Genomic DNA, 43,236 nt, shown 5'->3' on the forward strand with positions numbered 1-43,236 from the left:
TCGACGCGAAGATGGCCCGCACCCGCAAGCGCCCGTTGGCGCGCGACGCGGTGCCCCGCTCGCACGCCCTGGTCTTCGGCCTCGTGCTGGGCGCGCTGTCCGCGGTGTGGCTCGGCCTGACCGCGAACTGGGTGGCCGCGGGCCTCTCGGTGGCCGCGATCGCCTTCTACATCGTCGTCTACACCCTCGTGCTCAAGCGCCGCACGGCCCAGAACATCGTCTGGGGCGGGGCCGCCGGCTGCATGCCGGTGGTCATCGGCTGGGCCGCCGTCACCGGCGGCGTGGGCTGGCCCGCCCTCGTGCTGTTCGGGATCATCTTCTTCTGGACGCCGCCGCACTTCTGGGCCCTCGCGATGCGCTACCGCGACGAGTACGCCGCCGCGGGCGTGCCCATGCTCCCCGTGGTCGCGTCCCCGCAGCGGGTCTCGCGCCAGATCGTCCTCTACTCGTGGGCGATGGTCGTCTGGTCGGCGCTGCTGGTCCCGGCCACGTCCTGGATCTACCTGGTCACGGCCGCCGTCGGGGGCGCGTGGTTCCTCGTCGCCGCCCACCGGCTCGACCGCGCGGTGCACCGCGACGAGGTCGTCAACACGATGCGGCTGTTCCACCTGTCGAACACCTACCTGACCGCCCTGTTCGTGGCGGTGGCGGTCGACTCGGCGTTCGGCTGGCCCGTCTTCGGCTGGCCGTTCTAGGGCCTCTGGGTGATCATCAGTACGTGAGGCACCTCGCGGGGTCCTTCCGCCTGCCTCACGTGCGTCTCGTCCCGAGGCCCCGGTGCGCCAGGGTCGCGAGAAGTCGTTGGACGAACTCCCGGGGTGCCACGACGTCGTCGCCGGTCCACGGCACGGTGACCCAGTCGCAGGCCGCCAGCTCGGCGGTCCGGCGCTGGTCCCGGCGCCACTGCGCCCGGTCCGTCCGGTGATGCTCGCCGGCGACCCTGACCTCCTTCCACCCGAAGTCGACCCGGGCGACGAAGAGGCCACCGTCGTCGAACACCACGTACTGGGGGATCGGCGGCGGGACGTCGCGGCGGGCCATGATCAGCCGCATCCGGGTCTCGGGCGGCGACGCGGACCGTGGGTCGGAGCCGGCCACGACGTCCGCGAGGCCCAGGCACCCACGCCGACCGACGGGGCGCTCGAGCAGGACGGCGGGCGGGAACCGGCCGACGCGTGCCAGGGCGTCGACCGCCACCACCGCGTCGTCGAACCGCAGCCGGCGCGCGAGGTCCCACGCGGTGCGCTCCGCGGAGGTGACGAGCACGCCCTCGACGTCCACCACGTCGTCGGGATCGAGCACGTCCTGCCGGATCACCAGCCCGGAACGGGGGCGGACACGGCGCGGCCCGACGACCAGATCGACCGGCGCGTCCCGAGGGCCGCAACTCGCGCCGAGGAGCTCCGCCGCTGCGAAGCCGCCGACCACCGGGGGAGTACCGCGCACGTAGAGCACCGCGGCCCGGGCCCGCTCCGCGAGCGTCGTGGGCACCTGGTCGGCGGGGGCGTGGACGTTGGGGAGGAGGCGGGTCACGGTCGGTCCGGCCAGCCGACCTCGCGTGATCCCGCCGCGGGCGAGGGCCTCGTCGGCCCGGAAGGGGCCCCGGATGGATTCCATGTCGGCTCGGAGTCGAGACGGACCGGATGGGTTCCACCCCCGTCGCCGAGAGGCACACAAGGCAGGTTCCGGACCCGGGAATCCTGCCTCACGTGCTGATGATCACGGGACCAGGAGGAGCTTCCCCGTCGTCGCGCGGCCCTCGAGGTCGCGGTGCGCCTCGGCGGCGGAGGCGAGCGGGTAGCGCCCGCCGATCCGCACCGGCAGCGCTCCGTCGGCGACCGCCCCCAGCACCGCGGCCGCCCGGTCCCGCAGCTCCGCGGTGGTGCGGACGTGCCAGCCCAGCGACGGGCGGGTCAGGTACACCGAGCCCGCCGTGTTGAGGCGCTGCGGGTCGACCGGCGGGACCGGTCCCGAGGCCGCCCCGTAGAGCGCGAGCACCCCGCGCACCCGAAGCGACGCCAGCGAGCCGTCGAACGTCGTCGCCCCGACGCCGTCGTACACCGCGGCCACCCCCTCGCCTTCGGTGAGCGCCCTTACCTCGTCGGCGAATCCCTCGTAGCCGAGGACGTGGGCCGCGCCGGCGTCGCGCGCGAGGGCCGCCTTCTCCTCCGTCGAGGTCGTCGCGATCACCGTCGCCCCGAGCGCCGACGCCATCCGGCACAGCAGCAGGCCCATGCCGCCGGCCCCCGCGTGGACGAGCACCGTCTCGCCGCGGGCCACGGGGTGCGTGTCGTGGACCAGGACGTGCGCCGTCATGCCCTGCAGCAGGACCGCCGCCGCGAGCTCGGTGGCCAGGCCCTCGGGGACGGGGACGCACCGCGCCGCCGGGACCGCCGCGACCTCGGCGTAGGCCCCGGGCCCGTCGCAGAACGCCACGCGGTCGCCGACGACGAGGTCGGTCACCGCCCGGCCGACGGCCCGCACCACCCCCGCGCCCTCGAGCCCGGGCGTCGTCGGCAGCGGCGTCGGGTAGAGCCCGCTGCGCCGGTAGGTGTCGATGTAGTTGACGCCCGCGGACTCGATCCCGACGAGCACGTCGACCTCGCCGAGGGCCGGTTCCGGCACCTCGGTGGGCACGAGGACCTCGGGCCCGCCGTGGGCCTCCACGCGGACGGCACGCATGGCGCGGCAGCCTAGATCGGACGGGGCCTAGAGGGAGGTCGCCTCGAGCGTGCGGGCCTGCGGCGTTCCCGACGACGGCGCGGTGCCGGCCGGGTCGGTGGTCGCGGCCCAGAGCCACGCGATCGCCGCCGTCACGAGCATCGCGCCGAGCACGTGCAGCGCCACGAGCACCTCGGGGACGCCGAGCGCGTACTGGGCGCCGCCGAGCAGGCCCTGGGCGAGGGTGACGAGCACCAGCACCCGGAATCGCCGGACGACGGCCCGGGGCGCGGAGACCGCGTGCAGCAGGAAGCCCAGGCCGACGAGCAGCCCGAGGAAGGCGAACAGCAGGTGGGCGTGCGCCATGGCGAGGTCGGGCACGGAGAAGGCGGTCAGGCGGGGCGTCGTCGGGTCGCCGGCGTGCGGGCCGGCCGCAGTCACGAGCGTCCCGACGACGATCAGCACCGTCAGCACGGCCGCGCCCACCGCGGTGAGGCCGCGGACGGCCCGGGGCACGACGACCTCGCGGGCCTCGGTCCCCGACTCGAGCGCCCACGCGTCGCGGGCCAGCAGCACCGCGAGCCACACCAGGGGCACCGAGACGATGAAGTGGGGCGCCACGGTGTACCAGGCGAGCCCCGTGAGGACCGTGACGCCGCCGATGACGGCCTGGGCGACCACGCCGAGCGGCATCGTGCAGGCCAGCAGGAGCAGGCGACGGCGGCGCGGGCGCACGAACAGCGCCGCGATCACGCAGGCGCCGGTGACGAGCACGAGGGCGATGCCGAGCAGCCGGTTGCCGAACTCGATCCACTGGTGCAGCGCGGCCACCTCGGCGTGGGCCACGGGGACCATGCTGCCGGGGAAGCACTGCGGCCAGGTCGGGCAGCCGAGGCCCGAGCCGGTGACGCGCACGGCCGCGCCGGTCACGGCGATCCCGCCCTGCCCGACGACCGCGGCGACGGCGAGCCCACGCATCAGGGCCGGGGGAGTCCTCACCGGGCCAGCCTACGACACCCTGTAGTGAGTCTCAGTCCCACTTGAGCGTCCGGACGGCGACGGCCCCGGCCACCACGGCCCAGACCAGCAGCACGACGAGGTGGCCGACCCCGGGGCCGCCGCCGAGCAGCACCGAGCGCAGCCCCTCGGCGAGCGCCCCGCTGGGGAGCAGCTCGACGACGGCGCCGAGCGGGCCGGGCAGCTGGTCGGCCGGCACCACGATGCCGCCGACGAAGAGCAGCACGAACCAGACCACGTTGGCGATGACGAGCACGAGGTCGGCGCGCACGGAGCCGCCGAGCAGCAGCCCGCAGGCCCCGAACGCCGCCGCCCCGAGGACGATCAGCAGCAGCGCCCAGCCGAGCGACGCACCGTCGGGACGCCACCCCAGCGCGAGGCCCACCCCGCCGAGGACGACCACCTGGAGGACGACCACCGCCGCCATCCCGCCGAGGCGACCCGTGACGACGAGCCAGCGGGGGATCGCGGTGGCGGCGAGCCGGCGCATCAGCCCGTAGCGGCGGTCGAAGCCGAGCGCGATCGCCTGGCTGGTGAAGCCGGTCGACATCATGGCCAGGGCGAGGACGGTGCCCAGCGCGGCGTTCACCCGCGGCTCGGGCAGCTCGACGAGGCCCTGCAGCAGGGTGAGCCCGACGAGCAGCGCCAGCGGGATGACGAGCGTGAGCAGCAGCTGCTCGGAGTGGCGCAGCGCGAGGACCGTCTCGGTGCGGGTGTGCACGGCGAGCATCCGGGCCCGCGAGCCGATGCCCGGGTCGGGGGTGAAGGTGCCGGCCTCGAAGGGGGTCACGAGCGCAGTTCCCGTCCGGTGAGGTCGAGGAAGACGTCCTCGAGGCTGCGCCGTCCCATCCGGACGTCGTCGGCGAGCACGCCCTGGCGCGCGCACCAGGCCGTCACCGCGGCGAGGACCTGGGGGTCGATCGAGCCCACGACGGTGTAGTGCCCGGGCGGGCCCTCCTTACTGAGGTGGCCCTCGGGCAGCACGTCGTCGAGCAGGGCGAGGTCCATCCCCGGGACGGCGCGGAACCGCATCATGTCCTCGGAGCCCGCCGTGGTCAGCTCGTCGGGCGAGCCCGCGGCGACGACGCGGCCGTGGTCGACGATGACGACGTCGTCGGCGAGGGTCTCCGCCTCCTGCATGAGGTGCGTGGTCAGCAGCACCGCGACCCCGTCGGCGCGCAGGGCCCGCACGAGGTCCCACACGAGGTGGCGGCCCTGCGGGTCGAGGCTCGAGGTGGGCTCGTCGAGGAAGACGAGCTCCGGGCGCCCGACGACCGCGCAGGCGAGGCTCAGGCGCTGCTGCTGCCCGCCGGAGAGCCGCTTGTAGGGCAGCTTCGCGCACGACTCGAGGCCGAGGGTGTGCACGAGCCACTCGGTGTCGAGCGGGCGCGACGAGCAGGCCGCGACGAGGTCGAGCATCTCGCGGACCCGCACCATCGGGTAGGCGCCGCCGCCCTGGGGCATGACGCCCATCCGGGCCCGCAGCGCCTCGGGGGCGCCCGCGGGGTCGGCGCCGAGCACCCGCACGCTGCCCGAGGTGCGGGTGCGGAAGCCCTCGCACACCTCGACGGTGGTGGTCTTGCCGGCGCCGTTGGGCCCGAGGAGCGCCAGGACGCGGCCGTGGTGCAGGTCGAGGTCGAGACCGTCGACGGCGGCCGTGTCGCCGTAGCGCACGACGAGGTCGCGGACCTCGACGGCCGCCGGTTCTGCACCCACGTGGCCCAGCCTAGGTCGCCGGGGCGGTGGTCCCCGTACGGGCCTCGTCGTCGGGCCCCGCCGGCCGGGGCGGGATCCGCGGCGTGTTCCGGCGGGCGATGAGCAGCGGGAGGATCGCGACGACCAGCGCGGCGGTGATGGCCATCGGCAGCTGGTAGGCCCGGAAGGTGAAGTCGTTGCCCGTCGGCGGGACGAGCAGGGCCACCGTGGCGCACACCGCGACGGCGCAGCCCCGGACCCGCGGGGCGGTGACCGAGCACGCGAGCGGGACCATCAGCCAGAGCAGGTACCAGGGGTGCAGCACGGGGCCGGCGAGGAACACCGCGCCGAACCCGTAGGCCACGCCGGCCACGGGGTGCAGCCGCCCGCGCAGCACCATCAGCAGCAGCAGCACGCAGACCAGCGCCGCCACCCCGAGCCCGGCCGACCGGGTGAGGGAGAGGACGGCGTCGGTGTGGTCGCCCAGGCCGAGCCAGATGCCGATCTGCCCGCCGAGCACCCCGAGGTCGGTGGTGATCGAGAGCCAGGAGCGGAGCAGGTTCGGCACCGACAGCGCCGTGATCCACCCGAAGCCGAGCCCCGACCCGAGCGACACGGCCACCACCACGCCGAGCCCGGTCGCCGAGACCGCCGCACCCCACCGCAGCAGGGCGATCAGCCCGTCGCGGCCGCGGGGGTCCTTCCCGGCCGCGAGGCAGTGCTCCCGGGCCACGTGCGCGGCGAGGAAGCCCAGCGCGAGCACCGCCGGGATCTTCCCGGAGGCGCCGAGCCCGATGAGGGCGGCGCCGAGGAACCAGGAGGAACGGAAACCGATCTCGAGGCCGGCCAGGACGACGCCCATCATGATCGCGTCGTTGTGGATGCCGGAGACGAGGTGGAAGAGCACCAGCGGGCTCACGGCGAGCCACAGGGCGGCCACCGGCTCCACGCCCGCGCGCCGCGCGAGGTGGGGGGCCGCCCAGATGACCAGGCCGAGCCCGACCAGGGCGAGCACCCGGTGCAGGTAGACCCCGAGCACGATGTCGTCCCCGGCGATCGCGGTCACCAGACGCCCGAAGGTGAGGAACCCCGGGCCGTAGGGGGAGGGCGTGGTGCGCCAGATCGTGGGGATCGAGGCGACCAGCGGGTCGTCGAGGCCGAGGGCCTGGGCGGCGCCGAAGACGTAGGGGTCGAAGCCGCGCGAGACCACCTCGGCTTGCGAGAGGTAGCCGTAGACGTCGGTGGAGAACAGCGGCGGCGCCACGGCGAGGGGCGCGCACCAGGTGACGAGGATGCGGGAGAGCTGGCGGACGGTCAGCCGCACCCGCCCGGGCCAGGCGAGCCGGCCCAGCCACAGCCAGGCGAGGACGACCATGCCCATGCCGACGTAGGCGAGCGCGATCGACACGGTGGGCAGGCGCCCGGGGAGACCGAGCACCCGGACGCCCAGCAGCGGGTTGTAGGCCGATGCCGGGGTGGCGCCGCACCCGAGGGCACCGACCGCCATGAGGAGCGCGCCGGTGAACCCGAACCGGCGGCAGAAGCGCAGCCGCCGGCGCTCGTCGGGGGTCGCGGGCGCCTCGGGCGCCGACCGCTGGGGACCGCCCGACGAGCCCTCGTCGGGCTCCGGGGGAGCCGTCGGGGCCGTCGCCGTCACCCGGGGGACGATACCGAGGGCCCCCGACACCTCCCGGTGAGCCCCGACCCGGGGCCGCGGCGCGGGTGACCCGCACCACCCGGGGGCCACGACCCGTGCAGCCGGGACGCATATAGGCAAGAGTGGTGTTGTCTAAAGCGGGTAGCCCTGTGTCATGATCGTGAGACGGGTTCCCATCCAGCCCCGGAGGTGAGCGCATGATCCGGATCGACCACGCGGAGCACGCACGCTCCGTGGCCGACGGCCGGACCCGCGACGCGGTGGTCCGCCTGCTCCTCGAGCGTGGCCCCACCACGGCGGCCACGCTCGCCGACCGGCTGCACCTCTCGGGTCCCGGCGTCCGCCGGCACCTCGACGCGCTGGTCGCCGAGGGCAGCGTCCTCACGCGGGACGCCCCGGCCTCCGGCAAGCGCGGTCGTCCGGCCCGGCAGTTCCTCCTCACGGCGAGCGGCCGTGCCCGCGCGGGCCGCGGGGAGCACGGTTCGGCCGAGCTCGCCGTGGCCGCCCTGCGCCGTCTCGGCGAGGCGGCGGGCGAGGAGGCCGTGAAGGCGTTTGCGCGCGAACGGGTCCTGACGATGGTCGGGTCCCACCGCGAGCACGTCGAGGCCGGTGCCGACCGCGCGGAGCGGACGGGGCGCCTCGCCGAGGCCCTGACCGCCGAGGGCTACGCGGCGAGCAGCAGCGGCAGCGGCGACGCCCGGGTGGCCGGCGAGCAGCTGTGCCAGCACCACTGCCCGGTCGCCGACGTGGCCGCGGAGTTCCCCCAGCTGTGCGAGGCGGAGGCCGAGGTCTTCGCCGAGCTCCTGGGCACCCACGTCCAGCGGTTGGCCACCATCGCGCGCGGCGACGCCGCGTGCACCACACACGTCCCGGCACAGCAGTCGCCGGTCGATCGATCCTCGGGCACCACCACCGCCGTCACCACCGGCGGAGACCCCGACGTCAAGGGAAGGCAGGTCGTATGACCACCGCACCGGAGAAGGAGACGCTGACCCAGGAGGAGACCCTCGCCTCCCTGGGCAGCTACCAGTTCGGGTGGCACGACAGCGACAGCGCGGGCGCCAGCGCCCAGCGCGGCCTGTCCGAGGCCGTCGTCCGGGACATCTCGGCCAAGAAGGACGAGCCCGACTGGATGCTCCAGCTGCGCCTCAAGGCCCTGGGCATGTTCGACAAGAAGCCGATGCCGAACTGGGGCTCCGACCTGTCGGGCATCCACTTCGACAACATCAAGTACTTCGTGCGCTCGACGGAGAAGCAGGCGGCCACCTGGGACGACCTGCCCGACGACATCAAGAACACCTACGACAAGCTCGGCATCCCCGAGGCCGAGAAGGCCCGCCTGGTGTCCGGTGTCGCGGCGCAGTACGAGTCCGAGGTCGTCTACCACGCGATCCGCGAGGACCTCGAGGAGCAGGGTGTCATCTTCATGGACACCGACACCGGGCTGCGCGAGCACCCGGAGCTGTTCGAGGAGTACTTCGGCTCGGTGATCCCGGCCGGCGACAACAAGTTCTCCGCGCTGAACTCCGCGGTGTGGTCGGGCGGCTCGTTCATCTACGTGCCGAAGGGTGTCCACGTCGACATCCCGCTGCAGGCCTACTTCCGGATCAACACCGAGAACATGGGCCAGTTCGAGCGGACGCTGATCATCGTCGACGAGGACGCCTACGTCCACTACGTCGAGGGCTGCACGGCACCGATCTACTCGTCCGACTCGCTGCACTCCGCGGTCGTCGAGATCGTCGTCAAGAAGGGCGGCCGCTGCCGCTACACGACCATCCAGAACTGGTCGAACAACGTCTACAACCTGGTCACCAAGCGCGCCAAGGCCGAAGAGGGCGCGACGATGGAGTGGGTCGACGGCAACATCGGCTCCAAGGTGACGATGAAGTACCCGGCCGTCTGGCTGATGGGCCCCCACGCCAAGGGCGAGGTGCTCTCGGTCGCCTTCTCCGGCGAGGGCCAGCACCAGGACGCCGGCGCCAAGATGGTGCACCTGGCTCCGCACACGTCGTCGACGATCATCTCGAAGTCGGTGGCGCGCGGTGGCGGCCGGACCTCCTACCGCGGCCTGGTCCGCGTGAACAAGGGCGCGCACCACTCGCGGTCCACGGTGAAGTGCGACGCGCTGCTGGTCGACACGATCAGCCGCTCGGACACCTATCCCTACGTCGACGTCCGCGAGGACGACGTGACGATGGGCCACGAGGCGACCGTCTCGAAGGTCAGCGAGGACCAGCTCTTCTACCTGATGTCCCGCGGCCTCACCGAGGACGAGGCCATGGCGATGATCGTGCGCGGGTTCGTCGAGCCCATCGCGCGTGAGCTGCCCATGGAGTACGCGCTCGAGCTCAACCGCCTGATCGAGCTGCAGATGGAAGGAGCGGTGGGCTAGTGAGTGCCGCCGAGACCCCCGACGGCCCCGCCGCGCAGATCGGCGGGGGCGTCATCAGCGCCCCCGCCGACTCGCCGGAGTCCTACGACCCGGGTATCGCGGCGGCCTCCCCGCCGGCCGCGACCCCGGGCTCGCCCGCCCTCGCTCCGTGGGAGGAGCGCCACCTCTCCTACGACGTGGAGTCCTTCGAGGTGCCCCGCGGCCGCGAGGAGCAGTGGCGGTTCACGCCGCTGCGCCGCCTCCGCGGCCTGCACGACGGCACGGCGACCGCCACCGCGACCGCCTCGGTGGAGATCACCGAGGGCTTCGGCAGCGGCGCCGACCAGGACGCCATGACCGAGGACCTCGGGGACGACGCCCGCGTCGAGACCGTGGGTCTCGACGACCCGCGGCTCGGCGACGGTGGCATCCCCGCCGACCGCGTGGCCGCCCAGGCCTGGGCCTCGGCGACCGAGGCCACCGTCCTGACGGTGACCGGGGCTCGCCCGGCCGACCGCCCCCTCACCGTGACCACCACCGGTCCCGGCGCGGGGAACGTCGCCTGGTTGCACCTGCAGGTCCGCCTGGAGCCGCAGACCGAGGCCGTCGTGGTCCTCGACCACCGCGGCTCGGGCACCATCGGCGCCAACGTCGAGGTCGTGGTGGGCGACGCCGCCCGCCTGACCCTCGTCGAGGTGCACGACTGGGCCGACGACGCCGTGTTCGTGGGCGCCTCGCACCTCGGGATCGGCCGCGACGCCACCCTGCGGCACACCTCGGTGACCCTGGGCGGCGACCTGGTCCGGCTCTCGCCGACGGTGAACTACCGCGCGCCCGGAGGCGACGTCGAGCTCGACGGGCTCTACTTCGCCGACGGCGGCCAGCACTTCGAGCAGCGCCTGTTCGTCGACCACGCGATCCCGAATTGTCGGTCGCGGGTCATCTACAAGGGCGCGTTGCAGGGCGTCGAGGGCAGCTCGCCCGCGCACACCGTGTGGATCGGCGACGTGCTGATCCGCAAGGCCGCGGAGGGCACCGACACCTACGAGCTCAACCGCAACCTGCTGCTCACCGACAACGCTCGCGCCGACTCGGTGCCCAACCTCGAGATCGAGACGGGCGAGATCGTCGGCGCCGGCCACGCCAGCGCGACCGGCCGGTTCGACGACGAGCAGCTGTTCTACCTGATGGCGCGCGGGATCCCCGAGGACCAGGCCCGACGGCTCGTCGTGCGCGGGTTCTTCGGCGAGGTCATCCACAAGATCGGCGTGCCCGCGCTGCGCGACCGGCTCGAGGCGGCCATCGAGGCCGAGCTCGAGGCCATCGGCAGCTAGAAGAACTCCCACCACGTTTCCGTAAGTGAAAGAGGATTGATGTCCACCCTCGAGATCCGCGACCTGCACGTCGAGGTCGAGACCGAGTCGGGCCCGAAGGAGATCCTGCGCGGCGTCGACCTGACGGTGAACTCGAACGAGACCCACGCGATCATGGGTCCGAACGGTTCCGGCAAGTCGACGCTCGCCTACTCCATCGCGGGCCACCCGAAGTACACCGTGACGCAGGGCGAGGTCCTGCTCGACGGCGAGAACGTGCTGGAGATGGCCGTCGACGAGCGCGCCCGCGCCGGCCTGTTCCTCGCGATGCAGTACCCCGTCGAGGTGCCCGGCGTCTCGATGTCGAACTTCCTGCGCAGCGCCGCGACCGCCACCCGGGGCGAGGCCCCGAAGGTCCGGCACTGGGTCAAGGAGGTCAAGACCGCCATGACCGACCTCGAGATCGACCCGGCGTTCGCCGAGCGCAGCGTCAACGAGGGCTTCTCCGGCGGTGAGAAGAAGCGCCACGAGGTGCTGCAGCTCTCGCTGCTCAAGCCGAAGTTCGCGGTGCTCGACGAGACCGACTCCGGCCTCGACGTCGACGCCCTGCGCGTCGTCTCGAAGGGCGTGAACGACTACAAGGCGCAGTCCGACGTCGGCGTCCTGCTCATCACGCACTACACCCGGATCCTGCGCTACATCGCGCCGGACAAGGTGCACGTGTTCGTCAACGGCCGGGTCGCCCAGTCGGGCGGGCCCGAGCTCGCCGACGAGCTCGAGGCGAACGGCTACGAGCGGTTCGTCGGGGCCTTCGGCGCCGACAAGGAGGAGCAGCCGGCATGACCGCACTCGCATCCGCTCCCACGACGGCGGGTGCGACCCTGGATGTCGCGAAGATCCGAGCGGACTTCCCCATCCTGAGCCGCACCGTCCGGGACGGGAAGCCGCTGATCTACCTCGACTCGGGCGCCACCAGCCAGCGCCCGCGTCAGGTGCTCGACGCCGAGCGGACGTTCCTCGAGACGTCCAACGCCGCGGTCCACCGCGGAGCCCACGCGCTCTCCGAGGAGGCGACCGACGCCTACGAGTCGGCGCGCTCCAAGGTCGCGGCGTTCATCGGCGCCGCCCCCGGCATCGAGACCTCCGAGATCGTGTTCACCAAGAACGCGACCGAGGCGCTGAACCTCGTCGCGTACGGGATGTCGAACGCGCTCACGAGCGACGACCCGGCGGCGCAGCGCTTCCGGGTGGGCCCCGGCGACGAGGTCGTCGTCACCGAGATGGAGCACCACGCGAACCTCGTGCCGTGGCAGGAGTTCTGCCGCCGCACCGGGGCCACGCTGCGGTGGTTCGCGGTGACCCGCGACGGCCGGCTCGACCTCGACTCGCCCGAGGCGCAGGACGTGATCAACGAGCGCACGAAGGTCGTCGCGTTCACCCACCAGTCCAACGTGCTGGGCACGGTGCCGCCAGTGGCGGAGCTCGTGGCGCGGGCGAGGGCGGTCGGCGCCTACACGGTGCTCGACGCCTGCCAGTCGGTCCCGCACACGCCGGTCGACATGCACGCCCTCGGCGTCGACTTCGCCGCGTTCTCCGGCCACAAGATGCTCGGCCCCTCGGGGATCGGCGTGCTCTACGGGCGGCGCGAGCTGCTCGAGGCGCTGCCGCCGTTCCTCACCGGCGGGTCGATGATCGAGCTGGTCCGCATGCAGGGCTCGACGTACGCGGCCCCGCCCGCGCGCTTCGAGGCCGGCGTGCCGATGACCTCGCAGGCCGTCGGGCTCGGCGCGGCCGTCGACTACCTGAACGACATCGGCATGGAGAACGTGCACGCGCACGAGAACCTCCTGACCGGGGCCGCGCTCGAGGGACTGCAGGCCATCGACGGCGTGACCGTCATGGGACCGCGGAACACCGAGTCCCGCGGGGGAGCGGTGTCCTTCGAGATCGAGGGCGTCCACCCCCACGACGCGTCGCAGGTGCTCGACGACTCCGGCATCGCGGTCCGCGTCGGCCACCACTGCGCGTGGCCGCTGCACCGCGCCTTCGGCGTGCAGAGCTCGATCCGCGCGAGTTTCCACGTCTACAACACGCTCGACGAGGTGCAGGCCCTGCTCGACGGCGTCCGCCGCGTGCAGGACTTTTTCGCCTCCGACGGCGTTGCCCTGTAGAGGAGGTCGACACCGTGAAGCTCGAGACGATGTACCAGGAGATCATCCTGGACCACTACCGCAAGCCGCACGGCCGCGGTCTGCGCGACCCGTTCGACGCCGAGGTCCACCACGTGAACCCGACGTGCGGCGACGAGGTCACCCTCCGGGTGCACCTCGAGGGCTCCGGGCCCGAGGCGAAGGTCCTGGACGTCTCCTACGACGCCCTCGGCTGCTCCATCAGCCAGGCCGCCACCTCGGTGCTCAACGACCTCGTGGTCGGCCACACCGTCGGCGAGTCGTTCGAGGTGATCGCGGCCTACCAGGAGATGGTGCAGGGCCGCGGCAAGGTGGAGCCCGACGAGGACGTGCTCGACGACGCCGTCGCGTTCGCCGGGGTCGCCTCGTACCCCGCGCGCGTGAAGTGCGCACTGCTGGGCTGGATGGCGTTCAAGGACGCGGTGGCCCAGGCTGACGCGAACGCTCCCGAGCTGGAGGGACAGGCATGACCGACACCGAGACGCCCGAGGGTGCCCTCGAGAGGGGCGCCGAGGGGATGCCCCAGGCGCCCGCGCCGAAGGCCGACACGCCCTCGATGGACGACCTCGAGGAGGCCATGCGCGACGTCGTCGACCCCGAACTGGGGATCAACGTCGTCGACCTGGGCCTGCTCTACGGCATCGACGTCCACCAGGACGAGACCGCCGGCACCGTCGCCACGCTCGACCTGACGCTGACGTCCGCGGCCTGCCCGCTGACCGACGTCATCGAGGACCAGTCCCGCGCCGCCCTGACCCAGGGTCCCGGCGGCGGCCTGGTCGACGACGTGCGGATCAACTGGGTGTGGATCCCGCCGTGGGGCCCCGACAAGATCACCGACGACGGCCGCGAGCAGCTGCGGGCGCTGGGCTTCACCGTGTAGGTGGGCTGCGCCCTCGTGAGCACTATTCCGTGTCCCGGCACGGAGTAGTGCTCACACGCGTGTCTGCACCTCGAGGGCCGGCCACAGGGTCGCGACGACGTCCTCGGCGAGCTGCTTGGGATCGTGCTCGTCGCGCAGCAGCGCCGCGTAGAAAGCGCCGAAGCAGAGGGTGGCGACCGTGTGCCGGTCGACGTCGGCGTGGATCGCGCCGCGCTCCTGCAGGGCGGCCAGGGTGTTCTCGACCAGGCGCACCCGGGGCTCGACCGCGTGGGCCTTGACGTGGGCGAGCAGCTCCGGCGTGCGGATGGTCTCGCCCATGAAGTTCCCCATGAGGACCATCGCGTCGGGGTTGTAGTAGCAGGGGTCGACCCGGCGGACGGCCTCGGTCAACGCGTCCCGCGGGGGCATCGTCTCCAGCGGCTCGGCCGGGTAGCTGTCCTGCTGGCGGCGGAAGCCCCAGTCGAGGGCGTCGATGGTGAGTTCGAGCTTGTTTGCCCACCGCCGGTAGATCGTGGGCCGGGACACCCCGGCGTCGGCGGCCACCTCGGCCAGCGACATCGCGGAGTACCCGTCGAGCACCAGGCGCCGGCGGGTGGCCTCGATGATCGACTCGTCGAGCGCGGGGTCCCGGGGGCGCCCGCCCCGCGAGCCGCCCGACGGGGCGTCCCCCTGGTCGTGGCCCGGGTCCTCGGTCATCCCGACATCATCCCCCAGCGCCGGCTGCCTACGTGTGCGCGAGTTGCGTTACAGGTCTTGCACGTAACCTAACGTCGCCCTATCGTCGTCTACATCCCACGGCACGACCTGCAGGAGGCAGCGATGGGCCACACGGCCGAGGACCTGATCGTGCGCAGCATCCCGTTCGTCACGGAGGTGAAGAACCGCACGGCCGGGACCGACCTCGAGACCTGGCTCAACGAGACCCACGGCCCGGGGACGCCGGTCTACGACGACCTCGCGGCGATGATCACCGAGGGCGTCCGGGAGGGCTGGGCGGCCACCGTCGAGGTCGACGGGCGGCACTACCGGCGCAGCCGCATCGCCGAGCCCCAGGAGCGCCTCGAGTGGTTCAGCATCACCGCGGTCTACATGGAGAGCCAGGAGGCCTTCCGCGGGCAGTACCACCAGCACCCCTACGGCGAGCTGAACCTCGTCGTCCCGCTCGACCCCGGAGCCGAGCTGCGCGGTCCCAACGGGTGGTGCCACGCCGGGTGGACCGCGCCCGCGCCGGCCAGCCACCACTACCCGGAGGCCCGGGGTGGCGCGCTGATCGCCCTGTTCTTCCTCCCGGCCGGGCGCATCTCCTACGACATCACCGCTCCCGACCAGGAGCCGGCGGTCGCCGCGTCGTGAGCACCGTCGCGCCGGACGTGGTCGGGTCCCTCTCGGTCGACGAGGCCGTCGCCACCCGGCGCAGCGTCCGGGCCTACCTGCCCCGACCCGTCCCGCCGCGGGACGTCGAGGAGATCCTCACCCTGGCGGCGCGCACCGCGAGCAACTCCAACACCCAGCCGTGGCACGTCCACGTCGTCACGGGCCGGACGAAGCGCGACCTCGCGGAGTCGCTGTGGGAGGCGCTCGAGAACGACGACCGGACAACTCCGGAGTACCGCTACCAGCCCGACCCCGACGACTGGAGCGAACCGTTGCTGTCCCGGCGTCGGCAGTTCGGCGACGAGCTCTACCGCTGCACCCTCGGCGTCGAGCACGACGACACCGAGGGACGGCTGGCCCACCACCGCCGGAACTACGAGTTCTTCGGCGCCCCGGTCGGGCTGATCCTCACCGTCGACCGGCAGTCCCTCGGCGGAGGCCTCATCGACGCAGGCGCCTTCCTGCAGGCCATCATCCTGCTGGCCCGGGCCCGGGGGCTCGACACCTGCCCCCAGGCCTCGTTCCTCGACTTCCACCCCGTCGTCCGGCGCCACCTGCGGATACCGGCGGAACAGATGCTCGTGTGCGGGGTGGCCCTGGGTTACGCCGACGACGGTCACTGCCTCGGCGGCCTCACGACCGAGCGCGAACCCGTCGGGAGCTACACGACGTTCCACGACTGACTTCGCGCTTCGCGCTCGTGCGTGCGTTTCCGTGCTGGGGGGCGGACACGCACGCACGGGGGCGTCAGCCCGACCGGCGCACCACGTGCGGCTTCAGGTGCCGGTAGCCGCGGACGTGCAGCGGCGGGACGGTGCGGACCTCGACGTTCAGGTCCGCGGCCCGGACCGCCTCGGTCATGCCGTCGTCGAGCAGGGTGGTGCCCGGGCGGGCGTGCGAGGTGAGCCGGCTCGCGATGTTCACGGTGGGGCCGTAGACGTCGCCGTAGCGGGGGAGGACCTCCCCGTGGGCGAGGCCGATGCGCAGGGACAGGCGCTCGGAGTCGTCGGGGACCTCGTCGTGCAGGGCGAACGCGATCTCCAGGGCCTGCGCCACGTCGGGGCAGACGAAGAGGACCTCGTCGCCGAGGGTCTTGACGATGCGCCCGCCGTGGCGGGCGACGACGTCGGTCGAGACGCCCTCGAAGCGCTCGAGCAGGGCGCGCAGCTCGTCGGGGTCGACCTGGCGGGACAGGGCGGTGAAGCCGACGACGTCGGCGAACCCCACGACGGTGGTCGTGGCCGACGGGTCCACATCGCCCTGCTCGCCCGCGAGGGAGGACAGCATCCGCCCGGAGGTGACGAGCAGGTGGCGGCGCCAGGTGTAGGCCTGCAGCTTCTCGATCAGCGGGACGAGGGTGCGGACCGAGTCGGTGACCGTCTCGGGGTCGTCGGCCGCGCCGCGCTCGGCGACGACACGGCGCAGGAGGTTGGCCTGCCACTCCGCGAGGCGCGCCATGCTCTGGCCGAGGGTGCGGGCGATCGCCAGCGCCTCGGCCTCGTCGAACGCGTCCTGGGCGAGGAGCTCGTCGACCAGGCCGAGGGCCTCGACGTCGGACTCGGAGAACGCCTCGACGTCGTCGGGGACCCGGGGGAAGCCCAGGGCGCTCCAGAGCCGGGCCGACTGCTCGAGGGACACGCCGGCGCGCTCGGCGACGTCCCCGCGGCGCAGCGTCCGCTCCCCGCCCAGCAGGAGCTCCTCGACCTCCTGCCGGGCCTCCGACCAGCGCCCCGACCCGTCGGGGGTCGGGCTCACGTGGTGTGGACGATGAGGACGTCCGTCGGCGCCTTGCGCGAGATGCCCTGCGGGACCGAGCCGAGCAGGCGACCCGAGAGGCTGTTGAGCCCGCGGTTGCCGATGACGAGCAGGTCGGCCTTGCGCTCGTTGACGATCTTCGTGACGACCTCGATGGGGTCGCCCTCCTGCGCCACGGTCTCGATCTCGCCCACGCCCTTGGCGGCCGCGCGCTCCTTCGCGTCGCGCAGGGCCTCCTCGGCGGGGGTGGAGCCGACGACGTGGTAGGCGGCGTCCTCGCCGAGCTGCTGCTCGGCCTGGCCGGTGTTCCGGGCCGGGTGGTACGCGCTGACGATCAGCAGCGCGGCGCCGGCGTCGGCGGCGACGACGGCGGCCCGGTCGACGGCCCGGTAGGAGGAGTCGGATCCGTCGGTGCCGACGGCGACGAGCTGGTAGGCGCCCATGGTTGGCTGCTCCGGTTTCTGGCGGTACACCCCGCCTGTCGGGGGAACGAGCAGGGGTCGCGGATGGTAACGCAATGCTCCGTTCGGTCGGCTTGTACCCCTGTTCAGCGGCCTTGATCGCGTCCGGCACCCAGAAGTGCTCCGGCCAACAGGTGGGCGCGCAGGCGCGGGGAGAGGTGCTCGAACACCGCGAGCATCGCGCCGAGCGACGCCTGGACGTCGTCGTGGGCGCCCAGGTAGGCCCGCTGGCGCTCCGGCGGGGAGGAGAAGAAGCGCTCGAAGAACTCCGGGACGTCGGCCGGCGGCATCCGCAGGAGCACGTCGAGGCCGCGGCGGCGCATCGCGTGGACCGCCCGCGCGCTCGGCCCGCGGACGACTCGATCAGCCGCGTCGACCATGGAATCATGGTCCGGTCGAGTGACGAGTTGATCGGCGAGTCGAGTGGCCGCGTACAAGGAGCGCGCCACGGAGTAACCGGTGGCCGGGTGGACGAAGCGGCCCGCGACCCCGAAGGGGACGACGCCCGCGGGGGAGCGGTGCGCCGGGGTGTCGACGGCGAAGCGCACGTACTCGACGCGTCCGGGGTCGTCGAGCGGGATGTCGGCCTCCGCGAGGCCGGCCGCCACCAGCCGGCGGCGGAGCCGGTCGGCGAGCTCGGGCAGCGGCAGCCCCGGCCGCCGCGCGAGCGAGGTCTCCTCGAGCAGGACGCGACCGCCGCCGAGCGGGATCGCGTAGAGGAACGTCGGCCAGCCCGGCATGCCGTGCAGCGGGCGCCAGTCCATGAACAGCAGCCGGCCGTCGGTGACGGTCGCGGCCACGTCGGCCGGCACGACGACGCCCACGGCCGTCTGCTCGGCGGACCGGGGCGCGCGGCGTCCCGTCGGGATCGAGAGCACCCGGGCCGCGCCGGAGGCGTCGACCACCAGACCGGCCCGCAGCTCGCGGCCGTCGTCGAGGACGACCCCGGGACCCTCGTCGGGAACGCCCCGGACCTTGCCCCGCACCACGCGCACCCGGTCGTCGCGCAGCGCGTCCTGCAGCGCGGGGGTGTCGAGGACGGCGTACTCGCCGTCGAGCACACGGGCGGTGCGGGCCACGGCCCAGCCGACGTCGGACGCGGCGACGACCGCCCGCGGCAGCGCGTCCGGCCCCGCGAGCGGCAGGTCGGCGCACCAGGTGCCGTAGGTGTTCGTCCAGACCCGGTCGGGGCGGGGCTCGACGAGCGTCACCGCCATCCCGCGCCGGGCGCAGGCCCGGGCCAGCGCCCACCCGGCGGGACCACCGCCCGCGACGACGAGGTCGGCGCCGGGCGCGGCCGTCAGCGGTCCCCGATCTCCCGTTCCCATGCGGCGAGTCTTTCGCGGTCGGCCTTGGCCCGCGCGTTCCAGTCCCGCATCGCCTGGGGGTAGCCGGTCACCTGCACGTCGAAGACCGGCACCTTGCAGCGGCGTGCCAGCCGCTCGGCGTTGCGGGGCGTGCCGACGCGCCGCCGCGTCCACTCGCCGTCGGCGGCCACGGCGACGACCGTGGTGTCGGTCGCCGTGGTCTCCGGCTCGACGTAGAACTCCACGCCGGTGCGTGACCGGGCGAACATCCGCAGGTGCTCGAGGTCGGCGGGGCCGCCCTCGCGGTCGAGGACCTGGCGGCGCCCGTCGCCCCCGACACCGGACGCACCCCCGCCGCGGCGGAACCAGCTGAACAGGCCCATGGCCCCAGTATCCCCGGCCCGGCGTGAAGGACGGGTGTCCGCCGTGTCCGTGCACACGGTCGGCGGCCCACCGGCCTCACCTACACTGGAGGTCTCGCCGCCCGGTGCCCGCCGTCCTGCGCACCGCTGCCCCGACCCGGGATGAGGCCCTGAAGTGATCACCGCGTCCGATCTCGAGCTGCGCGCCGGCTCCCGCGTCCTGCTGTCGGGGGTCACCCTCCGCGTGCAGCCGGGGGACCGCATCGGGCTGGTGGGCCGCAACGGGGCCGGGAAGACCACCTCGCTGCGCGCGATCGCGGGGGAGTCCGAGCCCTACGGCGGCACCATCCGCTCCACCGGGCCCATCGGCTACCTGCCGCAGGACCCGCGCGAGGGCGACCTGTCGGTGCTCGCGCGCGACCGGGTGCTCTCCGCCCGCGGTCTCGACCAGATCCTGCGCGACATGGAGAAGGCCCAGACCGCCATGGCCGAGCTCGCCGACGACCGGGAGCGCGACAAGGCGATCGCCCGCTTCGGCCGGCTCGAGGAGCGGTTCGCCGACCTCGGGGGCTACGCCGCGGAGAGCGAGGCCGGGCGCATCTGCTCGAACCTCGGCCTGGCCGACCGCGTGCTCACCCAGCCGCTCGAGACGCTCTCCGGCGGCCAGCGCCGCCGGGTGGAGCTCGCCCGCATCCTGTTCGCCGCCTCCGGCGAGGGCGGGAACTCGGGCACCACGCTCCTGCTCGACGAGCCCACCAACCACCTCGACGCCGACTCGATCACCTGGCTGCGCTCGTTCCTGCGCGGCCACGAGGGCGGGGTCGTGGTCATCAGCCACGACACCGACCTGCTCGCCGACGTCGTCAACAAGGTGTGGTTCCTCGACGCGATGCGCGGCGAGCTCGACATCTACAACATGAACTGGAAGAACTACCTGCAGGCCCGGGCCGACGACGAGGCCCGCCGCCGCCGGGAGCGCGCCAACGCCGAGAAGAAGGCGTCGGCCCTGCAGACCCAGGCCGCGAAGATGGGTGCGAAGGCGACGAAGGCGGTCGCCGCGAAGCAGATGCAGCGCCGGGCGACCGCGCTGCTCGAGGGCCTCGACGAGCAGCGGGTGTCCGACCGGGTGGCCGCGATCCGGTTCCCCACCCCGCAGCCCTGCGGGCGCACGCCCCTGACCGCCTCCGGCCTCTCGAAGAGCTACGGCTCGCTCGAGGTGTTCACCGGGGTCGACCTCGCGGTCGACCGCGGGTCCCGGGTGGTCATCCTGGGGCTCAACGGCGCCGGCAAGACGACCCTGCTGCGGATCATGGCCGGGGTGGAGAACCCCGACACCGGCGGGGTCACCCCCGGCCACGGCCTGCGCCGGGGCTACTTCGCGCAGGAGCACGACACCCTCGACATGGGCCGCACGGTCTGGCAGAACGCCCGCTCGGCAGCGCCCGACACCCCGGAGCAGCAACTGCGCACCCTGCTGGGCGCGTTCCAGTTCACCGGCGAGCAGCTCGAGCAGCCCGCGGGGACGCTCTCGGGCGGCGAGCGGACGCGGCTGGCGCTCGCCGGGCTGGTGTCGAGCGCGGCGAACGTCCTCCTGCTCGACGAGCCGACGAACAACCTCGACCCGGCCTCGCGGGAGAAGGTGCTCGACGCGCTGCGCCACTACGAGGGCGCGGTCGTGCTCGTGACGCACGACCCGGGCGCGGTCGAGGCCCTCGAGCCCGAGCGCGTCATCCTGCTGCCCGACGGCACCGAGGACCACTTCTCGGCCGACCACCTGGAGCTCGTCGAACTCGCGTGATCGGGGGGCAGGCGGCGTAGGGCCTTCGTGAGCTGGGACGACACGACGCTGGGCCGCACGGACGATCTCGCGCCGATCGGCGCAACCGCTCACCGATCATGTGAAGTGTGCCGTGGCGCACACCGCCTCCGGCGATCATCATGGGTCGACCGGGCACCGTCCGGGAGAGGGGTGGATGAACCATGGCCGATCTGAAGAAGGGCGCCCGCATCACGGGCGACCAGCGCGACAAGCTCGCGACGGACCTCAAGAAGAAGTACGAGAAGGGTGCCAGCATCCGGTCGCTGGCGGAGTCGACGGGACGCTCCTACGGCTTCGTGCACCGGGTGCTCTCCGAGTCGGGGGTCACCCTCCGCGGGCGCGGTGGCGCCACGCGCACCAAGAAGACCGCCTGACGGACGCCCGCGGCGCCCGGGCGACACGTCGGGGTCCGGCGAGCCTCGTCTCGTGGGGTCGGGCGTGCCGCTCGCGCGTCGTGGACGCGCGCCCGCCGCACGGATGACGCCGAGGGCGAACACCGTGCGTGGCCGCCCACCTCGGCGGATACTCGGAGATCGGACCGGCGGACCACCACCCGCCGTGGCCGTTCGAGTCGTCCGCTTGACCTCAAGCATTGTCGAGGTCGCACGCTCGGGGCCAGGACCGAGCGAGTAGGGGTGAACGGCGTGGAGAACGCCTGGATGCTGATGATGTCGATGTCGCAGAGCGACAAGCTCCCGAGATCGGTGCCGAAGGGGACGCTGCCACGCATCTGGCGCTTCGCCTCGCGCCACCACCGGATGCTCTACGGCTTCCTCGCGCTGACCACCGTGTCGGCGGTGATCGCGGTCGGCGTGCCGGTGCTCGCCGGCCGGGTGGTCGACGCGATCGTCAACCGCACCGGGCTCTCCACCGTCGTCTGGATCGCGGTGGGCATCGCCGGCCTCGCGGTGGCCGACGCGCTGCTCGGGCTGGCCGAGCGCTGGATGAGCTCGCGCATCGGCGAGGGCCTGATCTACGACCTGCGCCGGGCGGTGTTCGGCCACGTCCAGTCGATGCCGGTCGCGTTCTTCACCCGCACCCGCACCGGCTCGCTGGTCAGCCGCCTGAACAACGACGTCATCGGCGCGCAGCGGGCCTTCACCTCCACGCTGTCCGGGCTGGTCACCAACGTCATCCAGCTGGTGCTCACGGTGGCCGTGATGGTCACGCTCGCCTGGCAGATCACCTTCCTCGCGCTGATCCTGCTGCCGATCTTCATCCTGCCCGCGCGGCGGATGGGCCGGACCATCGCGAGCCTGCAGCGCGAGTCGTCGAACCTCAACGCGGCCATGACCGGCCAGATGACCGAGCGGTTCTCCGCCGGCGGCGCGACGCTGGTGAAGCTGTTCGGCCGCCCGCGGGTCGAGGCGGCCGAGTTCGGCGAGCGCGCCGACCGGGTGCGCGACATCGGGGTCCGCACCGCGATGGCCAACCGCGTGTTCATGACGAGCCTGACGCTGGTCAGCGCGCTGGCGCAGGCCATGGTCTACGGCGTCGGCGGCTGGCTCGCCTTCACCGGCCGGCTCGAGGCCGGCACCGTCGTCAGCCTCGCCCTGCTGCTGACCCGGCTCTACGGGCCGCTCACCCAGCTCGCCAACGCCCGGGTCGACGTGATGAGCGCCCTCGTGAGCTTCGAGCGGGTCTTCGAGGTGCTCGACCTGCGCCCGACGATCGTCGAGCGGCCCGACCCCACCCCGCTGCCCTCGACCGCGGTGGGCGTGCGGCTGCGCGACGTGCACTTCACCTACCCGAACGCCGAGGACGTCAGCCTCGCGAGCCTCGAGGAGGTCGCGACCCTCGACCACACGGTGAACCAGGAGGTCCTCCACGGGGTCGACCTGGAGGTGGCGCCGGGGCAGATGCTCGCGCTCGTCGGGCCGTCGGGCGCGGGGAAGTCGACGATCGCCTCGCTGGTGCCGCGGCTCTACGACGTCGACTCCGGGGCGGTCGAGCTCGGGGGGCCGGGCGCCTGGACCGACATCCGCGACCTCACCTTCGACGACCTGCGCGACGCCGTGGGGGTGGTGACCCAGGACGGCCACCTCTTCCACGACACCGTCGCGGGCAACCTGCGCTACGCCCGCCCGGAGGCCACCGACGCCGACCTCGTGACGGCCCTGCAGCGCGCCCGGCTCGGCCCGCTGCTCGCGCAGCTGCCCGAGGGGCTCGAGACGGTGATCGGGGAGCGCGGGTACCGCCTCTCGGGCGGGGAGCGGCAGCGCCTCACGATCGCGCGGCTGCTGCTGGCCGCACCCCGGGTGGTCATCCTCGACGAGGCCACCGCGCACCTCGACTCCGAGTCGGAGGTCGCGGTGCAGGAGGCGCTGGCCGAGGCCCTCGTCGGGCGCACCGCGATCGTCATCGCCCACCGGCTCTCGACGATCCGCAGCGCCGACACCATCGCGGTGGTCGAGGACGGCCGGGTCGTCGAGCAGGGGCCGCACCAGCTCCTGCTCGCGCGGGGCGGGCGCTACGCCGACCTCCACCACACCCAGTTCGCGCCGGCGGCCTGATCACGCTCGGTCACGTTGTCGGAGGTACGTGATACGCCGAACAGCATGACCGAGAACCTCTGCCAGGGGCCCCACGCGCGTGTAGCGTCGATCGCCGTGCCTCCCGTGACCCACGGGGCGCACGGGGTGCGGTGGTCGTCGGACACGGCCGGCTCGTGCGCCGTCGACACTGCGAACACTGCTGACACCGAGAGTGGGGTGGAGATGGCAGCTCCGGCGATCGACCTCGACCCGGCGGCCCCGGTCCCCGACCGGGAGGCCGCCACGGCGTACGTCGCGTCCGTCTGCTTCAAGCACGGGCCGCCGAGACTGGTGGGCGCCGAGCTCGAGTGGCTGGTCCGCTCGGCCTACCGTCCCGACGAACGCCTCGACCCCGCGGTCCTGTTGCGGGTCCTCGGGCCGCACGCCCCCGGCACGCTGCGCACCTCGGTGTCCACCGTGACCGGCGCCCCGCCCGCCCCGCTCACCCCCTCCGCTCCGGACCCGCTCCCCGCCGGGAGCACGGTGACCGTCGAGCCCGGGGGGCAGGTCGAGATCGCCACGCCCCCGCTGACCAGCACCTCCGCGCTGGTCGACGCCGTGCGCACCGACACCGCCGCGATCCGCGCCCGCCTCGCGACCGAGGGCCTCGTCCTCGTCGGCCGCGCCGCCGACCCGCTGCGTCCGCCCCGCCGCATCCTGCGCGTGCCGCGCTACGCGGCGATGGAGGCGGCGTTCGACCGCGTCGGCCCGCACGGCCGCACCATGATGTGCTCCACCTCGGCCGTCCAGGTCAGCCTCGACGCCGGCGACGGAGCCGACGTGGCGCAGCGCTGGCGCGCCCTGCACGAGATGGGCCCCACCCTCGTCGCGACGTTCGCCAACTCCCCGGCCGTGCACGGGCGGCGCACCGGCTGGAAGTCCTCGCGGATGGCGAGCTGGCTCGCGCTCGACCCGGCCCGCACCCGCCCGCCGCAGGTCCTGAGCGACGACCCGGGGGTGGAGTGGGCCGAGCGGGCGCTCGCCACGCCGCTGCTGTGCGTGCGCCGCCACGGCCACTGGAACGCCCCGCCCGCGGTCACCTTCGGTGACTGGCTCGACGGGCGCGGCGGGCTCGAGGCGCCCCCGACGTGGGACGACCTCGCCTACCACCTGACCACGCTGTTCCCGCCCGTCCGGCCCCAGGGGCACGTCGAGGTCCGCTACATCGACCAGCAGGCGGGCGACGAGTGGGCCGTGCCGATCGCCGTGGTCACCGCCCTGCTCTCCGACCCCGCCACCCTCGACCGGGCCCGCGAGGCCGTCGCCCCCGCCACCGACCGGTGGGCCGCGGCTGCCCGGCACGGCCTGGCCGACGGCGTGCTGGCCCGCGCCGCCGGACGCCTGGTCGAGCTGGCCCACCAGCGGCTGCTGACCACCGACCCCCACCTCGCCGGCCTCGTCGGCGACGTCGCCGAGCGCCGCGTGCTCCGCGGCCTGTGCCCGGCCGACGTCTCGGTCGGCGAACCCGGGGAGAACGAGCTCGGGCCCGCCGCCGAGAGCCCCTACCCCGACCTGACCGTCGACCCGTTCGCCACCGGAGGCGATCCCGCGTGACCCGCTACCCCGACGAGCTCCGCACCCGCCTGGCCGACGAGCTGGCCGCCGCGCGGCGCCGCACCCAGGTCCTCGCCGACGCCGTCGACGACGCCGAGCTCACCCGCCAGCACTCGCCGCTGATGTCGCCCCTGCACTGGGACGTCGCGCACATCGCCAACATGGAGGACCTCTGGCTCGTCCGCCGGGCGAGCCCCGGCGACGAGCCGGCCCCCGGCGTGCGCGAGGACATCGACCACCTCTACGACGCCTTCATCAACCCGCGGGCCGACCGGCCCGCGCTGCCGCTGCTCGACCCGGCGGAGGCGAGGGCGTACCAGGCGACCGTGCGCGAGCGCTCGCTGGAGATCCTCGACGCGGCCGGCGCCGACGGGCGGCCGCTGCTCGAGGAGGGCTTCGTCTACGGGATGATCGCCCAGCACGAGCAGCAGCACGTCGAGACCATGCTGGCCACCCACCAGCTGCGGACCGGGCCGCGCGTGCTGCACGCCGACCCGCCGCCCGCCTCCGGGCTCGCGGCCGAGCTCGTCGGGACCGAGGTGTTCCACCCCGGCGGCCGGTTCACGATGGGGGTCGACGCGGTCGGCCCGGACGTGTTCGCGCTGGACAACGAGCGGCCCGCGCACGAGGTCGACGTGGCCCCCTTCCACCTCGACGCCGTCCCCACCACCAACGGCGAGTACGCCCGGTTCATCGACGACGGCGGCTACACGCGGCGCGAGCTGTGGTCCGACGCCGGCTGGGAGCACGTCACCGCCGAGGGCTGGACCGCGCCGATGACGTGGGAGCTCGTCGACGGCGCCTGGCACCGGACGAGCTTCGGGGAGCGCGAGCCGATCGCCGCGGTCGCCGACCAGCCGGTCCTGCACGTGTGCTTCCACGAGGCCGCCGCCTACGCCCGGTGGGCCGGGAAGCGGCTGCCCACCGAGGTCGAGTGGGAGTACGCCGCGCGGGTCGACCCGGAGAGCGGGCGCACGCGCCGCTTCCCGTGGGGCGACGAGGAGCCGACCGCCGAGCTCGCCAACCTCGACCAGCGCCACCTGCAGCCGGCGCCCGTGGGCGCCTACCCGAAGGGCGCGTCGCCGCTCGGGGTCCACCAGCTGATCGGCGACGTCTGGGAGTGGTGCGACTCCGGCTTCGAGGGCTACCCGGGGTTCGCCCCGTTCCCGTACAAGGAGTACTCCGAGGTGTTCTTCGGCGGCGACTTCCGCATGCTGCGCGGCTCGTCGTTCGGGGTGGGGACCGTCGCCGCCCGCACCACCTTCCGGAACTGGGACCTGCCGATCCGCCGGCAGATCTTCTCCGGCTTCCGCTGCGCGCGGTCGGCCGGGGACGCCTGAGCCCATGTGCCGACATCTGGGCCACGTGGGCCCGCGGCCGGTCACCCTCGCCTCGCGGGTGACCGAGCCGGAGCACTCGCTGCTCGTGCAGTCCTACGCCCCGGCCGACATGCGCGGCGGCGGGACGGTGAACGCCGACGGGTTCGGGGTCGGCTGGTACTCCGGCAGCGGAGACGCCGGGGCGCTCACGGCCCACTCCTACCGGCAGCCGGTGCCGATGTGGACCGACGGCTCGTTCCTCGACCTCGCCACGGCCGTCACGGCGACGGCCTTCGTCGCCGCCGTGCGGTCGGCCACCGTCGGCATGCCGGTCTCCACCGGCGCCTGCGCCCCCTTCCGCGACGGCACCCGGATCTTCAGCCACAACGGCGTCGTCCGGGGATGGCCCGACAGCCTCGCCGACCTCGCCGCCGACCTGCCGACCGAGACGCTGATGACCCTCGAGGCCCCCACCGACTCCGCGGTGCTCTGGGCCCTGGTGCGCCGGCACCTCGACGCGGGCAAGGACCCGGCCGACGCCGTCGCCGACGTCGCCTCCCGGGTCCTCGCCGCCGCCCCCGGCTCGCGGCTCAACCTGCTGCTCCTCACTCGCGACCCGGCCACCGGGCACCCGACTCTGGCGGCCACCGCCGTCGACCACGCCCTGTCCTACCGCTGCGGCGACGACGGCGTGACCGTCGCCTCCGAGCCCCTCGACCCCGACCCGGCCTGGACCGCGGTCGACGACCTCCGCCTCGTCGTCGTGCGCGACGGCACGGTCGAGGTCGAGCCGTTGTAGATCCGTCCCACCCTCGTTCCCACTGACGTGAACCAGGTGCGTCCCCGTCCGGGGTGTGCCGCGACCGATCGGACGTGACCTTCCCGATGGCCCCCCGCTCCACCCTGCCGACGATCGACGTGCACCTCTCGGAGGCGGACGCCGACGCCGCGCTCCGCGAGGACGCCCGCAGCGGCCTGACCGCGACCCCGAAGGTGCTGCGCCCGCAGTGGCTCTACGACGCCCGCGGCTCGGAGCTGTTCGAGCAGATCACGGCGCAGCCCGAGTACTACCCCTTCACCGCCGAGCGGGAGGCCCTGGTGGCGGGGGCCGACGACGTCGCCCGGCTCTCCGGCGCCGACACCTTCGTCGAGCTCGGCTCGGGCTCCTCGACCAAGTCGACCCTGCTGCTCGACGCGCTCTCGCGCACCGGCCGGCTGCGCCACTACGTCCCGGTCGACGTCTCCGCCGCCGCCCTCGAGGACGCGGTGCCCGGGCTGGTCGAGGGCTACCCCGACCTCGATGTCCACGGCGTCGTCGGCGACTTCACCGCCGACCTGCGCAGCATTCCGAAGGTCGGCAAGCGCCTCGTCGTGCTGCTCGGCGGCACCATCGGCAACTTCGAGCCCGAGCAGCGCCGAGACTTCCTCGCCGCCCTGGCCGACACCCTCGACCCGGGGGAGCACTTCCTGGTGGGGACCGATCTGATCAAGGACGAGGCCACCCTCGTCGCGGCCTACGACGACGCCGCCGGGGTCACCGCCGCCTTCGAGCTCAACGCCCTGACCGTCCTCAACCGCGGGCTCGGCGCCGACTTCGACGTCGACGGCTTCGAGTACCTCGCGGTCTGGGTGCCGCAGTCGAGCCGCATCGAGATGCGGGTGCGGGCCCGGCGGGCGATGACGGTGCACGTCCCGGCGCTCGACCTCGTCGTCGAGTTCGCCGAGGGCGAGGAGATGCGCACCGAGATCTCCACCAAGTTCACGCGCGAGACGATCGCCGCCGAGCTCGACGCGGCGCAGTTCGACGCCGTGCACTGGGTGACCGACCCGGCGGGGCGGTTCGGAATCACCCTGGCCCGCCGCCGCTGACCGGGGTGGACTGGGACGAGCGCTACGCGCGGTCGGGGATCGGGCGGCCCGGCCCGCCCTCGGTCCTCGTCGGGCGCGAGGACCTCGTCCCGACGACCGGCCGTGCCCTCGACGTGGCCTGCGGGCGCGGGACCGTCGCGGTGTGGCTCGCGCGGCGCGGGCTCGCCGTCGACGCGGTGGACGCCGCCCCCGCCGGGCTCGCGCTCGGCCGGGAGCTCGCCGCGGAGGAGGGGGTCGAGGTCGCGTGGCACGAGGCCGACCTCGACTCCGGGTTGCCGTTCACCGCACTGCACCACCCCCCGTCGCTCCACGCGCCCCGCTACGACGTGGTCGTCTGCCAGCGGTTCCGCGACCCGCTGCTCTACCCGACGCTCGCGGGAGTACTGGCACCCGGCGGGCTGTTGGTGATCACGGTGCTCTCGTCGGTCGGCGACACGGGTGGGCGGTTCCGGGCCGGACCGGGGGAGCTGGCGGGGGCCTTCGGGCACCTCGACGTGATCGTCGACGAGGAGGGTGGCGGTGAGGCTCATCTCGTCGCGCGCCGGGGCTGACGGGACCTGGCTGGTCGCGCTCGGCGCGGCACTGTGGGGGACCGACGCGCTCCTGCGCGCCCCGCTCGCGGGCGCCCTCCCGGCGGCGAGCATCGTGTTCTGGGAGCACCTGGTCATCGTCGTGGTGCTCGTCCCGTGGCTGCCGCGGGCGTGGCGGGCCCTGACCGCGATGCCGGTCCGCTCGCGCGTCGCCATGACGGTGATCGGCGCCGGGTCGTCGGCGCTCGCGACCGTCCTGTTCACCGAGGCCCTCACCCTCGGCGACCCGGTCACCCCGCTGGTGCTGCAGAAGATCCAGCCGCTGGTGGCGGCGGTCGGGGCCGCGTGGCTGCTGGGGGAGCAGCTGCGGCGCGGCTACTGGGCCTACGCCGTGCCCGCACTCGTCGGGGCGTGGCTGCTCGCCTTCGCCGACCCCCTCGACGTGCGCGTGCAGGCGGTCGTCGCGGCCCTGCTCGCCGCCGGGGCCGCGGTGCTCTGGGCGGCCGGCACCGTCCTCGGCCGCTACGTGGGCTCCCGCTCGGGGGCGACACCGTGGGAGATCACGGTCCTGCGGTTCGCGATCGGGCTGCCCGCCGCGCTCGTCGTGCTGCTCGCGACCGGCGGCCCGGTCGCGGTGACGGTCGGGCAGCTGCCGCCCCTGGTCGCGCTGGCCCTGGTGCCGGGTCTGCTCGGGCTCACCCTGTACTACCCGGGCCTGCGGAGCACCCCGGCGGCGCGGGCGACCCTCGCCGAGCTCGCCTTCCCCGTGACGGCGACGGTGCTCGGGGTGACCCTGCTCGGCGGGTCGCTGACGCCCACACAGGTGGTGGGCCTGGTCGTCGTGGCCCTGTCGGTGACGCTGCTCGGGGTGCGCGAGCGCTCGCGGCGCCCCGTGGTCCGCGCGGACCCGGCGCCCGCGCCCTAGCTCGTGCTCGGCGGCGCGATGCAGGCGGCGTTCGGGCCGGGCACGGTGACCGTCTGCGCCGCCACCGTCCGCCCGTCGACCACCACGCGGCACGACAGCCGCGACCCCGGCCGGACCCCGACCACCGACACGTCGATCTTCGGCGAGGGGTCGAAGGGCACGGTGAACGTCGTGCTGAAGGGGACCTGCTGGATCGTCCGGGAGCCGGGCTGCCCGAGCTCGCCGATGAGGGTGTACTGCCCGAACACCGCGCCGGGGGTCCCGGAGACCGAGAGCTCCACGGTCCGCTGCCGGGCCGGCGGGGCCTGCGGCTCCTGTGAGCACGCCACTCCCGCGAGCAGCACCGCCGCCAGGGCGCCCCCCGCCCGGACCCATCTGCTACGCCCTGCGGCCCACGTCACGCGGGCACTGTAGGGCCGGGCTGATCGGGGCGGTCCGCCGGGTCACACCGGCGGGGGACGCCAGCCGAGGACGCCGTCGAGGCCGCGCAGGGTCACCGCGGTCGGGAGCAGACGGCCCAGGCCGTCGCGGGCCGTCGTCGGGAACCGGCCGGAGAGCCCGGCGACGAGGCCGGCGAGCCGCGAGCGCCGGGTGAGGCGGGCCGCCCGCGGGCGGCGGAGGGCGTCGTAGCGGGGGAGGTCGGTCGAGCACCGGCCGAGCACGACGGCGTCCTCGAGGGCGAGGCAGCCGCCCTGCCCGAGGTTCGGGGTCATGGCGTGGGCGGCGTCGCCGACCAGCACGACCCGGCCGGCCACCAGCGAGCGCAGCGGCGGGAGCCAGGACAGGTCGGTGACGTACGCCGAGTCCGGGTCGGCGACCCCGAGCAGCTCGGGGATCGGGGCGTGGAAGCCCGCGAACCGCCGGCGCAGGGCGTCGAGGTCGTGCGCGGCCGGCTCGTCGTCCCGCACCACCGCCCAGAGGTTCACCCGGCCGTCCGCGAGCGGGGCGACCCCCGCGTAGCAGCCGTCGCCCCAGGTCTCGCCGCCCTCGGTCGGCGGGTCGGCGACGGTGGCGGCGAGCCGCCAGGCCACCGTGCCCGTCGACCGCGGGCGCGCCCCCGGGGCGACGAGCCGACGCACGGCCGATCCGATGCCGTCGGCGCCGACGACGAGGTCGGCGTCGAGGGCGCCCGGGTCGTCGACGGGGGAGCCGTAGCGCACGGTGCCCGGCGGCAGACCGCTGCCCAGGGCGTCGAGCAGCCGGGCGCGGGGCAGCACGGTCACGCCGTCGCCGTGCCGGGAGATCATCCGGTCCTGGTCGGTGCGGACGATCCAGCGGCCCCGCCGGTCGCGGATCCCGCCCGCGGCCTGCACGAGCCCGACCTCACGGACGGCGTCGCCCACCCCGAGGGCGTCGAGGGCCCGCAGCGCGTTCGGCCAGATCGAGATGCCCCCGCGCTCCTCGCGGCCCGGGGCGCGTTCGTGCACCTCGACGTCCCAGCCGGCCGCGACGAGACCGCACGCCGCGGCGAGCCCGCCGATGCCCCCGCCGACCACCACCGCAGTACCCACGTCCGACGCATCCCCCGGCCGGAGCCCCGCCGAACCCGGGAAGGCCTTCCCATGTCGCCCGGAGGTGACATCATCGTGAGCTGTCGGCGCCCGGACTGCAGCATCCGGGTGAGCACTTCGGAAGGGACGAACCGCGTGGGGCAGCTCTACATCGACGGAGCGTGGACGGACGCCGCGGAGGGTGGCACCCGGGAGATCCGGAGCCCCGCGGACGGGCAGCTGGTCGCGGAGGTCAGCGAGGCCACGGCGGTCGACGCCGAGCGCGCGATCGCCGCGGCCCGAGCGGCGTTCGACGACGGACGGTGGTCGACCGTCCCCGCGCCGGAACGCGGCGCCCTGCTGCTGCGCGTGGCGGACCTGCTGCAGCGCGACCGGAGCCGGCTCGCCCTCGCCGAGACGCGCGACACCGGCAAGCGGGTCGCCGAGTCCGAGATCGACATGGACGACATCACGAACTGCTTCCGGTGGTTCGGGCACCTCGCCGCCACCGACGACGGCCGGCTGGTCGAGACCGGGATCGCGAACGCCCGCAGCAAGGTGGTGCACGACCCGGTCGGCGTCTGCGCCCTGATCACGCCGTGGAACTACCCGCTCCTGCAGACGGCCTGGAAGGTCGCGCCGGCGATCGGGGCGGGCTGCACCTTCGTCCTCAAGCCCAGCGAGCTGACCCCGCACACCGCGATCATCCTCATGGAGCTGCTCGCCGAGGCCGGGCTGCCCGCCGGGGTGGCCAACCTCGTCCTCGGGGCGGGCGCCACGGCCGGCGGACCGCTGTCGACCGACCCGCGCGTCGACATGGTCAGCTTCACCGGCGGCCTCGCCACCGGGAGGATCCTCATGGCCAACGCGGCCGCGACGGTGAAGAAGGTCGCCCTCGAGCTCGGCGGCAAGAACCCGTTCGTGCTCTTCGCCGACGCCGACCACGAGACCGCGGTCGACAACGTCCTCACCGGGATCTTCCTGCACTCGGGGCAGGTGTGCTCCGCCGGCGCGCGGCTCGTGGTCGAGGAGTCGGCGCACGACCGGATCGTCGACGAACTCGTCGAGCGGGCCCAGCGCATCGTCATGGGCGGGCCCGACGACCCCGGCACCGAGACCGGCCCGCTGATCTCCGCGGCGCACCGGGAGAAGGTCGAGGCCTACGTGGCCAAGGGGATCGCCGAGGGCGCCGTCCTGCGCTGCGGCGGCTACCGGCCGACCGAGGGCGCGCTCGCGGACGGCTACTTCTACCCCCCGACGATCCTCGACGGCTGCACCCAGGACATGGACGTGGTGCACGAGGAGTCGTTCGGCCCCGTGCTGACGGTCGAGACGTTCACCGACCTCGACGACGCCGTCCGGATCGCCAACGACACCGAGTACGGCCTGGCCGGGGCGGTGTTCTCCGCCGACCAGGGGACGTGCGAGGAGGTCGCCGCCCGGCTGCGCCACGGCACCATCTGGATCAACGACTTCGGCCCGTACGTGCCGGCGGCGGAGTGGGGCGGTTTCGGCCACTCCGGCGTCGGCCGCGAGCTCGGGCGCGCGGGCTTCGCCGAGTACCAGGAACCGAAGCACATCTGGACCAACACCCGGCCAGGGCCGACCGGGTGGTTCCCCTCTTCCACGCAAGGGAGTGGTTCGTGAGCACGACAGACCGGACGACCAGCGACAGCTCGGACATCGACGAGTTCGGCTACAAGCCGAGCCTCGTCCGTTCGCTCGGCAGCTTCCACACGTTCGCCGCGGGCATCAGCTACATCTCGATCCTCACCGGCACGTTCCAGCTCTTCTACTTCGGGCTCGGGTCGGGCGGCCCGGCGTACTGGTGGTCCTGGCCGCTGGTCTTCGTCGGGCAGCTCATGGTCGCCCTGTGCTTCTGCGAGCTCGCGGCGCGGTTCCCGGTCGCGGGGTCGATCTACAACTGGACCAAGCGCCTGACCAGCCCGCACACCGCGTGGCTCGCCGGCTGGACGATGCTCACCGCGTCGATCGTCTCGATCGCGGCCGTCGCGCTCGCGCTGCAGGCGACGCTGCCCGAGCTGTGGTCGGGCTTCCAGTTCATCCCGATGGAGAACGCCGACGACACCGGCGCCCAGGCGCTCAACGGCGTCATCCTCGCGGCGCTGCTGATCGTGTTCACCACCGCGATCAATGCGTTCGGCACGAAGCTGATGGCGCAGATCAACGCGGCGGGCGTGTTCATCGAGCTGGTCGCGGCCGTCCTGCTGATCGTCCTGCTCGCCGTGAACATCGTGCGCGGACCGCAGATCGTGCTCGACACCGGCAGCATCGACGCCTCCGGGCGGCCCTTCGGCTACGCCGGGGCCTTCCTCGTCGCGATGTTCGCCTCGCTCTACGTCATGTACGGCTTCGACACCGCGTCCTCGCTGGCCGAGGAGTCGCACGACCCCCGGAAGAACGCCCCGAAGGCGATCCTGCGGGCGCTGTTCTTCTCGTTCCTGCTCGGCGGGCTGATCCTGCTGTTCGCGATCATGTCGGCGCCGGACCTCTCCGACCCGGCGCTCTCGTCGCTCGGCGGGCTGCAGACGCTGATCCTGCAGGTGCTCGGCCCGATCGGCGGGTCGATCATCCTCGTCGCCGTCGTCATCGCCGTCGTGGTGTGCGCGCTCGCGGTGCACGCCGCGGCGATCCGCCTGGCCTTCGCGATGAGCCGGGACAACAACCTCCCCGCGGGCTCCACCCTGTGCACCATCAACCCGCGGTTCGGGACCCCGGTCGTCGCGTCGGTGGCCATCGGCGTCGTCGCGATCGTCCTGCTCTTCGTCACCTTCAGCCCGCAGATCTACACCGTGGTCACCTCGATCGCGATCATCATGATCTACACGGCGTACCTGCTGGTGACCGTCCCGCTGCTGCTCAAGCGCCTGAAGGGGCAGTGGCAGCCGCGCGAGGGCTCCTTCTCCCTCGGCCGCTGGGGGCTCCCGGTCAACATCCTCGCGGTGCTCTGGGGCGGGTTCATGACCGTGAACCTCGCCTGGCCCCGCAACGAGGTCTACAACGCCACCGAGCCCTTCCACTGGTACCTGCAGTGGGGCGGGGTCCTGCTGCCCGGGGTGATCCTGGGCGTCGGGTTCGCCTACTACTGGCTCGTCCAGCGTCACAAGACCGGGGTCGTCGCCGCCCACGCGCGCGAGACCACCGACACCACCGCGCCCGTCGGGGAGGCCTGAGCATGGACCAGGAATTCGACTACGTCGTCGTCGGCGGCGGCACGGCCGGCTGTGCCGTGGCCGCCCGGCTGTCCGAGGACCCCGACGTGACGGTCTGCCTCGTCGAGGCGGGGCCGTCCGACGTCGGGGACGACGCGATCCTCGACCTCAGCCGCTGGATGGAGCTGCTCGAGTCGGGCTACGACTGGGACTACCCCATCGAGCCCCAGGAGTCGGGCAACTCGTGGATGCGCCACGCCCGCGCCAAGGTGCTCGGCGGGTGCTCGTCGCACAACTCGGCGATCGCGTTCTGGGCGCCGCGGGAGAACCTCGACGCCTGGGCCGCGCAGGGCTGCGACGGCTGGACCGCCGACGAGTGCTACCCGTTCTACAAGAAGCTCGAGACCGCGCTGGACGGCGCCGAGCAGGCCGACGCCCCCGGGCGCGGCACCGACGGCCCGGTCACCATCCGCACGGTCGGCGACCAGGACCCCTGCGGGGAGGCCCTGCTCGAGGCCTGCGAGGAGGTCGGCCTCCCGACCACGCCGTTCAACACCGGGCGCACCGTGATCCGCGGCGCGAACTGGTTCCAGGTCAACGCCAACCCCGACGGCACCCGCTCGTCGGCGTCCACGGCCTACATCCACCCGAACCTCGACCGGCCGAACCTCTCGGTGTGGACGGGGTACCGGGCGGAGAAGCTGACCTTCGACACCTCCGGCGAGAAGCCCCGCGCCACCGGCGTCCGCCTGCGCACGCCCGACCAGCGCCGCTCGGTCGACATCACCGCGACCCGCGAGACGATCCTGTCCGCGGGCGCGATCGACGGCCCGAAGCTGCTGATGCTCTCGGGCATCGGGCCGGCCGAGCACCTGCGCGAGGTGGGCATCGACGTGCTCGTCGACTCGCCCGGGGTGGGGGAGAACCTCCAGGACCACCCCGAGGGCCTCGTCCAGTGGGAGGCCCTGCAGGAGATGCCGGTGGTCTCCACCCAGTGGTGGCAGATCGGGATCTTCGCCGGCTCCGAGGGCCGCGAGACCCCCGACCTCATGTACCACTACGGCTCGGTGCCGTTCGACATGAACATCGTGCGGTACGGCTACCCGACCGCCGACAACACCTTCTGCCTCACCCCGAACGTCACCGGGGCGCAGTCGAAGGGGACGGTGCGGCTCTCGAGCCGGGACTTCCACGACAAGCCCAAGGTCGACCCGCGCTACTTCAGCCACGAGCACGACCGCGAGGTCATGATCCGGGGCATCCGGGTGGCCCGGGAGATCGCCGCGTCACCCGCGCTCAAGGAGTGGGTGGGCCGCGAGCTCGCGCCGGGGGAGTCGGCGCAGACCGACGAGGAGCTGTTCGACTACATCAGGAACACCCACAACACCGTCTACCACCCGTCCTGCACGGTGAAGATGGGCCCGGACTCCGACCCGCTGGCGCCGGTCGACCCCCAGCTGCGCGTCCGCGGGGTCGACGGCCTCCGGGTGGCCGACGGGTCGATCATGCCCGACCTGATCACCGTCAACCCCTGCATCACGACGATGATGATCGGCGAGCGCTGCGCCGACTTCATCCGCCGCGAGGCCTGACGGGACCCGGGTGCGCCGTGCCGGTCGGGCACGGCGCACCCGCTCGTCCGGGCGTCGCTGTCGGTCCCCTCGCCTGCTCGTCCCGGGACGGAGGGGGCCCGACGTGAGCACGGTCGTGGGCACCGACCGCTACCCCCTCGACGATCCCGGGGGCGCCGTCTGGCGCGAGGTCGTCGACCGGGCCCGCGCCGACCTGCGCGCCGACGGGGCCACGGTGCTGCGCGACGTCGTCCGGCCCGGGCCGCACGGCCGCCTCCGCGCCGGGGGCGACGCCGTGCCCCCGACGCCCACACCGCCGTCGCCCGGTTCCTCGACGCGGCGCGCCGACGAGCTCCGGCGGGCCGTCGACGAGATCAGTGTGGTGATCGCCGACCGCTGACCCGGCGGACCACGAGCTCCGGGGGCTCCTCGACGCGACCGGGCACGGCCCGGCCGGGGAAGTCGAAGAGCCCGAGGATCAGCAGCATCGGGTAGTCGGGGGACTGGTCGGAGCGCCGGACGACTTCGTCGTCGATCAGGAACTCGACGCCCTCGGACGTCCAGTCGACGGCGTACCGGTGGAACGTGCTGACGTCGATGCTCCGGCGGTCGGCGGAGAACTCCTCGCGCAGCGACGGGTCGCGGAACGGGTGCAGACCGGCACCGACCGCCGCCGACGACGGCGACACCGAGTCGCCGAACACCTCGACCAGGCAGATCTCGCCGCACCGCTCGGGGCGGTCCTCCATCCCGATCAGCCACGCCGAGAACATCGACCGGGGACCCAGCCGAGCCCGACACTCCACCTCGACGACGCCGTGGTGCGGGGTGAAGCCCCGCTGCTCGGGCTGTTCCTCGCGCACCACGAGCCCCTCCCGGAACGGTTGCTGGCCCCGCGTGCTGCCGACCGCCCCCGACCAGTTCCCCGACTGCACGGCCGACACCCGCAGCGGCGGCTCGTGCCGATCGGCGCACCACACGGGGTGGTCGTCCGGGATCGACAGCCGCAGGCCCTCGTCGTCCAGGCGGTACTCGGCCGCCGCCGCGGCTCTCGAACTCCAGGCCGGGAGATAGGCCGGGGTCCACACGGCGAGGTCGAGCGTCGGGGGAGGGAAGCGCTCGTCGAACCGGTCCACCCGCCGGAGCCTCCCACCCGCCGGCGGGGCGAGGAACCGGAGGCTTGACCGGGAACCTACAGTGACCGCCGTGCGCCAGCTGCTGTGGTCGACGTTCCTGCCCTGGGTCCGCGTGCCGGGCGCCCCCGTCTACGGCCCCGTCGACGCCCCCGCTGACCTCCCCGGCTACCGCCCCTACGTCGCCGACCACGAGCTCCCCGGCACCACGGTCGACGACATCCGCGCCCGGAAGGTGTGCACCCGCATCCTCGCCGCCGAGCCCGAGCGGACCGCCGAGGCCGCCGCGCTGCTCGACCGTCTCGGGCTGGCCCACCACGGCGCCGCCGACTGGACGACCGTGGGGGAGTGGCTGCGCGACCGCCCTACCGACGCGGCCACCCCGTCGCTCGTGCTCGACGTGGGTCTGCTGCTGGGCCGGCGCATCGTCGAGGCCCGGGACGCGGCGCGCTGGCTGCCCGACGACGACAGCACCCTCGCCTACCCCTTCATCGTGCTGGGCCTGACCCCGATCGCGCTGCCGCTGCAGGCCGCCGAGGCGGGCGCCGACCTCGGGGCGGTCCTGACGACGGCCCTCGAGGCGCAGGAGGAGACCGAGGACGACGAGGAGCTCGACGAGTCGGCCTGACGGCTCTCACCGCGGCGACCCGTCGGCCCCCTGCCGCGGGTGATCCGCGGCCAGGGCGCGGTGCAGGGCCACGCAGATGGCCACCATGAGCAGGGCGAACGGGGTCGCGACGACGATCTCCGCGTTCTGCAGCGCGTCGAGCCCGCCGATGAGGAGCAGTCCCGCGGCCAACGCCGCCATGATGAGGCCCCAGGTGATCTTGCTGCGCCGGGCCGGGTCGAGCCCGCCGCCCGACATGCTGCCGAGGACGACGGTCCCGGCGTCGGCGCCCGCCACGAAGAAGATCCAGATCAGGACCAGCACGAGCACCGCGGTGAACAGGAAGCCCGGGTACTCGCGCAGGAAGCGGAACATCGCGAGGGCCTCGTCCTGGTTCGCCGCCGCGGCGACGGCGCCCCCGGTGCGCGCGTCGGTGTCGAGCCCGGCGCCGCCGAGCACCGAGAACCAGACGACGCTGAACACGCTGGGCGCCACGATCACCCCGACGACGAATTCGCGGACCGTCCGCCCGTAGGAGATGCGGGCGATGAACGCGCCGACGTAGGGCGCCCAGGCGATCCACGTCGCCCAGAAGAAGATCGTCCAGTCGGCGAGCCAGGACGGCCCGGCGAACGGGTAGGTCCGCAGGCTCATCGGGACGACCTGTGCGAGGTAGTTCCCGGTCTCCTGGGCCATCAGGTTGAGCTGCATCGTCGTCGGCCCGACGACCACGAAATAGGCGAGCAGCACGACGGCCAACGCCAGGCTGGCCTGGCTGAGGCGGTTGATGCCCTTCGAGATCGGCGTGGACGCCGAGAGCAGGTAACCCACCGCGGTCACCGCGATGACGACCAGGGACAGCGTCACCCCGCCGGGCACGCCGAAGACGTCGCCGAGGCCCGCGGTGATCTGGAGCGTGCCGAGTCCCAGCGACACCGCGACCCCGAACAGCGTCGCGACGACGGCCAGCACGTCGACGGCCCGGCCGAGCGGTCCGTCGACCCGCCCGCCGAGCAGCGGGCGCAGCACGGCCGAGAGCCGCAGGCTCGCGCTGCCGCGGTTGAACCCGGTGTAGGCGACCGCGAGGCCGACGACCGCGTAGATCGCCCAGGGGTGCAGCGTCCAGTGGAAGAACGCGTACTGCATCCCGACCTCGGCGGCCTCCGGCGACCCGGGCACGGCGGTGCCCGGCGCGGGCTCGCGGGCGTGCATGACGGGCTCCGCCACGCCCCAGAACAGCAGCCCGACCCCCATGCCGGCCTGGAACAGCATCGCGAACCAGGCGGTGCGGCCGAACTCCGGCCGGGCATCGGGACCGCCGAGGCGCACCCCGCCGAAGCGTCCCAGGGCGAGGTAGAGGGCGAAGACGACGAACCCGGTCGTCAGGAACAGGTACAGCCACCCGAGGTAGGTCACGATCGCGGTGACCGCGGCGGCGAGGGCGGCGGCGACCGGGCCGACGGCGACGAACGAGGCCACCACGAACGCCGCCGAGAGACCGACGGAGACCCAGAACACCGTGCCGAACTGGCCGACGGCACCGGTCTCGTCGTCGGGGGACGCGGTCTGCCCGCTCGCCTGCTCGGTGTCCGTCATGCCCGCGCAGGTACCCCGCCCCGGGGAACGACGAACGGCCCGCCCGCCACCTCGGGAGGTGGCCGGCGGGCCGTCGTCGGCTCGGCGGTACGTCAGCCCAGCATCTTGCGGAGCACGTACGGCAGGATGCCGCCGTTGCGGTAGTAGGCCGCCTCCCCGGGGGTGTCGATGCGCAGGCGCGCGTCGAACTCCACGGCGTCGCCCGACTCCGGCTGCGCCGTCACGTGGACCGTGTCGGGGATGCCGCCGTCGTTGAGGGCCGTGACCCCGGAGATCGAGAACGTCTCCGTGCCCTTGAGGCCCAGCGACTCGGCGTCCTGGCCCTCGGGGTACTGCAGCGGCAGCACGCCCATGCCGACGAGGTTCGAGCGGTGGATCCGCTCGTAGGACTCGGCGATGACGGCGCGGACGCCGAGCAGCGTGGTGCCCTTGGCCGCCCAGTCGCGCGACGAGCCCGAGCCGTACTCCTTGCCGGCCAGCACCACCAGCGGCGTGCCGGCGGCGGCGTAGTTCTGGGCCGCGTCGTACACCGCGGCCTGCTTGCCGCCGTCGGTGAAGTCGGCGGTCCAGCCGCCCTGCGGCAGGTCGTTGCCGTCGCCGTCCTTCAGCTCATTGCGGAGCCGGATGTTGGCGAAGGTGCCGCGGATCATCACCTCGTGGTTGCCGCGGCGGGAGCCGTAGGAGTTGAAGTCCTTGCGCTCGACGCCGTTCTCCTTGAGGTAGCGCCCGGCGGGCGACTCCTCCTTGATGGCCCCGGCGGGGGAGATGTGGTCGGTGGTCACCGAGTCACCGAGCATGAGCAGCACGCGGGCGCCCTCGAGGTCGGTGACGTCCGACGGCTCCCGGTCCATGCCCTCGAAGTACGGGGGCTTCCGGACGTAGGTGGAGTCCTCGTCCCACGTGAAGGTCTCGCCCTCGGGGGTGGGCAGCGAGGTCCACCGCTCGTCACCGGCGAACACCTCGGCGTACCGCGAGGTGAACTGCTCGGCGGAGAGCGACTCCTCGATCGTCGACTGGATCTCCTGCGGGCTCGGCCAGATGTCGTCGAGCATGACCGGGTTGCCCTCGGTGTCGTACCCGAGCGGCTCGGTGGCCATGTCGAGGTCCATCGTCCCGGCGAGCGCGTAGGCCACCACCAGCGGCGGGCTGGCCAGGTAGTTCATCTTCACGTCGGGGTTGATGCGGCCCTCGAAGTTGCGGTTGCCCGAGAGCACCGCGGTGACGGCCAGGTCCTCGTCGTTGATCGCCTTCGAGATCTCCTCGGGCAGCGGCCCGGAGTTCCCGATGCAGGTGGTGCAGCCGTAGCCGACCAGGTTGAAGCCGAGCTTCTCCAGGTAGGGCAGCAGACCGGAGCGCTCGTAGTAGTCCATGACGACCTTCGACCCGGGGGCGAGGGACGTCTTCACCCACGGCCGGCGCTCGAGGCCCTTCTCGACGGCGTTCCGCGCGAGCAGGGCCGCGCCGATCATCACGGAGGGGTTCGAGGTGTTCGTGCACGAGGTGATCGCGGCGATCGTGACGGCGCCGTGGTCGAGCTCGAGCTCCGTGCCGTCGGACAGCGTCACCGGCACCGGGTGCGACGCGCGGCCGCCCGGGTCGACGGGCTGGCGGTGCACCGAGGGCCGGTCGTCGTCGCCGTTCGGGTGCTCGGCGGGCGGGTCGGACGCCGGGAACGACTCGCTGTCGGACTCCTCGGACTGGCTCTTGGCCACGCCGTCGTCGTCAACATAGTCGGGCAGCGCCTGGCGGAAGGACTCCTTGGCCGCGTCGAGCTGGATGCGGTCCTGGGGGCGCTTTGGGCCGGCGATCGACGGGACGACCGTCGAGAGGTCGAGCGAGAGGGTCTCGGAGTAGTCCGCCTCGTGCGACGGGTCGTGCCAGAGGCCCTGCTCCTTGGTGTAGGCCTCGACGAGCGCGACCTGCTCCTCGTCGCGGCCGGTGAAGCGCAGGTAGTTCAGCGTCTCGTCGTCGATCGGGAAGATCGCGCAGGTGGAGCCGAACTCCGGGCTCATGTTGCCGATCGTCGCGCGGTTGGCCAGCGGCACCGCGCCGACGCCCTCGCCGTAGAACTCCACGAACTTCCCGACGACGCCGTGCTCGCGCAGCATCTCGGTGATCGTCAGGACGAGGTCGGTGGCGGTGGCGCCCGCGGGCAGCTCGCCGGAGAGCTGGAAGCCGACGACCTTCGGGATCAGCATCGACACCGGCTGGCCGAGCATCGCGGCCTCGGCCTCGATGCCGCCGACGCCCCAGCCGAGCACGCCGAGGCCGTTGACCATCGTGGTGTGCGAGTCGGTCCCGACGAGGGTGTCGGGGTAGGCCTGGCCGTTGCGGACCATGACGACGCGCGCCAGGTGCTCGATGTTGACCTGGTGGACGATGCCGGTGCCGGGCGGGACGACCTTGAACTCGTTGAACGCGGTCTGGCCCCAGCGCAGGAACTTGTAGCGCTCCTCGTTGCGCTGGTACTCCAGCTCGACGTTCTTCTCGAACGCGTCCGGGGTGCCGAACAGGTCGGCCACCACGGAGTGGTCGATGACCAGCTCGGCGGGCGCGAGCGGGTTCACGGTGGTGGCGTCGCCGCCGAGCTCGGTGACGGCCTCGCGCATCGTCGCGAGGTCGACGATGCAGGGCACGCCGGTGAAGTCCTGCATGACCACGCGGCCGGGGACGTACTGGATCTCGGTGTCGGGCTCCGCGTTCGGGTCCCACTGCGCGAGCGCGCGGATCGAGTCCTCGGTGGTGACGAGCCCGTCCTCGGTCCGGAGGAGGTTCTCGAGCAGGACCTTGAGGCTGAACGGCAGGCGCTGCGAGCCCTCGACGGCGTCCAGACGGAAGATCTCGTAGGTGTTCCCGCCGACCTCGAGGCTGCCCTTGGCCCCGAAGCTGTCGACGCTGCTGCTGGCCTCTTCGCTCACGCGTGTCCTCCTCGTCCGGGCGCGACCCGTGGTGGGGGTCCGCCCGCTCCTCCTGCGGCCCGGTGCTGCGCTGGGTGTGGTGATGCCCGACGCAGCCGCCGGTCAGTCCTGGTCCGGTGAGGATCGGGGCAGGTGGTGACCTGTCCCGCGGTCGGGGGCGACCGCACCGATCCCCGTCGCCGGAAGTCTCGCGTACGCGCCGGTACGGCGCACTCGCCCCCCGGCCCCGTGTCCAGGTTACGACGATCACCTCCCCCCGGGGGGTGCCGCCGCTCACGTGGGAGGGCCGACACGCCCACGGCCGCGTGGTGCCGCCGCCCCCGCGCACGCAGCTGATCCACTACGCACCCTCAGCCGGGTCATAGGAGGTCACGCGTGGTGCGAGCGGTCGTCCTCGCCGCCGTGCTCCTGGTGGGGTCCCTCCTGCCGGCGACCGCCCTCGCGCAGACCCCGCCGCCGCCCCCCGGAGGCCCCGCGGCGGAGGTCGGGCGCCTCGTCGGGCAGCTCTCCACCCTGCAGTCCCAGCTCGACGACCTCGCGGCGCGCGCCGGGCATCGTCGGGAACTCGCGAACCGCGCGGTGGCCGACGAGGCCGGCGCGCAGGCCCGGGTCGAGGGCACCCGGGCGGAGGCGGCAAGCAGCCGGCAGGTGGCCGACCGGATCGCCGCCGAGGCCGAGCAGGCCCGGGCGCGGGTCGACGCGTGGGTGGCCGCGCAGTACCAGCAGGCCGACTCCTCGAGCGTCACGGCCGCGCTGGCCGGCACGAACGGGCCGACCGACGTGGCCGAGCGCCTACAGCTCCAGGGGCTCGTCTCCGCCGAGCAGACGGCCGCCCTCGACGGCTACGAGCGGGCCCGGGTCGACGCCGCCAACGCCGACTCCCGAGCCCGGAAGGCCGCCGCCGACGCCGCCGACGCCGCCCAGGCCGCCGCCACGGCGTCCCGGGCCGCGCAGGACCAGCTCTCGGCCGCCCAGACCGCCCTCGCCGGCCAGCAGCAGCGCATCGCCGCCGTGAGCGTCCAGCGCGACGCCGCCCAGTCCCGCCTCGCCACGCTCGAGGCCTCCGACGCGGCCCTGGCCGCGCAGGGCACCCGGGCCGAGGCGGCGCAGGCCGCGCAGCAGCGCAGCCGGGACGCCGCCGACGCCGCCC

At 73.6% G+C, this 43,236-nt stretch carries 41 protein-coding genes (1 of these 41 cut by a window edge); 25 read left to right on the forward strand and 16 right to left on the reverse strand.

The genetic code is table 11. The features are described 5' to 3' along the window. Nucleotides 1-695, forward strand: partial view of a heme o synthase gene (locus ACFPBZ_RS19160; protein ID WP_378037732.1) — the 3' portion only. It extends 193 nt beyond the left edge of the window; only the last 695 of its 888 coding nucleotides appear in the window; its start codon lies off the left edge, out of view; its stop codon occupies nt 693-695. A 55-nt stretch (nt 696-750) separates the two neighbouring features. Here ACFPBZ_RS19160 and ACFPBZ_RS19165 read toward each other — a convergent pair whose 3' ends face one another. The 6 genes from ACFPBZ_RS19165 to mptB form a co-directional block, all read right to left on the reverse strand. Further along, nucleotides 751-1,617 (reverse strand): hypothetical protein, encoded by an 867-nt coding sequence (locus ACFPBZ_RS19165; protein WP_378037694.1) that lies wholly within the window; start codon nt 1,615-1,617, stop codon nt 751-753. A gap of 102 nt (nt 1,618-1,719) precedes the next feature. Next, a complete protein-coding gene (locus ACFPBZ_RS19170) occupies nt 1,720-2,682 on the reverse strand; it encodes a quinone oxidoreductase family protein (protein WP_378037695.1) in 963 nt (320 codons plus the stop codon). A 27-nt stretch (nt 2,683-2,709) separates the two neighbouring features. Next, nucleotides 2,710-3,639: a COX15/CtaA family protein gene (locus ACFPBZ_RS19175; protein ID WP_378037733.1), complete on the reverse strand. Its 930-nt coding sequence runs from the start codon at nt 3,637-3,639 to the stop codon at nt 2,710-2,712. Between the two features lie 52 nt (nt 3,640-3,691). After that, nucleotides 3,692-4,408: an ABC transporter permease gene (locus ACFPBZ_RS19180; RefSeq protein ID WP_378037734.1), complete on the reverse strand. Its 717-nt coding sequence runs from the start codon at nt 4,406-4,408 to the stop codon at nt 3,692-3,694. 56 nt (nt 4,409-4,464) lie between these two features. Beyond that, entirely contained in the window at nt 4,465-5,394 is a 930-nt protein-coding gene (locus tag ACFPBZ_RS19185) for an ABC transporter ATP-binding protein (protein WP_378037696.1), read from the reverse strand. A 10-nt stretch (nt 5,395-5,404) separates the two neighbouring features. Then, nucleotides 5,405-7,030, reverse strand: coding sequence for a polyprenol phosphomannose-dependent alpha 1,6 mannosyltransferase MptB (gene mptB, locus ACFPBZ_RS19190; protein WP_378037697.1), 1,626 nt, complete (start codon nt 7,028-7,030; stop codon nt 5,405-5,407). A 197-nt stretch (nt 7,031-7,227) separates the two neighbouring features. On the opposite strand from mptB, the gene ACFPBZ_RS19195 reads away from it, so the two are divergent. The 7 genes from ACFPBZ_RS19195 to ACFPBZ_RS19225 all read left to right on the forward strand — a co-directional run bounded on the left by ACFPBZ_RS19195 (nt 7,228) and on the right by ACFPBZ_RS19225 (nt 13,789). Continuing rightward, nucleotides 7,228-7,995: a helix-turn-helix transcriptional regulator gene (locus tag ACFPBZ_RS19195; protein ID WP_378037698.1), complete on the forward strand. Its 768-nt coding sequence runs from the start codon at nt 7,228-7,230 to the stop codon at nt 7,993-7,995. Beyond that, nucleotides 7,992-9,425 (forward strand): Fe-S cluster assembly protein SufB, encoded by a 1,434-nt coding sequence (sufB, locus tag ACFPBZ_RS19200; protein WP_378037699.1) that lies wholly within the window; start codon nt 7,992-7,994, stop codon nt 9,423-9,425. Before ACFPBZ_RS19195 ends, sufB begins: the two co-directional genes overlap by 4 nt. Before the next feature lie 95 nt (nt 9,426-9,520). Continuing rightward, nucleotides 9,521-10,738 carry a Fe-S cluster assembly protein SufD gene (gene sufD, locus ACFPBZ_RS19205; protein WP_378037735.1) on the forward strand — a complete coding sequence of 406 codons (1,218 nt, stop codon included), beginning with the start codon at nt 9,521-9,523 and terminating at the stop codon, nt 10,736-10,738. A 39-nt stretch (nt 10,739-10,777) separates the two neighbouring features. Further along, complete coding sequence (gene sufC, locus ACFPBZ_RS19210; protein WP_378037700.1) at nt 10,778-11,560, forward strand: Fe-S cluster assembly ATPase SufC; 783 nt, start codon at nt 10,778-10,780, stop codon at nt 11,558-11,560. Continuing rightward, nucleotides 11,557-12,888, forward strand: coding sequence for a cysteine desulfurase (locus tag ACFPBZ_RS19215; protein ID WP_378037701.1), 1,332 nt, complete (start codon nt 11,557-11,559; stop codon nt 12,886-12,888). The genes sufC and ACFPBZ_RS19215 overlap by 4 nt, the downstream gene beginning before the upstream one ends. A gap of 14 nt (nt 12,889-12,902) precedes the next feature. Next, on the forward strand, nt 12,903-13,376 hold the full coding sequence (gene sufU, locus ACFPBZ_RS19220) for a Fe-S cluster assembly sulfur transfer protein SufU (protein ID WP_378037702.1): 474 nt from the start codon (nt 12,903-12,905) through the stop codon (nt 13,374-13,376). Beyond that, nucleotides 13,373-13,789 (forward strand): metal-sulfur cluster assembly factor, encoded by a 417-nt coding sequence (locus tag ACFPBZ_RS19225; protein ID WP_378037703.1) that lies wholly within the window; start codon nt 13,373-13,375, stop codon nt 13,787-13,789. Before sufU ends, ACFPBZ_RS19225 begins: the two co-directional genes overlap by 4 nt. A gap of 51 nt (nt 13,790-13,840) precedes the next feature. Here ACFPBZ_RS19225 and ACFPBZ_RS19230 read toward each other — a convergent pair whose 3' ends face one another. Beyond that, nucleotides 13,841-14,485, reverse strand: a complete 645-nt coding sequence (locus ACFPBZ_RS19230; RefSeq protein WP_378037704.1) for a TetR/AcrR family transcriptional regulator — start codon at nt 14,483-14,485, stop codon at nt 13,841-13,843. Between the two features lie 123 nt (nt 14,486-14,608). On the opposite strand from ACFPBZ_RS19230, the gene ACFPBZ_RS19235 reads away from it, so the two are divergent. After that, a complete protein-coding gene (locus ACFPBZ_RS19235) occupies nt 14,609-15,142 on the forward strand; it encodes a DUF4863 family protein (RefSeq protein ID WP_378037705.1) in 534 nt (177 codons plus the stop codon). Further along, nucleotides 15,139-15,846 (forward strand): nitroreductase, encoded by a 708-nt coding sequence (locus ACFPBZ_RS19240; RefSeq protein ID WP_378037706.1) that lies wholly within the window; start codon nt 15,139-15,141, stop codon nt 15,844-15,846. The genes ACFPBZ_RS19235 and ACFPBZ_RS19240 overlap by 4 nt, the downstream gene beginning before the upstream one ends. Nucleotides 15,847-15,910: 64 nt before the next feature. On the opposite strand, the gene ACFPBZ_RS19245 is transcribed toward ACFPBZ_RS19240, so the two are convergent. The 4 genes from ACFPBZ_RS19245 to ACFPBZ_RS19260 all read right to left on the reverse strand — a co-directional run bounded on the left by ACFPBZ_RS19245 (nt 15,911) and on the right by ACFPBZ_RS19260 (nt 19,069). Continuing rightward, complete coding sequence (locus tag ACFPBZ_RS19245) at nt 15,911-16,918, reverse strand: adenylate/guanylate cyclase domain-containing protein (RefSeq protein WP_378037707.1); 1,008 nt, start codon at nt 16,916-16,918, stop codon at nt 15,911-15,913. Beyond that, nucleotides 16,915-17,361: a universal stress protein gene (locus ACFPBZ_RS19250; protein WP_378037708.1), complete on the reverse strand. Its 447-nt coding sequence runs from the start codon at nt 17,359-17,361 to the stop codon at nt 16,915-16,917. Before ACFPBZ_RS19250 ends, ACFPBZ_RS19245 begins: the two co-directional genes overlap by 4 nt. 104 nt (nt 17,362-17,465) lie before the next feature. Then, on the reverse strand, nt 17,466-18,707 hold the full coding sequence (locus ACFPBZ_RS19255) for a lycopene cyclase family protein (protein WP_378037709.1): 1,242 nt from the start codon (nt 18,705-18,707) through the stop codon (nt 17,466-17,468). Then, entirely contained in the window at nt 18,680-19,069 is a 390-nt protein-coding gene (locus ACFPBZ_RS19260) for a hypothetical protein (RefSeq protein WP_378037710.1), read from the reverse strand. Before ACFPBZ_RS19260 ends, ACFPBZ_RS19255 begins: the two co-directional genes overlap by 28 nt. A gap of 154 nt (nt 19,070-19,223) precedes the next feature. On the opposite strand from ACFPBZ_RS19260, the gene ACFPBZ_RS19265 reads away from it, so the two are divergent. The 9 genes from ACFPBZ_RS19265 to ACFPBZ_RS19305 all read left to right on the forward strand — a co-directional run bounded on the left by ACFPBZ_RS19265 (nt 19,224) and on the right by ACFPBZ_RS19305 (nt 29,598). Continuing rightward, nucleotides 19,224-20,846, forward strand: a complete 1,623-nt coding sequence (locus ACFPBZ_RS19265) for an ABC-F family ATP-binding cassette domain-containing protein (protein WP_378037711.1) — start codon at nt 19,224-19,226, stop codon at nt 20,844-20,846. 182 nt (nt 20,847-21,028) lie between these two features. Beyond that, entirely contained in the window at nt 21,029-21,241 is a 213-nt protein-coding gene (locus ACFPBZ_RS19270; RefSeq protein WP_378037712.1) for a helix-turn-helix domain-containing protein, read from the forward strand. Between the two features lie 285 nt (nt 21,242-21,526). Next, the gene (locus ACFPBZ_RS19275; protein ID WP_378037736.1) at nt 21,527-23,380 is read left to right on the forward strand and encodes an ABC transporter ATP-binding protein; all 1,854 of its coding nucleotides are present in this window, start codon (nt 21,527-21,529) and stop codon (nt 23,378-23,380) included. Between the two features lie 204 nt (nt 23,381-23,584). Beyond that, on the forward strand, nt 23,585-24,955 hold the full coding sequence (gene egtA, locus ACFPBZ_RS19280; protein ID WP_378037713.1) for an ergothioneine biosynthesis glutamate--cysteine ligase EgtA: 1,371 nt from the start codon (nt 23,585-23,587) through the stop codon (nt 24,953-24,955). Beyond that, nucleotides 24,952-26,295, forward strand: coding sequence for an ergothioneine biosynthesis protein EgtB (gene egtB, locus ACFPBZ_RS19285; protein WP_378037714.1), 1,344 nt, complete (start codon nt 24,952-24,954; stop codon nt 26,293-26,295). The genes egtA and egtB overlap by 4 nt, the downstream gene beginning before the upstream one ends. Nucleotides 26,296-26,299: 4 nt before the next feature. Further along, complete coding sequence (gene egtC, locus ACFPBZ_RS19290; protein ID WP_378037715.1) at nt 26,300-27,073, forward strand: ergothioneine biosynthesis protein EgtC; 774 nt, start codon at nt 26,300-26,302, stop codon at nt 27,071-27,073. A gap of 86 nt (nt 27,074-27,159) precedes the next feature. Next, a complete protein-coding gene (gene egtD / locus ACFPBZ_RS19295) occupies nt 27,160-28,143 on the forward strand; it encodes an L-histidine N(alpha)-methyltransferase (protein ID WP_378037737.1) in 984 nt (327 codons plus the stop codon). 5 nt (nt 28,144-28,148) lie between these two features. Beyond that, a complete protein-coding gene (locus ACFPBZ_RS19300; protein ID WP_378037716.1) occupies nt 28,149-28,694 on the forward strand; it encodes a class I SAM-dependent methyltransferase in 546 nt (181 codons plus the stop codon). Beyond that, nucleotides 28,663-29,598 carry a DMT family transporter gene (locus ACFPBZ_RS19305; RefSeq protein ID WP_378037717.1) on the forward strand — a complete coding sequence of 312 codons (936 nt, stop codon included), beginning with the start codon at nt 28,663-28,665 and terminating at the stop codon, nt 29,596-29,598. The genes ACFPBZ_RS19300 and ACFPBZ_RS19305 overlap by 32 nt, the downstream gene beginning before the upstream one ends. Here ACFPBZ_RS19305 and ACFPBZ_RS19310 read toward each other — a convergent pair. Both ACFPBZ_RS19310 and ACFPBZ_RS19315 read right to left on the reverse strand, forming a co-directional pair. After that, nucleotides 29,595-29,999 (reverse strand): hypothetical protein, encoded by a 405-nt coding sequence (locus ACFPBZ_RS19310; RefSeq protein ID WP_378037718.1) that lies wholly within the window; start codon nt 29,997-29,999, stop codon nt 29,595-29,597. The two genes, ACFPBZ_RS19305 and ACFPBZ_RS19310, sit on opposite strands and share 4 nt — an antisense overlap. Nucleotides 30,000-30,041: 42 nt before the next feature. Beyond that, nucleotides 30,042-31,109, reverse strand: a complete 1,068-nt coding sequence (locus ACFPBZ_RS19315) for an FAD-dependent monooxygenase (protein ID WP_378037719.1) — start codon at nt 31,107-31,109, stop codon at nt 30,042-30,044. Between the two features lie 135 nt (nt 31,110-31,244). On the opposite strand from ACFPBZ_RS19315, the gene ACFPBZ_RS19320 reads away from it, so the two are divergent. From ACFPBZ_RS19320 to ACFPBZ_RS19335, 4 genes are all read left to right on the forward strand, one after another. Beyond that, entirely contained in the window at nt 31,245-32,735 is a 1,491-nt protein-coding gene (locus ACFPBZ_RS19320; RefSeq protein WP_378037738.1) for an aldehyde dehydrogenase family protein, read from the forward strand. Further along, nucleotides 32,732-34,282 carry an APC family permease gene (locus ACFPBZ_RS19325; RefSeq protein WP_378037720.1) on the forward strand — a complete coding sequence of 517 codons (1,551 nt, stop codon included), beginning with the start codon at nt 32,732-32,734 and terminating at the stop codon, nt 34,280-34,282. The genes ACFPBZ_RS19320 and ACFPBZ_RS19325 overlap by 4 nt, the downstream gene beginning before the upstream one ends. A gap of 2 nt (nt 34,283-34,284) precedes the next feature. Continuing rightward, the gene (locus ACFPBZ_RS19330) at nt 34,285-35,853 is read left to right on the forward strand and encodes a GMC family oxidoreductase (protein ID WP_378037721.1); all 1,569 of its coding nucleotides are present in this window, start codon (nt 34,285-34,287) and stop codon (nt 35,851-35,853) included. A gap of 103 nt (nt 35,854-35,956) precedes the next feature. Beyond that, a complete protein-coding gene (locus ACFPBZ_RS19335) occupies nt 35,957-36,232 on the forward strand; it encodes a hypothetical protein (protein ID WP_378037722.1) in 276 nt (91 codons plus the stop codon). Here ACFPBZ_RS19335 and ACFPBZ_RS19340 read toward each other — a convergent pair. After that, on the reverse strand, nt 36,207-36,968 hold the full coding sequence (locus ACFPBZ_RS19340) for a glycoside hydrolase family 16 protein (protein ID WP_378037723.1): 762 nt from the start codon (nt 36,966-36,968) through the stop codon (nt 36,207-36,209). The genes ACFPBZ_RS19335 and ACFPBZ_RS19340 overlap by 26 nt on opposite strands. 70 nt (nt 36,969-37,038) lie before the next feature. Here ACFPBZ_RS19340 and ACFPBZ_RS19345 point away from each other — a divergent pair, with 70 nt between their 5' ends. Beyond that, entirely contained in the window at nt 37,039-37,593 is a 555-nt protein-coding gene (locus tag ACFPBZ_RS19345; protein WP_378037724.1) for a hypothetical protein, read from the forward strand. A gap of 6 nt (nt 37,594-37,599) precedes the next feature. On the opposite strand, the gene ACFPBZ_RS19350 is transcribed toward ACFPBZ_RS19345, so the two are convergent. Together ACFPBZ_RS19350 and ACFPBZ_RS19355 are read right to left on the reverse strand one after the other, a co-directional pair. Next, a complete protein-coding gene (locus ACFPBZ_RS19350) occupies nt 37,600-39,168 on the reverse strand; it encodes a BCCT family transporter (protein ID WP_378037725.1) in 1,569 nt (522 codons plus the stop codon). 92 nt (nt 39,169-39,260) lie between these two features. Further along, nucleotides 39,261-42,086 (reverse strand): aconitate hydratase, encoded by a 2,826-nt coding sequence (locus tag ACFPBZ_RS19355; protein ID WP_378037726.1) that lies wholly within the window; start codon nt 42,084-42,086, stop codon nt 39,261-39,263. A gap of 375 nt (nt 42,087-42,461) precedes the next feature. On the opposite strand from ACFPBZ_RS19355, the gene ACFPBZ_RS19360 reads away from it, so the two are divergent. Beyond that, nucleotides 42,462-43,236: coiled-coil domain-containing protein (locus ACFPBZ_RS19360; RefSeq protein ID WP_465251518.1), on the forward strand; the 775-nt coding region annotated here is incomplete at its 3' end.

Origin of the sequence: Actinomycetospora atypica (genome assembly GCF_042653685.1) — a bacterium.
GTDB lineage: Bacteria > Actinomycetota > Actinomycetes > Mycobacteriales > Pseudonocardiaceae > Actinomycetospora > Actinomycetospora atypica.

Excerpts from the sequence above, each read along its gene's own strand:
- ACFPBZ_RS19165 (WP_378037694.1), bottom strand. The coding sequence starts at position 1,617 with ATGGAATCCATCCGGGGCCCCTTCCGGGCCGACGAGGCCCTCGCCCGC.
- ACFPBZ_RS19170 (WP_378037695.1), bottom strand. The coding sequence starts at position 2,682 with ATGCGTGCCGTCCGCGTGGAGGCCCACGGCGGGCCCGAGGTCCTCGTG.
- ACFPBZ_RS19175 (WP_378037733.1), bottom strand. The coding sequence starts at position 3,639 with ATGCGTGGGCTCGCCGTCGCCGCGGTCGTCGGGCAGGGCGGGATCGCC.
- ACFPBZ_RS19180 (WP_378037734.1), bottom strand. The coding sequence starts at position 4,408 with ATGCTCGCCGTGCACACCCGCACCGAGACGGTCCTCGCGCTGCGCCAC.
- ACFPBZ_RS19195 (WP_378037698.1), top strand. The coding sequence starts at position 7,228 with ATGATCCGGATCGACCACGCGGAGCACGCACGCTCCGTGGCCGACGGC.
- sufB (WP_378037699.1), top strand. The coding sequence starts at position 7,992 with ATGACCACCGCACCGGAGAAGGAGACGCTGACCCAGGAGGAGACCCTC.
- sufC (WP_378037700.1), top strand. The coding sequence starts at position 10,778 with ATGTCCACCCTCGAGATCCGCGACCTGCACGTCGAGGTCGAGACCGAG.
- ACFPBZ_RS19215 (WP_378037701.1), top strand. The coding sequence starts at position 11,557 with ATGACCGCACTCGCATCCGCTCCCACGACGGCGGGTGCGACCCTGGAT.
- ACFPBZ_RS19225 (WP_378037703.1), top strand. The coding sequence starts at position 13,373 with ATGACCGACACCGAGACGCCCGAGGGTGCCCTCGAGAGGGGCGCCGAG.
- ACFPBZ_RS19230 (WP_378037704.1), bottom strand. The coding sequence starts at position 14,485 with ATGACCGAGGACCCGGGCCACGACCAGGGGGACGCCCCGTCGGGCGGC.
- ACFPBZ_RS19235 (WP_378037705.1), top strand. The coding sequence starts at position 14,609 with ATGGGCCACACGGCCGAGGACCTGATCGTGCGCAGCATCCCGTTCGTC.
- ACFPBZ_RS19250 (WP_378037708.1), bottom strand. The coding sequence starts at position 17,361 with ATGGGCGCCTACCAGCTCGTCGCCGTCGGCACCGACGGATCCGACTCC.
- ACFPBZ_RS19255 (WP_378037709.1), bottom strand. The coding sequence starts at position 18,707 with ATGGGAACGGGAGATCGGGGACCGCTGACGGCCGCGCCCGGCGCCGAC.
- ACFPBZ_RS19260 (WP_378037710.1), bottom strand. The coding sequence starts at position 19,069 with ATGGGCCTGTTCAGCTGGTTCCGCCGCGGCGGGGGTGCGTCCGGTGTC.
- ACFPBZ_RS19270 (WP_378037712.1), top strand. The coding sequence starts at position 21,029 with ATGGCCGATCTGAAGAAGGGCGCCCGCATCACGGGCGACCAGCGCGAC.
- ACFPBZ_RS19275 (WP_378037736.1), top strand. The coding sequence starts at position 21,527 with ATGCTGATGATGTCGATGTCGCAGAGCGACAAGCTCCCGAGATCGGTG.
- egtA (WP_378037713.1), top strand. The coding sequence starts at position 23,585 with ATGGCAGCTCCGGCGATCGACCTCGACCCGGCGGCCCCGGTCCCCGAC.
- egtC (WP_378037715.1), top strand. The coding sequence starts at position 26,300 with ATGTGCCGACATCTGGGCCACGTGGGCCCGCGGCCGGTCACCCTCGCC.
- egtD (WP_378037737.1), top strand. The coding sequence starts at position 27,160 with ATGGCCCCCCGCTCCACCCTGCCGACGATCGACGTGCACCTCTCGGAG.
- ACFPBZ_RS19330 (WP_378037721.1), top strand. The coding sequence starts at position 34,285 with ATGGACCAGGAATTCGACTACGTCGTCGTCGGCGGCGGCACGGCCGGC.
- ACFPBZ_RS19350 (WP_378037725.1), bottom strand. The coding sequence starts at position 39,168 with ATGACGGACACCGAGCAGGCGAGCGGGCAGACCGCGTCCCCCGACGAC.